The 42,253-nt window shown below is 71.8% G+C and carries 39 protein-coding genes and 2 tRNA genes (1 of these 41 running past the window's edge); 20 read left to right on the forward strand and 21 right to left on the reverse strand.

Translation table 11 applies throughout. The annotated features are described in order from the left end of the window. Positions 1-119, reverse strand: partial view of a 1-phosphofructokinase family hexose kinase gene (locus Pth03_RS27270; protein ID WP_203947255.1) — the start only. The gene continues 796 nt to the left of window position 1, outside the view; only the first 119 of its 915 coding nucleotides appear in the window; it begins with the start codon at positions 117-119; the stop codon falls past the left edge of the window. Positions 120-247: 128 nt separating this feature from the next. Here Pth03_RS27270 and Pth03_RS27275 point away from each other — a divergent pair. The 7 genes from Pth03_RS27275 to Pth03_RS27305 all read left to right on the forward strand — a co-directional run bounded on the left by Pth03_RS27275 (position 248) and on the right by Pth03_RS27305 (position 7,098). Then, positions 248-320: transfer RNA gene (locus tag Pth03_RS27275), tRNA-Ser, on the forward strand. Between the two features lie 46 nt (positions 321-366). Beyond that, positions 367-438: transfer RNA gene (locus Pth03_RS27280), tRNA-Glu, on the forward strand. A 23-nt stretch (positions 439-461) separates the two neighbouring features. After that, positions 462-1,865 (forward strand): SDR family NAD(P)-dependent oxidoreductase, encoded by a 1,404-nt coding sequence (locus tag Pth03_RS27285; RefSeq protein ID WP_203947256.1) that lies wholly within the window; start codon positions 462-464, stop codon positions 1,863-1,865. Beyond that, entirely contained in the window at positions 1,865-2,998 is a 1,134-nt protein-coding gene (locus Pth03_RS27290) for a leucine-rich repeat domain-containing protein (RefSeq protein WP_203947257.1), read from the forward strand. The genes Pth03_RS27285 and Pth03_RS27290 overlap by 1 nt, the downstream gene beginning before the upstream one ends. After that, positions 2,995-4,719, forward strand: coding sequence for an ankyrin repeat domain-containing protein (locus tag Pth03_RS27295; RefSeq protein ID WP_203947258.1), 1,725 nt, complete (start codon positions 2,995-2,997; stop codon positions 4,717-4,719). The genes Pth03_RS27290 and Pth03_RS27295 overlap by 4 nt, the downstream gene beginning before the upstream one ends. After that, positions 4,719-5,915 carry an AAA family ATPase gene (locus Pth03_RS27300; RefSeq protein WP_203947259.1) on the forward strand — a complete coding sequence of 399 codons (1,197 nt, stop codon included), beginning with the start codon at positions 4,719-4,721 and terminating at the stop codon, positions 5,913-5,915. The genes Pth03_RS27295 and Pth03_RS27300 overlap by 1 nt, the downstream gene beginning before the upstream one ends. Further along, entirely contained in the window at positions 5,908-7,098 is a 1,191-nt protein-coding gene (locus tag Pth03_RS27305) for a vWA domain-containing protein (protein WP_203947260.1), read from the forward strand. Before Pth03_RS27300 ends, Pth03_RS27305 begins: the two co-directional genes overlap by 8 nt. Before the next feature lie 4 nt (positions 7,099-7,102). Here the strand turns inward: Pth03_RS27305 and Pth03_RS27310 are convergent, their stop codons facing one another. Beyond that, entirely contained in the window at positions 7,103-7,945 is an 843-nt protein-coding gene (locus Pth03_RS27310) for an oxidoreductase (protein ID WP_203947261.1), read from the reverse strand. Between the two features lie 114 nt (positions 7,946-8,059). On the opposite strand from Pth03_RS27310, the gene Pth03_RS27315 reads away from it, so the two are divergent. Next, positions 8,060-8,641, forward strand: coding sequence for a TetR/AcrR family transcriptional regulator (locus Pth03_RS27315; protein ID WP_203947262.1), 582 nt, complete (start codon positions 8,060-8,062; stop codon positions 8,639-8,641). A 96-nt stretch (positions 8,642-8,737) separates the two neighbouring features. Here Pth03_RS27315 and Pth03_RS27320 read toward each other — a convergent pair whose 3' ends face one another. Further along, entirely contained in the window at positions 8,738-9,619 is an 882-nt protein-coding gene (locus Pth03_RS27320; RefSeq protein ID WP_203947263.1) for an SIS domain-containing protein, read from the reverse strand. Positions 9,620-9,768: 149 nt separating this feature from the next. Between Pth03_RS27320 and Pth03_RS27325 the strand changes: the two genes are divergently transcribed. After that, a complete protein-coding gene (locus Pth03_RS27325; protein ID WP_203947264.1) occupies positions 9,769-10,539 on the forward strand; it encodes a DeoR/GlpR family DNA-binding transcription regulator in 771 nt (256 codons plus the stop codon). Positions 10,540-10,938: 399 nt separating this feature from the next. Then, positions 10,939-11,355, forward strand: a complete 417-nt coding sequence (locus tag Pth03_RS27330; protein WP_203947265.1) for a GNAT family N-acetyltransferase — start codon at positions 10,939-10,941, stop codon at positions 11,353-11,355. A gap of 40 nt (positions 11,356-11,395) precedes the next feature. Here Pth03_RS27330 and Pth03_RS27335 read toward each other — a convergent pair whose 3' ends face one another. Continuing rightward, on the reverse strand, positions 11,396-12,430 hold the full coding sequence (locus Pth03_RS27335) for a medium chain dehydrogenase/reductase family protein (protein WP_203947266.1): 1,035 nt from the start codon (positions 12,428-12,430) through the stop codon (positions 11,396-11,398). A 90-nt stretch (positions 12,431-12,520) separates the two neighbouring features. On the opposite strand from Pth03_RS27335, the gene Pth03_RS27340 reads away from it, so the two are divergent. Continuing rightward, positions 12,521-13,147, forward strand: a complete 627-nt coding sequence (locus Pth03_RS27340) for a TetR/AcrR family transcriptional regulator (protein WP_203947267.1) — start codon at positions 12,521-12,523, stop codon at positions 13,145-13,147. Between the two features lie 12 nt (positions 13,148-13,159). Here Pth03_RS27340 and Pth03_RS27345 read toward each other — a convergent pair whose 3' ends face one another. The 8 genes from Pth03_RS27345 to Pth03_RS27380 form a co-directional block, all read right to left on the reverse strand. Next, complete coding sequence (locus tag Pth03_RS27345) at positions 13,160-13,504, reverse strand: MmcQ/YjbR family DNA-binding protein (protein ID WP_203947268.1); 345 nt, start codon at positions 13,502-13,504, stop codon at positions 13,160-13,162. Between the two features lie 181 nt (positions 13,505-13,685). Then, positions 13,686-14,714 (reverse strand): phosphogluconate dehydrogenase (NAD(+)-dependent, decarboxylating), encoded by a 1,029-nt coding sequence (gnd, locus tag Pth03_RS27350; protein WP_239119404.1) that lies wholly within the window; start codon positions 14,712-14,714, stop codon positions 13,686-13,688. 46 nt (positions 14,715-14,760) lie between these two features. Beyond that, positions 14,761-16,386 (reverse strand): glucose-6-phosphate isomerase, encoded by a 1,626-nt coding sequence (gene pgi / locus Pth03_RS27355; RefSeq protein ID WP_203947269.1) that lies wholly within the window; start codon positions 16,384-16,386, stop codon positions 14,761-14,763. A 102-nt stretch (positions 16,387-16,488) separates the two neighbouring features. Then, on the reverse strand, positions 16,489-18,546 hold the full coding sequence (gene tkt, locus Pth03_RS27360) for a transketolase (RefSeq protein ID WP_239119405.1): 2,058 nt from the start codon (positions 18,544-18,546) through the stop codon (positions 16,489-16,491). 125 nt (positions 18,547-18,671) lie between these two features. Then, positions 18,672-20,069, reverse strand: a complete 1,398-nt coding sequence (gene zwf, locus Pth03_RS27365) for a glucose-6-phosphate dehydrogenase (RefSeq protein ID WP_203947270.1) — start codon at positions 20,067-20,069, stop codon at positions 18,672-18,674. Positions 20,070-20,119: 50 nt separating this feature from the next. Further along, complete coding sequence (locus Pth03_RS27370; RefSeq protein WP_203947271.1) at positions 20,120-20,911, reverse strand: maleylpyruvate isomerase family mycothiol-dependent enzyme; 792 nt, start codon at positions 20,909-20,911, stop codon at positions 20,120-20,122. 17 nt (positions 20,912-20,928) lie between these two features. Beyond that, positions 20,929-21,411, reverse strand: coding sequence for a MarR family winged helix-turn-helix transcriptional regulator (locus tag Pth03_RS27375; RefSeq protein WP_203947272.1), 483 nt, complete (start codon positions 21,409-21,411; stop codon positions 20,929-20,931). 15 nt (positions 21,412-21,426) lie between these two features. Then, entirely contained in the window at positions 21,427-23,184 is a 1,758-nt protein-coding gene (locus tag Pth03_RS27380; protein WP_203947273.1) for an MFS transporter, read from the reverse strand. A 464-nt stretch (positions 23,185-23,648) separates the two neighbouring features. Here Pth03_RS27380 and Pth03_RS27385 point away from each other — a divergent pair, with 464 nt between their 5' ends. Then, positions 23,649-24,314, forward strand: a complete 666-nt coding sequence (locus Pth03_RS27385) for a hypothetical protein (RefSeq protein WP_203947274.1) — start codon at positions 23,649-23,651, stop codon at positions 24,312-24,314. Between the two features lie 5 nt (positions 24,315-24,319). Here Pth03_RS27385 and Pth03_RS27390 read toward each other — a convergent pair whose 3' ends face one another. Beyond that, entirely contained in the window at positions 24,320-24,679 is a 360-nt protein-coding gene (locus Pth03_RS27390; RefSeq protein ID WP_203947275.1) for a hypothetical protein, read from the reverse strand. A 21-nt stretch (positions 24,680-24,700) separates the two neighbouring features. Here Pth03_RS27390 and Pth03_RS27395 point away from each other — a divergent pair, with 21 nt between their 5' ends. Beyond that, positions 24,701-24,961: a hypothetical protein gene (locus tag Pth03_RS27395; RefSeq protein ID WP_373318600.1), complete on the forward strand. Its 261-nt coding sequence runs from the start codon at positions 24,701-24,703 to the stop codon at positions 24,959-24,961. Here the strand turns inward: Pth03_RS27395 and Pth03_RS27400 are convergent. Genes Pth03_RS27400 through Pth03_RS27425 form a run of 6 tightly spaced genes read right to left on the reverse strand, consistent with a single transcriptional unit; the run spans position 24,945 to position 32,534 of the window. Further along, positions 24,945-25,802 (reverse strand): ABC transporter ATP-binding protein, encoded by an 858-nt coding sequence (locus tag Pth03_RS27400; protein WP_373318599.1) that lies wholly within the window; start codon positions 25,800-25,802, stop codon positions 24,945-24,947. The two genes, Pth03_RS27395 and Pth03_RS27400, sit on opposite strands and share 17 nt — an antisense overlap. 4 nt (positions 25,803-25,806) lie before the next feature. Continuing rightward, on the reverse strand, positions 25,807-26,862 hold the full coding sequence (locus Pth03_RS27405; RefSeq protein ID WP_203947276.1) for a FecCD family ABC transporter permease: 1,056 nt from the start codon (positions 26,860-26,862) through the stop codon (positions 25,807-25,809). 2 nt (positions 26,863-26,864) lie between these two features. Next, positions 26,865-27,860, reverse strand: a complete 996-nt coding sequence (locus Pth03_RS27410) for a FecCD family ABC transporter permease (protein WP_203947277.1) — start codon at positions 27,858-27,860, stop codon at positions 26,865-26,867. A gap of 29 nt (positions 27,861-27,889) precedes the next feature. Further along, positions 27,890-28,960, reverse strand: a complete 1,071-nt coding sequence (locus tag Pth03_RS27415; protein ID WP_203947278.1) for an iron-siderophore ABC transporter substrate-binding protein — start codon at positions 28,958-28,960, stop codon at positions 27,890-27,892. A gap of 11 nt (positions 28,961-28,971) precedes the next feature. Continuing rightward, on the reverse strand, positions 28,972-30,813 hold the full coding sequence (locus Pth03_RS27420) for an ABC transporter ATP-binding protein (protein ID WP_203947279.1): 1,842 nt from the start codon (positions 30,811-30,813) through the stop codon (positions 28,972-28,974). Continuing rightward, the gene (locus tag Pth03_RS27425; RefSeq protein ID WP_203947280.1) at positions 30,810-32,534 is read right to left on the reverse strand and encodes an ABC transporter transmembrane domain-containing protein; all 1,725 of its coding nucleotides are present in this window, start codon (positions 32,532-32,534) and stop codon (positions 30,810-30,812) included. The genes Pth03_RS27420 and Pth03_RS27425 overlap by 4 nt, the downstream gene beginning before the upstream one ends. Positions 32,535-32,659: 125 nt before the next feature. On the opposite strand from Pth03_RS27425, the gene Pth03_RS27430 reads away from it, so the two are divergent. From Pth03_RS27430 to Pth03_RS27460, 7 genes are all read left to right on the forward strand, one after another. After that, positions 32,660-33,352 carry a response regulator transcription factor gene (locus tag Pth03_RS27430; protein WP_203947281.1) on the forward strand — a complete coding sequence of 231 codons (693 nt, stop codon included), beginning with the start codon at positions 32,660-32,662 and terminating at the stop codon, positions 33,350-33,352. Further along, positions 33,349-34,863, forward strand: a complete 1,515-nt coding sequence (locus Pth03_RS27435) for a sensor histidine kinase (RefSeq protein WP_203947282.1) — start codon at positions 33,349-33,351, stop codon at positions 34,861-34,863. The genes Pth03_RS27430 and Pth03_RS27435 overlap by 4 nt, the downstream gene beginning before the upstream one ends. 41 nt (positions 34,864-34,904) lie before the next feature. After that, the gene (locus Pth03_RS27440; protein WP_203947283.1) at positions 34,905-35,444 is read left to right on the forward strand and encodes a hypothetical protein; all 540 of its coding nucleotides are present in this window, start codon (positions 34,905-34,907) and stop codon (positions 35,442-35,444) included. Continuing rightward, positions 35,441-36,490 (forward strand): peptidoglycan-binding protein, encoded by a 1,050-nt coding sequence (locus Pth03_RS27445; protein WP_203947284.1) that lies wholly within the window; start codon positions 35,441-35,443, stop codon positions 36,488-36,490. Before Pth03_RS27440 ends, Pth03_RS27445 begins: the two co-directional genes overlap by 4 nt. Next, complete coding sequence (locus Pth03_RS27450) at positions 36,487-37,179, forward strand: ABC transporter ATP-binding protein (RefSeq protein WP_239119406.1); 693 nt, start codon at positions 36,487-36,489, stop codon at positions 37,177-37,179. Before Pth03_RS27445 ends, Pth03_RS27450 begins: the two co-directional genes overlap by 4 nt. Continuing rightward, positions 37,176-38,372 (forward strand): ABC transporter permease, encoded by a 1,197-nt coding sequence (locus Pth03_RS27455; RefSeq protein WP_203947285.1) that lies wholly within the window; start codon positions 37,176-37,178, stop codon positions 38,370-38,372. Before Pth03_RS27450 ends, Pth03_RS27455 begins: the two co-directional genes overlap by 4 nt. Before the next feature lie 149 nt (positions 38,373-38,521). Next, positions 38,522-39,505, forward strand: coding sequence for a helix-turn-helix domain-containing protein (locus Pth03_RS27460; RefSeq protein WP_203947286.1), 984 nt, complete (start codon positions 38,522-38,524; stop codon positions 39,503-39,505). Here Pth03_RS27460 and cobF read toward each other — a convergent pair. After that, positions 39,459-40,415: a precorrin-6A synthase (deacetylating) gene (cobF, locus tag Pth03_RS27465; protein ID WP_203947287.1), complete on the reverse strand. Its 957-nt coding sequence runs from the start codon at positions 40,413-40,415 to the stop codon at positions 39,459-39,461. The two genes, Pth03_RS27460 and cobF, sit on opposite strands and share 47 nt — an antisense overlap. Positions 40,416-41,253: 838 nt before the next feature. Then, positions 41,254-42,253, reverse strand: a 1,000-nt coding sequence (locus Pth03_RS27470; protein ID WP_203947288.1) for an HNH endonuclease signature motif containing protein, incomplete at its 5' end; no start/stop codon positions are given.

Raw genomic sequence — 42,253 nt, forward strand, 5'->3', positions numbered from 1 at the left:
ACGCCCTTGCCGCCCGCACGGCGGTGTACGGCGCGGACCCGGTTGACCCCGCCCCATTCGGTGTCGCCGACCAGGTAGGTCACGTCGAGGGCCAGGTTCAGGGTGACGGTGAGGATCATGAGGCGCGCGTGGGCACGGATACCTCCGGAGGAAGGAGGACGGTTTGTTTCTGCATATTTCATAGCATTAATGCGCAGATTTGTGCAGATGTCATGTCTGGAAGAGATCCACTAGGGTGTGCGCAGGCAGGGCCGTAGCGCAGAGGTCGTCGTGCCCGACTGCTCATCGGGGAGACGCCGGTTCGAATCCGGCCGGCCCTGCCGTCTTTTCCCCGAGACGTGAAAGATCGCTAGGCTTCCGCCCGGCGGGCCGTAGCGCAGAGGTCGTCGCGCCCTTTTCTCAAAAGGGAGGACGCCGGTTCGAATCCGGTCGGCCTCGCCGCCCATTCGTGAGGAGAGCCGATGGCGTCGTTCACCCCGGATGCGGACGGGGTCGCGGACGCCCTCGCCGAGCCGGACATCGAGACCTGCCTGCGGGTGCTCGGCCAGGCGCGCGCGGCCGACCCCGCCGACCCTCGCTGGGCGGACGTGCGTGAGGCCGCGGCGCGGCTCTACCACGCGGGCAAGAAGGCGCGGAAGGTGGCGAGACACGCCGAACGCCGGCGGCGCGACCTGGAGGCCATGGCCGCGTCCGAGCGCTTCGCGCAGCAGGACCCCGCCCCCGAGCCCGAGTCTCCTGAGCGGCCCCCGGCGAGCCTGCGGCCGCTGGCGGGCACCCGCCGGTGCTACGTGTGCAAGACCCTGTACGGCCAGGTCCACTCCGTCTACCACCTGATGTGTCCGGGATGCGCGCAGGAGAGCCTGCTCCGCCGCGACGCCCGATGCGACCTGGGCGGCAGGACGGCCCTCGTGACCGGAGGCCGCATCAAAATCGGCCTTCATGTCGCACTGAAGATGTTGCGCGACGGCGCCGAGGTGCTTGTCACCACCCGGTTCCCCCGCGACGCCGCCCGGCGCTTCGCCGCCGTGTCCGACTCCGCGCTCTGGCTCGACCGGCTGCACCTGCACGGCGTCGACCTGCTCGACGTCGCGGGCGTGGCCGGCCTGCTGGAGTCGGCACACCGGCGTTTCGCGCACCTCGACATCCTGGTCAACAACGCGGCGCAGACGATCAGGCGTCCGCCGGCCTACCACCACGAGGTGCGCGCCGCCGAGGGCGAGCCGCTGACCGGGGCCGCGGCGCGGATCCCCATCACGGCTCCCGCGACGAGCCCCGCGCTCGTCGGGATGCTCGCGCTGCCCGAACCGCCCACGGACGAGGGCGACCGGTCGCTCTTCCCCGCCGGCCGTACGGATGAGACCGGCCAGCCGCTCGACCTGCGCGCGCGCAACAGCTGGAGCCTTCGCCTGCACGAGGTCGACCCCGCCGAGTGGATGGAGGTGCAGGTGGTCAACGCCTTCGCGCCCTTCCTGCTCACCTCGCGGCTGCGCCGCCTGATGGAGGCCTCGCCGTTTCCGGACCGCTACGTCGTGCAGGTCTCGGCCATGGAGGGCAGCTTCTCGCGGGTCAACAAGACCGTCAGGCACCCGCACACCAACATGGCGAAGGCGTCGCTGAACATGCTGACCCGTACGGCGGCCGCCGACTACGCCGCCTCGGGCATCCACATGACCAGCGTGGACACCGGCTGGGTGACCGACGAACGGCCCCATCCGGACAAGACGGCGCAGCGGGAGTCGGGATTCCGGCCGCCGCTCGACGTCGTCGACGGCGCCGCGCGCGTCTACGACCCCATCGTCCGGGGCGTCGGCGGCGAGCGGATGTCCGGGTTGTTCCTGAAGGACTTCCGACCGGTGGAGTGGTGATGACCCAGCCGACACCCGTGCGCTGCCCCGCGATCGAGCATCCAGATGTACCGCTCGCCGATCCCGAGGCGCTCGGCCCACTCCTGGCCAGGCTCGCCGCCGCCGACCCGGTCGAGGCCGACGAGACGTTCCCGGTGGGAACCGTACGGCAGGACGGGCGGGTCGACCTGTGCAAACAGGGGCTCGGCCTGGCCGGCGCTGCCCGGCTGCTGCCCGTGGCGACGGCCTCGCCGCACGCGGTTCACCTGCTGCTCGGCACCAACGCCGTCGGCTCGGAAGGCGCCCGGATGATCGCCGGCGCACTCGGCCCCGGGCACGGCCTGCGCACGCTGTACCTGGGCTGCAACCGCATCGACGCCGACGGAGCCGCCGCGCTTGCCGACCGGCTGGCCGCCGACGACACCGTGCGCGCGTTGTGGCTCAAGCGCAACCCGATCGGCGACGCGGGAGCCCGGGCGCTGGCCGCCATGGTGCGCCGCAACACCTCCCTGCGCACGCTCGATCTGGTGAACACCGGTCTCACCACCGAAGGGCTGCGGGCGCTGCTCGACGCCCTCGCCGCCAGGCCGAGGCCGGTCGAGCGCCTCTACCTCGGCGGCAACGGGCTCGACGCGGAGGCGGCGCCCCTGCTGGCCGCGCTGATCCGCGACGCCGGCGTGCGCGAGCTCTACCTGCCTGCCAACCACCTCGGCGACGAGGGCGCCGCGGTGCTCGCCGCCGCCTCCGACCCCGCCCGGCCCGTACGGCTCGGCCTCGGCGGCAACGGGATCGGCCCGGCCGGAGCGCGGGCGCTGGCCGGCGCCCTGGCCGGCATCGAGACGCTCGACCTCGGGAGGCCGCCGTCGGAGCGCAGCCTCGGCGCGCCCGCCAACGCCACCGGCGACGAAGGGGCGCGGGCCCTGGCCGAGGCCCTCGGCGGCAGCCCGCTGCGCCGCCTGGAGTTGCGCCACACGGGCGTCACCGGGCGGGGCGCCAAGACGCTGCTGGCGGGCATCGCGGGTGGCACCCGGCTGGAATACCTCGGACTCGGTCCCGGCGTGCCTCGCAAGGTGAAGCGCTCCATCGCGCCGCTGCTCCGCCCTGCCGCGGGCGGCCACCCCGACGTACTCGCGATCGGAAGCGTCTACCGATGACGAGGACCAAACGCGGCACGACGTCGTTCGACGGAGAGGAGGCGGCCGCCTGGCAGCGGGTCCGGCGTTACGCGGTGCCGCGCTGGATGATCGAGCAGGCGACCGAGCGCCGCCTGGCCGGGGACTGGCGGGGCGCCTGCTCGGCGGCCGGCGTCGACGTCGCCTTCGATCCCGCCGCCGTCGCGAAGCGATACGGCGGCTCCGTCGCGGCCGAGGTCGAAGACGACCTCACGTATTTCGCGCCCGACCTGCTGCGCTGGCATCTGCCCCGGACGACTCCGTGGAACGGGACGCTCGCCGTCGGCCGGATCGTGGTTCTGGCGGAGTACCGGGCGAGGTCCCTCGGCTGGGGTCCCTCCCTGTTCGTCACGACGCCCCCGGTGGTCGAGGGAACGCAGCGGCTCACCCTGCACCTCGGGCTGGCGGATGCGAAGGACGAGCGAGACGCCGGCCGGTGGCGGGACGGGCGCGCCTGGCTGACGTCGCGCGACCTGTGGGACGTGCGGCGCGCCGGAGATCTGCGACTGCGCGCCGGCGGAGGTGAGAGGGTCCCGTTCTTCACCAGGGACGGACGACCGCTCGCCGAGGATGAACTGCCCGCGGCCGACCCCGGTCGTGACCACCCCGTCGCGCACACCGAATGGGTCTCACTGCTGCACGAGCGCGGCGAGGTCGAGGCGGCCTTGGCGGCCGTCGGTATCCAGCTCGACCTGCGAGAACCGGTCGTGCGCGGCTGGGGGTGGGGCGGCCTGACGCGACGGCTGGAGACGCTGCCGCTGAACCTGGCCGGGATCGAGCGGGAGACGGCCCGATTGGCCGACGAGACGGGCGAGCGGCGTTTCGAGATCGTCTACGGTTACGGCTCGAGGGTGGCGCTGGACCGCGCCCCCGATGAGGGAGCTCCGCGCGTCAGCACCGCCCAGGCAGGTGGGATCGTCCGGCTCCCCGACCTGTGCTGGCGCCGTCTACCCGACCTCGACCTGATGCGGCGCGGCCGCATCACCGCCGACCGCCTCCACCCTCTGGTCAGAACGGCGCTCTTCCCCGACCTGGCACCCGGCGAGGGCCCGGCCGGACCGCCCGATCCCGAGCCTCCCGCCCCCGTGCGCGTCCGGTGCCGGGGCGAATGGCACCTGGTGTCGTCGGGCGGAGGAGTGCTTCGCATGCCCCACAGTGACGAGGAGCGGCGGCGGGAACGGGCGATGCGGGCCTTCGGCGGCGCCGTCGCGGGCTGCTTCGCCGTACGGGAGGCGTGGACGTCCGGGCGGGGGTGGCTGCCCAAGGACCTGCGCCGCCAGCGGCGCGACCTGTTCAGGCGGGTCCAGTACGGCGACACCCCAGGGGTGCTGTGCCTGCTGGACGCCGGGGCGGATCCCCGGGTGCGCGACGGCGACCTGCGCACGCTGCTGCACGGGCTGGCCTCGCTCGACCACGAGCTGCTGCTGCCGCGTCTGCTGGAGGCGGAGGTCGACCTGGAGGCCCGCGACGACCACGGACGGACCCCGCTGATGGCGGCCGTCTACGGGCACGGGAAGGAATCTCTCGTGCGCGCGCTGCTCGCCGCCGGCGCACGCACCGACGTGGTGGACGAGGCGGGCTGGTCCCTGAGCGACGTGATCCGGTGGGCGCGCCGAAGAGACCTGCGTTTTCTGCGCGACCAGGTCGACCGTGAGCATCCCGGCATAGGTCGCCCGCATCTGGTGAAGGACGACGAGGACTGATGGACATCGCAGACGCACCGCCGAGCCCGCTCGCGGCGGCCGACGACCTCAACCGCCGGGCCCGGCTCTCGCGCACCGAGCCGGGCGGCAACCCCCAACTGGAGGCGCTGGCGCTGGCGGTGTCGGCCAACCAGCCCGTGCTGCTGTGGGGAGAGCCCGGCATCGGGAAGTCGGCGGGGCTGGAACGGCTCGCCTCCGGGCTCGGCGTCCCGCTGGAGACGGTCATCGCCAGCGTGCACGAGCCGTCCGACTTCGCCGGGCTGCCCATCGTCGGCGACGACCCGGCCACGACCGGCGTGCCGATGGCCCCGCCCGACTGGGCCGTGCGGCTGGTGCGGGCCGGGCGGGGCCTGGTGTTCTTCGACGAGTTGTCCTCCGCCCCGCCGGCTGTGCAGGCGGCGCTCCTGCGCGTCGTCCTGGAACGGCGAGTGGGCAGCCTCGTCCTGCCCGAGCAGGTGCGGATCGTCGCGGCGGCCAACCCGCCGTCGAGCGCCGCGGACGGCTGGCACCTGAGCCCGCCGCTGGCCAACCGGTTCGTCCACCTGCGATGGACCCACGACCCGCGCACGGTCGCACGCGGCATGGCGGGCGTCTGGCCGCACGTGCCGATCCCCGTCGTCGAACCGGCGAGGGTCAACGGCGCGCTCGCCCGGGCACGCGGCGCGATCTCCGGCTTCCTCACCGCGCGCCCCGGCCTGGTGCACCTCATGCCCGACGACGCCGAAGGCCGGGGCGGCGCCTGGCCGTCGCCGCGTACCTGGGAGATGGCCCTGCGGTTGCTCGCGGTCGCCCACGCGTGCGGCGCGGGGAAGGAGGCGGTCGCGACCGCGCTGGTCGGAGCGATCGGCGAGGGCGCCGGCATCGAGCTGCTGTCCTATCTCGAGCACCTCGACCTGCCCGACCCCGACCGGGTGCTGGCCAACCCGGAGGCCTTCAACCTGCCCGACCGCGGCGACCGGCAGTTGGCGTTCCTCACCGCCGTCGTGTCCGCCGTGCAGGCCGACCTCACCCAGCCCAGGTGGGAGGCCGGGTGGGCGGTGCTGGCCAAGGCGGTCGAGGCGGGCGTGCCCGACGTCGCCGCCCGCGCGGCCGTCGACCTCGCGGCGTTGCGCGACACCGACTGGCCCGTGCCAAGCGGTATCGACGCCTTCGTCGACCTGCTCCAGCTCTCGGGCGCGCTGGCGTCGGATGGCTGACGACGATTCCGGGCTCGACCGGGTCAAGCTGCTGGCCGCCCGCTACCGCGCGGTGCTCGACCGCCCCTACCTCGCCTCCGGCCTGTACGCGTTGACGATCGTGCCGAGCCGGGCCGTGCCGGCGATGGGTGTCGACCGGAGGTGGCGCTGCTACGTCTCGCCCGCCTTCGTCGACGCGACCCCGGTGGAGGAACTGGCCGGCGTCTGGATCCATGAGGTGGCACATCTCCTGCGCGACCACCACGGCCGGGCCGATCGGCTGCCCGCCGCAGCCCACCGCGATCGCCTGCGCGTCAACGTCGCCCAGGACTGCGAGATCAACGACGACCTGCTCGCCGACGGCTTGGCGCTGCCCCCAGGCCGGATGGAGCCGGGCGCGTTCGGCCTGCCGCCCGGCCTGCTGTTCGAGGCGTACCTGCCGCAGATTCCGCCCCTGCCGCATGCGCACGACTGCGGGTCCGGCGCCCACGGAAGGCCCTCGCCCTGGGAGCCTGCCGACTCCGCCGGCGGCGTCGGCCCGGTGGAGGCCGATGCGCTCCGCCGTACGACCGCGCAGGCGATGCGGGCTCACCTGCGCGGTCGCGGCGACCTCCCCGGAGGGTGGCGGCGATGGGCGGACCAGGTCCTCGAACCGGTCGTGAACTGGCGCAGGATGCTGGCGGGCGCGGTCAGGGAGGCGGTGGCCTGGGCCGGGGGCGCGGTCGACTACACCTACCGCAGGCCGTCGCGCCGCACACCCGCCCTGCGCGGGGTCGTGCTGCCGAGCCTGCGCCGGCCGCTGCCCCGTGTGGCCGTCGTGGTCGACACCTCCGGGTCGATGCGAGAGGACGACCTGGCGGCGGCGATGGCGGAGGTCACCGGAGTGCTGCGCGAGGTCGGCATCCGGGGCAACCGGGTCACGGTGCTCGCGTGCGACGCCGACGTGCACGCCGTGTCCCGGGTGACCGACGCCGCCCAGGTCACGTTGTCCGGCGGAGGCGGCACCGACATGCGCGCCGGCATCGCGGCCGCGCTCGCGGCGCGCGACCGGCCCAGCGTGGTGATCGTGCTCACCGACGGCCACACCCCCTGGCCCGGCGAGCCGCCGTCGTGCCGGGTGATCTGCGTCCTGATCGGCGCGGGCCACACCGGGCCTCCCGACCCGCCCGCGTGGGCGGAGACCGTACGCGTGCCGGCCGCGTGACCCGTCAGGACTCGTCGGCGGGGAAGTCGGCCGACCTGCTGACCTCGGCCCATTTCTCGGCCTCCGCCGCGCGCACCCGGGACGCCTCCGCGGCCATCTCGACCGCACGCGCGCCGAGCAGGAGGCGCAGGGGCGGCTCGTCCAGACGCACGACGTCGAGGATGATCCTGGCCGCCCTGGCGGGGTCGCCCGGCCACTCGTGCGCGGTCGACGCGCGGTAGCGGTTCATCGCGCCGATCGTCTCCTCGTAGTCCGCGCTCACCGGTGGGGTCTGCATGGACGAGCCGGCCCAGTCGGTGCGGAAGGCGCCCGGCTCGATGATGGTGACCTTGACCCCGAACGGCTTCACCTCGTTGCTGAGGACCTCGGAGAAGCCTTCGACCCCCCACTTGGCGGTCTGGTACGCGCCCATGCCCGGCGTGCCGCCCACGCGTCCGCCGATGGAGGAGAACTGGATGAAGTGGCCCGAGCGCTGTCCGCGCAGCACGGGCAGGGCGGCCTTGGTGACGTTGACCACGCCGAACAGGTTCGTCTCGATCTGCGCGCGGAAGTCGTCGTCGGTGAAGTCCTCGATGGAGGTGCTGCCGGCGTAGCCGGCGTTGTTCACGACGACGTCGAGTGCGCCGAACGTGTCCACCGCCGTCGCCACGGCGGCGCGGGCGGCCGCCGCGTCGGTGACGTCGAGGGCGACCGCGCGTACGGCCTGGCCGTACTTGTGCACGAGCTCGTCGAGCTCCTCGGGGCGGCGCGCGGTGGCGACCACCTGGTCCCCGTCGTCGAGCGCGGCCTTGGCGAGCTCCCATCCGAACCCACGGGAGCTGCCGGTGATGAGCCATGTCCTGGCCATGGGTGGTTCCTGCCTTCCAGCAACTAACTGACTAGTTGGATGTATTGCAGGAAACACCCTTGCTGCGATGTCTGTCAACTGACTGGTTAGTTGTCTGGGTGTAGGCTTCCCCGCATGGCGCGTGATGCTGAGCGGACCAAGAAGCGGCTGCTGGAGGCGGCGGCGGCGGAGTTCGCCGCGCTCGGCATCGCCGGAGCCCGGGTGGACCGCATCGCTCATTCGGCAGGATGCAACAAGGCGATGATCTACGCCTACTTCGGCAACAAGGACCAGCTGTTCGACGCCGTCTTCACGCAGCTGGTCGCCGCGACGGTCGAGCGGGCGCCGTTCGACGCCGCCGACCTCGCGGCCTACGCCGGGAGACTGTTCGACCGTTACGAGGCCGACCCCGCGACCGTGCGCCTGTCCACCTGGTATCGGCTGGAGCGGCCGCAGGGGGTCTCGCTGCAGGCGGTCGTGGCCTCCAACAAGAGCAAGCTCGAAAAGATCGAACGCGCCCAGCGGGAGGGCCTCGTGCCCGCGCATTATGCGCCCGTCGAGCTCCTGACTCTGGTCATCGCGACCGCCGGGGCATGGGCGTCGGTGAACCCCGAGCTCGGGTCGGACGCTCCCGCCGACCGCGAGCGCCGCAGGGTCGTCGTCGTCGACGCCGTACGGCGACTGCTCGGCACTCCGGAGGACCCGGGGCCGACGTGACGTGCGGAACCCGTCGTCGTGAAGTGCGGGAGTGCGCGGCCCGGCTCGGTCCCGGGCCGCGCCGTACGCCCCGATGAGCGCGTGTGGCTCCCGCGGTCAGCCGGGCAGGATCACCGACCGGGTGAGGTGCAGCGGGCGGTCGGGGTCGAGCCCGGCGGCCCGGGCCCGCGCGACGGCCAGGCGCTGGATCCTGATCAGCTCGGCCATGGGGTCGAGCGTGCTCTCCAGGAGGGAGCCGCCCGTGGCCTCGACCTGCTCGCGCAGCCCGTCGGGAGCCGTGCCCAGCATCCAGGTGACGCGGCCGGGCCCGGCGATGGCGATGGGGCCGTGGCGATATTCCATCGCCAGGTAGGCCTCCGTCCACGCCCGCGCCGCCTCCCGCATCTTCAGCGCGGCCTCCCGTGCCAGGCCGTACGACCAGCCGGAACCGAGGAAGGAGAACTGCTCGGCGGCGACCAGTTCGGCGGGCAGCGGTTCGGCGAGCGCCTGCTCGGCGTCGGCGACCGCCGAGGTCAGGTCCTCCCCGAGATGCGTGCGCAGCAGGGCCAGCTGCGTGGTCGCGAACCGGGTCTGCACCACCGACCGCTCGTCGGCGAAGTCGAGCGCCACGATCTCGTCGGCGAGCTCCGACACCGGCGTCGCCGGATCGGCCGTGACGGCGGTGGTCCGCACGGAGCCGGAGGCTCTGGCGCGCCGCAGCACGTCGAGAACCTCGGTGGTCGTTCCTGACCTGGTCAGCGCCAGGATCCGGTCATAGGTGCGGCCGAGGGGGGTCTCCGACGCGGGGAAGGCGTCGGTCTCGCCGTGGCCCGCGCGCTCACGCAGCGCCGCGTAGCTTTGGGCCACGAACCACGAGGTGCCGCAGCCGATGACCGCGACGCGCTCGCCGGGGGAGGGCAGGGCGTGGGTGGGGATGGCGGCGACCTTGCGCCAGCAGTCCGGCTGGGAGGCGATCTCTGCCTCGGTGTGGGTGGTCATGCCGGCCTCCAGGAGAGTTCGTTTATGCATATTTCATAGCATTATTGAACATATATGTGCAGAGTCGGGGTCGGTCTTCCACCTGTGCCAGGCTGGTGCCCGGTGGCGGACGGCCCGAGCGGACGGGCGAGCGGACAAGGTGAGGGTGCGTGAGCAGGTACGAGCGGTGGAACGCGATCCTCGAGCTCCTCGCCGCAGAAGGGCGGTTGTCGGTCGAGCAGGCCGCCCAGTCGCTGGAAGTCTCCACGGCGACGATCAGGCGCGACTTCGACCAGCTGGCCCAGCAGCAGCTGCTCATGCGCACGCGCGGCGGCGCGGTCACCCAGAGCGTCAGCTACGACTTGCCCTTGCGCTACAAGACGGCCCGGCATGCGGGGGAGAAGCAGCGCATCGCCGCGGCGGCGGCCCAGCTGGTCGAGCAGGGCACGGTGGTCGGCATGAACGGCGGCACGACCACCTCGGAGGTCGCGCGGGCGCTGGCCACGGTGGCCGAGCCGGAGATCGGGTTCACCATCGTCACCAACGCCCTGAACATCGCGGCGGAACTCACCGTGCGCCAGCACGTGAAGATCGTGGTCACGGGAGGCGTCGCCCGTCCCCAGTCGTACGAGCTGATCGGCCCGCTCGCGTCCGGCGTGCTGGAACAGATCGGCATCGACATCGCCTTCCTGGGCGTGGACGCGCTCGACGTGGAGGCGGGGGCCACGGCCCACCACGAAGGTGAGGCGAGCGTGAACAGTCTGCTCATCGGGAGGGCCGCGCGTGTGGTGGTGGTCGCCGACTCGTCCAAGGTCGGCCGCAGGGCCTTCGCCCGCATCTGCCCGATCGGCGAGATCGACACGCTCGTCACCGACGACGGCCTGCCCGACGAGGAGGCCGCCCGTCTCACCGAGGCCGGCGTCACAGTGATCCGCGCCTGAGCCCCTCATTGGGTGTGATCGCCAAGCACTTGCCGTGATCATGCAGAAGTTCGCCTGCAGGCCGTGTGACCAGCCCAAGCACTTGCCGTGATCATGCAGAAGTTCGCCTGCAGGCCGTGTGACCAGCCCAAGCGCCTGTCGTGATCATGCAGAAGTTCGGTGGTATGCCCCTTGACCAGTGTGTACGCATTTCGTGATCATGCAGATCCGTATCCGGCTCCAGGGAGGCCGGCATGACCGGTTCGGGCCTGAGCGGCACCGGCGGTCGTATGCGGCCGTGTGTGCCGAATGCGCCGGCGACCACAGCCGCCCCGCGGTCGCCGGCTGTGGTCGCCGTCCATTGACACACTCTGACGAATACGCTTATTTGATCAAGTGTCCCAAATGCGGGTTGAGTCGGTGAAGAGCGAAACGTCGATCGAGGATTGGCGGCACGTCCACAATGTGATCGTCCCGCCGGCCGCGCTGACCCTCGACGAGGTGCGCGAACGCGTCCGGCGAAATCGGCTGGAGGTGGCCTATCTCGGGGACGTCGTCGTCGGCTGCACAACTGTGCGGCCCCCGGAGGGGGACGCCGACACGGTCACCCTGATCGTCCGCGTGTTGCCCGAGCACCGGCGGCGCGGATTCGGGACCGCGCTCTTTTCCCGGGCGTTGAAACAGGCGTGGACGCTCGGTGCGGGCCGGATCGAGACCGTCATCTGGGGGTCGAACCTGGACGGGCTGCATTTCGCGCGCACGAACGGGTTCGTCGAGGAATCGAGCTACCTCCCGCCAGGTGAGCAGGTTCCGTTCCTGACCTGGCGGCTGGCGTGACCGGAACGCCGCGAACCATCGGGCCGATCGGCGGATCCGGTCAGGCGCTCTGAGGCAGGATGATCACCTTGCCGGTGAATCCCCCTGCCTCGGCGTAACGCAGGGCGGCCGCCGCGTCGGCCAGGGGAAACGTGCGGGCTACCTGGGCGGTGATGTCGCCCGAGGCCAGCAGCGCGAAGACCTGTTCGAGGTCGGCGCGCAGCTCCGCCCGGTAGCGGTCGAGACGGCGGGCCCTGCCGGCCCACAGGTTGAAGAACGACGCACCGCGCCCGTTGGGCAGCAGGTTCCAGATCCACAGCCGGGCCACCAGCTTGAGCACCGTCACGAACCCGTTGCCCGGCCGGTCGCGCGTCGAGGCGCTGCCGTACGAGACGAGCGTCCCGCCGCGCGCGAGCATGTGCCAGGAATCGGTGATGCCCGGGCCGCCGACGTGGTCGAAGACGGCCGCCACGCCGTCCGGGGCGAGCTCGCGTACGCGGGCGGGCACGTCGTCGTGATAGTCGACCGGGATCGCCCCGAGCTCGCGAATCCGGTCGTGGCTGCGCGGGGAGGCCGTCCCGATCACCCGGATCCCGGCGTGCCGGGCCAGCTGCACGAGTGTGGACCCCACCCCGCCGCTCGCCCCGAGCACGACGATCGTGTCTCCCGCCCGTACGCGTGCCGAGCGGAACAGCATGCGCCACGCGGTCACCCCGTTGACCACGACCGTCTCGGCCGCGGCGGCGTCCACCCCGTCGGGCACGGGCACCAGGTCGGCCACGTCGAGGATGACGCGGTCGGCCCACCCGCCGATCTTCGTCAGCGCCGCCACTCGCCGCCCCACCTGGACGGGAGATCCCGCGGCGTCCCCGCCGAGCGCCTCCACGACGCCGACCAGGTCGTATCCGGGTACGAACGGGAACGCGGGCTGGTCGTAGTACTTGCCCCGGCGCATCTGCTGCTCGGCGAACGAGACGCCGCTCGCCTCCACCCTGACCAGCGCCTGACCAGGCCCCGGATCGGGGAGCTCCCTCGTGTGCAGCCGGAGCGTTTCCGGCTCGCCGACCGCGGCCAGCACCACTTCCGTCGCCAACATGCGCCGCCTCCTTCGTTATAGCCTCTCGAATAAGTTAGAGCATATAACTAGTAGAGTACGCTCTAACGCAACGAAGAGAAAGGGGCCTCGATGGAGGAGCGGCGGCAGGCCGCGGGCTCAGGACTGCGCGGCCGGTACCGGGCGCAGGTCCGGGACGAGATCAAGCAGGTGGCCCTGAATCAGCTGGCCGAGGGCGGCCCGCAGGCGCTGTCGCTCAACGCCGTGGCCAAGACCCTCGGCGTGTCAGGGCCGGCGCTGTACCGCTACTTCGGCAGTCGCGACAGTCTGCTGACCGACCTCGTCGTGGACGCCTACCACGATCTCGCGGCGGCGCTCGAGGCCGCCGTCGCCAAGGAGGAGGCCGGTCCCGCGGAGCGACTGCTTGCGCTCGGGTACGCCTATCGCGCCTGGGCCGTGGGGGAGCCCCACCGCTACCGGCTGCTGTTCCGGGCTCCGCTGCACGGATATGACGCGCACAGCGACCCGCTGGTGCAGGCGTCCCGGCTCGCGATGGGCGTCGCGGTCGACGTGCTCACCGGCCTCGGCGACTCCGGCGAGTCCCCGGCGTCGACGGCGACGCGCGCGACGACGTTGTGGGCGCGGCTGCACGGCCTGGTCAGCCTGGAGATCGAGGGCAACTTCGCGTCCATGGGCCTGGACCCCACACCGCTGTACGACGCGGAGATCGGCGCCCTCATCGAGGAGGGCCGGAGATAGACCTCCGTACGGCTATCGCCCCGCCTCGTGCGCGTCGACGAGGCTTTTGGGCGCGGTCAGGCACCATGCTTCGGTGACGAGCTCGAACAGCTCCTCCCGGTCGATCCTCGCCAGATGCACGACGACCCAGCCGAACCGGCCCGCCGTGAACTGCACCTCGAACACCTCGGGGCGCTCTGCCACCAGCGCCATCTGCTCTTCGATGGTCGCCTTGAGCCCCACGGTCTCCGTGCGGTCCCACAGGTAGCCGAACCCCTTGCCGCGGACCTTCAGCGCGATCCAGCTGTCGCTGGGGCTCTGCTCGACCTCCGGCAGCTCGCCCAGCATCTCGATGAACTCGTCGACGGTCACACCCATGGCACAGGTCTATCAGCCGCCGCCGACAATTCTTCAGGACCGCGCGAATGTGCATGATCACGAGACGCGTTCGGGCAGGTCAGAGTTGCTCTCGCCGAACTTCTGCATGATCACGATTGGTGTCTGGGCAGGTCAGGGCGGGTCTCGCCGAACTTCTGCATGATCACACCCACTTTTCCTCTCATGGCTTTTCGGCGTGGCCGCCGAATTCGCTGCGCATCGCGGACAGGGCGGCATCCGTGAAGCGGCCGAGCCCGCGTGACTCGAACCGTTCGATGAGGGCCGCAGAGATGACCGGAGCGGGCACACCCTCGTCGATCGCGGCGTCCACCGTCCAGCGGCCCTCGCCCGAGTCGGAGACGCGCCCCTCGAAGCCGTCGAGCTGGGGAGATCGCGCGAGCGCGTCCGCCAGCAGGTCGACGAGCCATGACGAGACGACCGAGCCGCGGCGCCAGACCTCCGCCACCTCGGCGACGTCGATGTCGTACTGGTAGGCCTCGGGATCGCGCAGCGGCGCCGTCTCGGCGTCGATCTCACGGCCCTCCTTGCCGACGTCGGCATGGCGGATGATCGACAACCCCTCGGCGATCGCGCCCATCATGCCGTACTCGACGCCGTTGTGGACCATCTTCACGAAGTGCCCAGCGCCGCTGGGACCGCAGTGGAGGTACCCCTCCTGCGCCGTGCCGTCCGCCCGTGCCCTGCTCGGCGTGGGCTCGACGTCACCTGTTCCCGGCGCGATCGTACGGAAGATCGGGTCGAGCCGCTCCACCGCGGACTCCTCCCCGCCGATCATGAGGCAGTACCCGCGGTCGAGACCCCAGACGCCGCCCGACGTGCCGCAGTCCACGTAGTGGATTCCCCGCGCGGCGAGCCGTTTGGCCCTCACGATGTCGTCGCGGTAGTAGGAGTTGCCGCCGTCGATGACGACGTCGTCCTCGCCGATCAGCTCCGCGAGGTTGCCGAGCATCGGCTCCACGACGGCCGCGGGCAGCATGAGCCAGATCGCCCGCGGCCGTTCCAGTGCCGCCGTGAACTCTTCCAGGGAGGCCGCTCCCGTCGCGCCCTCGTCCGCGAGCTCGCGGACGGCCGCCTCGTTCACGTCATAGACGACGCAGCGGTGGCCGTCGCGCATGAGCCGGCGGACGAGGTTGGCACCCATCCGCCCCAGCCCGATCATGCCGAGCTGCATGGGCCTGTCGGTCGCCATCGCTCCTCCCGTTCCGCTCGGGTCTGCGCCCGAGCCCAGGCGGGCTCTACTTGAGCCTTCGATAACGGCGGATCAGCGCGTTGGTCGAGGAGTCGTGCGTGAGTTCGGGCTCCTCAGCGCTCTCCAGCTCGGGGGCGATCTGCCCCGCGAGCACCTTGCCGAGCTCCACGCCCCACTGGTCGAAGGAGTCGATGCCCCAGATCGTCCCCTGGACGAAGACGATGTGCTCGTAGAGCGCGACGAGCGCTCCGAGCAGTTGCGGGGTGAGCCGCTCGGCGAGCAGCACGTTCGTGGGCCGGTTGCCCGTCATGACGCGGTGCGGCACGACCTCGGAGGCGGTGCCCTCGGCCCTGACCTCGTCCTCGGTCTTGCCGAAGGCGAGCGCCTGCGCCTGCGCGAACACGTTGGCCATCAGCAGGTCGTGGTGGTCGCGCAGCGGGTTGAGGCTCTTGCCGAAACCGATGAGATCGACCGGGATCAGCCGCGTCCCCTGGTGGAGGAGCTGGTAGAAGCTGTGCTGGCCGTTCGTCCCGGGCTCGCCCCAGTAGACGGGGGCGGTGTCGTAGTCGACCGCCTCGCCGTCGGCGGTGACGTGCTTGCCGTTCGACTCCATCGTCAGCTGCTGCAGGTAGGCGGGGAAACGCTTCAGATACTGCTCGTACGGCATGACGCCGATGCTCTGCACCCCGAAGAAGTTCACGTACCAGACGGAGAGCAGCCCCATGATCACCGGGAGGTTGGCCTCCAGCGGTGCGGTGCGGAAGTGCTCGTCCATCTCGTGGAAGCCCGCCAGCATCTCGGCGAAGTGCTCCGGCCCGATGGCGATCATCGTGGAGAGCCCGATGGCCGAGTCCATCGAGTAGCGCCCGCCGACCCAGTCCCAGAAGCCGAACATGTTGGCCGTGTCGATGCCGAAGGCGGCGACCCGCTCGGCGTTGGTCGAGACCGCGACGAAGTGACGGGCGACCGCCTCCTCGCTGCCGAGCTGCCCGACGACCCAGTCACGGGCGGAGTGCGCGTTCGTCAGCGTCTCCAGCGTGCCGAAGGTCTTGGAGGAGACGACGAAGAGCGTCTCGTCGGCGTACAGGTCGTGCGTCGCCTCGGCGAAGTCGGTCGAGTCGACGTTGGACACGAACCGGAAGGTCAGGTCGCGCTTGGTGTAGTGGCGCAGCGCCTCGTAGGCCATGACGGGGCCGAGGTCGGAGCCGCCGATGCCGATGTTGACGATGTTCCTGATCGGCTTGCCGGTGTGGCCCTTCCACTCGCCGGACCGCACGCGCCGGGCGAAGTCGGCCATCCGGTCCAGCACCTCGTGCACGTCGGCGACGACGTCGGCGCCGCCGACCACGAGGGAGGAGCCCTTCGGCTGACGCAACGCCACGTGGAGAACCGACCTGCCCTCGGAGGTGTTGATCGGCTCGCCGCGGAACATCATGTCCCTGCGCTGCTCCAGCTCCGATTCGCGCGCCAGGTCGTTCAGCAGGCGCAGCGTCTCGCCGGTCACGCGGTTCTTCGAATAGTCGAGGTACAGTCCGGCCGCCTCGGCGGTCAGGCGCTCGCCTCTGCCGGGGTCCTCCGCGAACAGCTCACGCAAGTGGCGACCGCCGATCTCGGCGTGATGCCGCTCGAGTGCCTTCCAGGAGGCGCGGTCGCGGAGCGGGATGGTCGGCATCGGTGTTTCCTCCGGTCAATGGCGAAACGGTTCACATGTGCTCAGGATGCAATCCTTCCCCATGCGCCCCGTGTGCCGTTCACGCGGGATGCCCGTCACGTCTCACTCCTCGCGTTCGGCGGCGACGAGCTCCCTGGCGAGCCCCGCCACACGCTCGGGAGTGAAGCCGAATTTCGTGAGGAGCTGTTTGAGCGGGGCCGACGCCCCGAAGGTGTGCATCCCGACGACGACGCCCCTGTCGCCGACGAAGCGGTCCCATCCGAGCGTGGAGGCCTGCTCGATCGCCACCCTGGCCCGCACGTGCGGTGGGAGCACCATCTCGCGGTACTCCAGAGGCTGGCGGTCGAACAACTCCCAGCAGGGCATGCTGACCACGCGGGCGCCGATGCCCTCGTCGGCCAGCCGTTCCCGGGCCGACAGCGCGATGCCCACTTCGGAGCCGGTGGCGAGCAGCAGCACGTCGGGCTCTCCCGAGGGCGCCTCCGCCAGCACGTAGGCCCCCTTCGCGACACCGGCGGCTGAGCCGTACCGGGACCGGTCGAGCGTGGGCAGAGGCTGCCTGGACAGCACGAGCGCCGCGGGCTCCCTGCGCAGCGGGGCCACGGCCCGCCACGCCTCGACGACCTCGTTGGCGTCGGCGGGCCGGAAGACCAGCAGGCCCGGCGTCGCGCGCAGCGAGGCGAGTTGCTCGACCGGCTGGTGCGTCGGCCCGTCCTCGCCGACGCCGATCGAGTCGTGCGTGAAGATGTGCAGCACCGGGATCTCCATCAGGGCCGACAACCGGATCGCCCCGCGCGCGTAGTCGGAGAAGATCAGGAACCCCGACCAGAACGGCCGCAGCTTGGTCAGGGCCATGCCGTTCACGGCCGCGGCGGCGGCGTGCTCCCTGACGCCGAAGTGGAGGTTGCGCCCCGACGGATCGTCGGCCTGGAAGTCGCCCGCCCCCGCGAAGGTCAGCCGTGTCTTGGTCGAGGGGGACAGGTCGGCCGAGCCGCCGAGCAGCCACGGCACGGCCTGGGCGAGCGCGTTGAGCACCTGGCCGGAGGAGTCGCGGGTGGCGAGCCCCTTCGGGTCGGGCGGGAAGACGGGCAGCGCGTCCTCCCACCCGTCGGGCAGCTCCCGGCGCTGGATCCGCTCCAGCTCGTCGGCGAGGCCGGGGTAGGCGTCCCTGTAGGCCTTGAAGCTCAGCTCCCAGTCGGCCCTGTGGTGGGCGCCGCGCTCGCCGATTCCCCTGGCGAAATGCTCGTAGACCTCCGGGGGGACGTGGAAGCCGACGTCCTCCGGCAGGCCGAAGAAGCGTTTGGCGGCCCTGACCCCGTCGGTGCCGAGCGGCTCGCCGTGGGCCTTCGGGGTGTCCTCGACGGGGGAGCCGTAGCCGATGTGGCTGTGCACCACCACGAGGGTCGGGCGTTCGTGCTCGGCCCGGAACGTGTGCAGCGCCCGGCCGACCTGGCCGAGGTCGTTGGCGTCGGCCACGGTCGTGACGTTCCAGCCGTAGGCGAGGAACCGGGCGGCGACGTCCTCGGTGAAGGTGATGCCGGTGCGGCCCTCGATGGTCACCCGGTTGGAGTCGTAGATCCAGCACAGGTTGTGCAGGCCCAGATGGCCCGCGAGCGATGCGGCCTCCGACGAGACGCCCTCCATCATGCAGCCGTCGCCGGCCAGCGCGTACACGTCGAAGTCGAACAGGGGGAAGCCCTCCTTGTTGTACCGGGCGCCCAGCCACCGCCCCGCGATCGCCATGCCGACCGAGGTGGCCACGCCCTGGCCGAGCGGGCCGGTGGTGGTCTCGACGCCGCTGGTGAGGCGATACTCCGGGTGCCCCGGGCAGTGCGAACCGAGCTGGCGGAAGGTCTTGAGGTCGTCCAGGGTCACGGCCGGCCGGCCGAGGATCTCGTAGTCGGGGTCGACGGCGCGCACGCCGCTCAGGTGCATCAGCGACCACAGCAGAGCCGAGGCGTGTCCCTCGGACAGCACAAAACGATCACGGCCCGGCCAGATCGGATCGGCCGGGTCGAATCTCAGGAAACGCTGCCACAACGTGTACGCCACGGGCGCGATGCTGAGCGGGGTGCCGGGATGGCCGGAGTTGGCGGCCTGGACCGCGTCCATGCACAACCCGCGGATGGTGTTGATGGACAGCGTGTCGATATCGGTCATGATCGGCGTGGCTCCCCTCGATGCCGGGGCCCGGCGACAGACGCTCTCCACCCTGCGCGCACGCAAGGGCCGAAGGCCAGGGCCGAGCGACCGGCGACATCGGGACCAAAGTCACGTTTGCCCGGTCAGGGCCGGGTCTGCGTGGGCTGCCAGCCGTTCGGCGGCAGCCGGTCGGCGGCCGCGGGCCCCCACCCGCCCCGCTCGTACGGCTCGGGCGGCGCCGTGGCGTCGAGGACGGGCCCCACGATGCGCCATTCCTCCTCCACGGTGTCCTGGCGGGCGAACAGGCGCTGATCACCGGACACCGCTGCGGCGAGGACCCGCTCGTAGGCGCTCTCCGAGAAGCCGAGCTCGGTCTCGAAGTCGACCGAGACCCGCACCGACCTGGCGCCGCACGCCTCCTGGGGGTCCCTGGCGAGCATTTCGAAGGTCACCCCGGCGTCGGGCTGCAGCCGGAACCGCACCACGTTGGGCGGGGGCCGGTCGGTGGCGCCGGACACGAACAGCACCCGGGGCGGCCTGTGGAACTCGACGGCGACCTCGGTGGCCGTCACGGCCAGCGCCTTGCCCGCCCTGATCAGGAACGGCACGTCGGCCCAGCGCCAGTTGTCGATCCACAGCCGCAGCGCCGTGTAGGTCTCGGTCACCGACCCGGCGGCCACGCCCGGCGTGCCGAGGTAGCCCTCGTACTGGCCCCGCACCATGTCGCCGGGATCGGCGGCCCGCACCGCGCTCAGCAGCCGGCGCTTCTCGTCGCGCTCGCCCTCGGCGGAGCCGTCGGACGGCGGGTCCATCGCGAGGTAGGCCAGCACCTGCAGGAGGTGGTTCTGCACGACGTCCCGCACGGTGCCGACCGCGTCGTAGAACGCCCCCCGGTCGGCCACGTCGAACGCCTCGGCCATGGTGATCTGCACGGAGGCGACGTGGGACCGGTTCCAGACGGGCTCGAGGATGCTGTTGGCCAGGCGGAAGACCATGAGGTTCTCCACCGCGTCCTTGCCGAGGAAGTGGTCGACCCGAAGCAGCCGTTCCTCGGGGAAGTGCCGGTGCAACTCCTCGTTGAGCCGCTCGGCGGAGGCGAGGTCGTGCCCGAAGGGCTTCTCCACCACCAGCCGGGCCTTCGCGGCCAGCCCTGCCGCGTCGAGTCCCTCGGCGATCGGGCCGAACAGGGACGGCGGGACCGCCAGGTAGTGCACCGCCAGGGCGTCGCCGCCGGCCTCGGTGATCGCCCGCCCGATCCTGTCGTAGGTGGCGGCGTCGGTCAGGTCGCCGCCGATGATGCCCAGCCGCGACGCCAGTTCGTCGAAGACGGCCTCGTCGACCCGCCCGTACGCGGCGGTCACGCTGTCGCGCGCGTGCCGCCGGAGCGCGTCGAGGTCCATCCGGCCGTGGTCGACGCCGATGACCGGCAGGTCGAGCGCCTTGCGCTGGGTGAGCCGGTACAACGCCGGGATGATCAACTTTTTGGCGAGGTCTCCGCCGATGCCGTACAGCACCAGGACCTGCCCCTGACGTGCGTTCATGGTTCCCCCCTTCGACCGTCCCCCGGGGGTACCTGTACCCACGGGAGGGGTCAGAAGGCGGTCTTGTCCAGCCAGCGGCCGAGCAGGTCGCGGTCGCCGAGCACCTCCAGGCGGCCGTCCCCGGGCGTTCGCCTGCCGTACAGCAGGAGCAGCAGGTCGCCCACCGGCCCGCGCACGGCGACGTCGCCCTTGGCGTGGCCGCGCGTCCAGGTGAAGGTGCCGGGCAGCAGGGTGATCGTCCACTCGCCCGGGAAGACATCTCCGTCCTGGCCGGTGGCGTGCATGTGGATCGTCTCCCCGGAGCCGCCCAGCTCGCTGAGGGGGCCGGCCGTCCATTCGGCCACGAGCAGGTTGGCGAGGAGCTCCTCGACGCCGTTGGCCGCGGTCGCGGGCTCCACGTACGGCTCCCGCCCGAGGGCGAGCTCCACGTCGGCGCGGTGCACCGTCGTCTCGTGGAGCATGCGCCGAGACCAGAAGCCCGAACCCTGCTCGGTGCCCCACGCCCACATGGGGGCGCCGGGGCCGGCCTCGCGCAGCGCGGCGACCAGGTCGGCGCCCCCTTCGGCGAGCCAGCCGGGGTAGTCGCCGGGGTCGGAGGGCAGGGCGACGGTGACGTCACGCGTCCACAGCGGCGTCTCGACCCGTTCCGCCACCATGTGCCGCGCCCACCGGTGGACGATCCCGAGGTGCCTCATCAGCTTCGCGAGGGTCCAGCCGGGGCAGCTCGGGACCGGGGCCGACGGGTCGCCGCCCCGGGTGGCCTCGACCAGCCGCCCGAGCTCCGCGTCGAGGAGGGCGCAGCGCTCCTCGTGGGACAGGCCCGTGTCGTTTCGATCACTCATGCGGCCTGAGCATAAGGTCAGCGCCCGCCGCCCGGAACGGACTCGTCCACGAGCAGCTCCAGGACAGGGATGGCCGCGTACAGCACCTCACGCTGCTCCGCGCTCAGGCGTTCCATGCGCTGGGAGAGCAGCGCGGACCGCTCCTTCCTGATCCTCACGAGCGACCGGCGGCCGGTCGCCGTGGTGGCGACCAGGAACGACCGGCCGTCGTCGGGGTCGGGCTCCTTGCCGATGAGCCCGGCCGCCGCCAGAGGCGTGATGGTGCGCGTCATCGACGGCGCGGACACGCCCTCCCGCGCCGCCAGTTCGCCCAGCCGGATCGGCCCGTGCTGCTCGATGCGCGCCAGCGCCGACAACTGGGCGAAGGTGAGGTCCTGGCTGCCGGACGCCTGCGCCATCTGGCGATGCAGCCGGGCGACGACCAGCCGGAGGCGGCCCACCGCCTCCGGATCGAGGCCGCCGTCCGCCGGTCGGGTGTGCTGCCCGGTCCGGTCGCCCATCGTTCCTCCGGCTCGTTATGCGACGCGCGCCGCGTCGGGTCGCTCCACGCTATCCGCCTCCGCGGAGGTCGCGGCACGCCCGCGGATGAGCGAGGCGCCCGCGGCCACGAGCGAGATCACGATGGCCAGCCAGAAGACGATCACCAGGCCGTCGTGGAACGGCCCCGCGATCAGGTGGGGGAAGAACTCCCGTCCGGTGAGGGTCTGCGCGTTGGCGGCCGGCAACTGGCCGAGGACCTGCGGCCCGAGCAGCGACTGGATGGGGTTGTATCCGAGGAACGCGGCGAACAGGGTGCCGACCGGCGGCAGCGCGGCGATCGCGTTCGCCGACGCGGCGGGCACACCCTGCGCGGTGAGGCCCGTGCTCAGCGTGTGCGGCAGGGAACTGGCCAGACCGGCCACCATCAGCGAGAAGAACACGCCGATCGACAACACCATGCCGGCGTTCTGGAAGGTGGCCCGCATGCCGGACGCGGCGCCGCGCGCCTCGGCGGGCACGGCCGACATGATGAGCGAGGTGTTCGGCGCCGCGTACAGGCCGCCGCTGAGGCCGTTGACGAAGATGAGGGCGGCGAAGGCCCAGTAGTTGAAGTCGGTCGGCAGGACCAGCAGGCCGAGGAAGGACACCGCCATGAGGACCAGGCCGCTCGCCGCGAACAGGCGCGCGCCGAACCGGTCGGACAGGGCTCCGGCCAGCGGCCCGGCGGCCAGGAAGCCGACCGTGAGCGGCAGCAGGTAGATGCCGGCCCACAGAGGGGTGTCCTCGTAGTTGTAGCCGTGCAGCGGCAGCCAGATGCCCTGCAACCAGATGATCAGCATGAACTGCAGCCCGCCGCGCCCGATCGATCCGAGCAGGGTCGCGGCGTTGCCGCCGGCGAAGACCGCGTTGCGGAAGAGCTTCAGCGGGAACATCGCGTCGGTGACCTTGGTCTCGATCACGCAGAAGGCCGCCAGCATGACCACGCCGCCGATGAGGCCGGCCAGGACCCACGGGTTCGTCCAGCCCATCGTGTGCCCGCCGTACGGCTGGATGCCGTAGGTGATGCCGGCGAGCAGCGCGGTGAGGCCGACGGCGAAGGTGACGTTGCCCCACCAGTCGATCTTCGCCGGGCGGCGCGTGCCGGTGTCGTGCAGTGAGCGGTAGGCCCAGATGGTGCCGATGATGCCGATGGGCACGTTGATCCAGAAGATGGACCGCCAGTTCCACTCGGCGAGCAGGCCGCCCAGCACGAGGCCGATGAAGGAGCCGGCGATGCCGGCCACGATGTTCACGCCGAGCGCCATGCCGCGCTGGCGAGAGGGGAACGCGTCGGTGATGATCGCCGCCGAGTTCGCCATCAGCATCGAGCCGCCGATCGCCTGCGCAACCCGCCAGCCGATCAGCCACAACGCGCCCGCGCCGGAGTGGTACGGATCCAGCGACAACGCGATCGACGTCAGCGTGAAGATCAGGAATCCGGCGTTGTAAATCTTGATCCGGCCGTAGATGTCGCCCAACCGGCCGAGGCTGACCACCAGGACCGCGCTGACCAGCATGTAGCCCATCAGCATCCACAGCAGGTAGCTGACGTTGCCGGGTTCCAGAGGGTCGAGCTGGATCCCGTTGAAGATCGCGGGCAGTGAGATCAGCACGATCGAGCTGTTGATCGTGGCGATCAGCGTTCCCAACGTCGTGTTGGACAACGCGACCCACTTGTAGTGCGGGTGATCGGACTGGATTCGGGGCGTACGCCGGCGCCCCGGCGTCGACTCGACCGTACCCTCGGCCGCCATCGGCGAGCTCCTTCGGCATCGATAGTTAACTTAGGTCAACTAACTATACGGGAGTGTCAGGTGTCGTCCAGGTTGGGCACCGGCTGGAGGGTTCGCGCTATTTCGGGGGAGTCGTTCGGCGCAGCGAAGGGTTTGTCGGCGAATGTTGGTGTTTCGCTCTGATGTCATTCACCGATCCGCGCAGAAGGCGTCTTGTCGTCCGGGATTGACGCCAGTAAAGTCCCGAACGGCCATTTCGGGCCGACTGAGGTATTCGCGTCACGACCTGATGCGGAACGTGCACGCGAGAGAGGCTCTGATGACCTGACCGCCGGACGGGCACCACACCACGTCCGTGCTGGTCTTCCCTCGTCGTGCTCAAGCCGAAGGCTTCCCGCGTGAGCCGGGGCCGCAGCCCGGTCTCCTGGCGCGAAGCGGTGCGCCCGCATGCCGTCGATTCGACAATTCTCCGAACGGAACACAACATGGGTTTCCCCGAACCGCCCAATATGGATAACCAGCCGCCCGCCGGATACCCCGGACAGCCGCCGGCCGGCTACCCGGGCCAGCCGCCGCAGGGGTATCCCGGGCAGCCGCCGTACGGCTACGCGCCGGCCCCCGCGCCGCAGACCACGAACGGGCAGTCCATCGCCGGGTTCGTCCTGTCGTTCCTCATCCCGCCGCTCGGGTTCATCTTCAGCATCGTCGGCCTCGTCGTGGGCGGCCGGCGCGGCCAGAAGGGCAAGGGGCTGGCGATCGCCGGAATCGTCATCTCACTGGTCGTCGGAGGCGTGGAGACGGCGGTCGTCGTCGCCGTGGCCGCCGCCGTCGGCAAGAACGCGGCGACCGTCTTCGACCCGGGCTGCACGCAGGGCAAGGCCGTCATCCTCAACGAGGCCGCGAAGCTGTCGTCCGACCCCGACACGCTGAAGACGCAGCTCACGTCCATCGTCTCCAAGCTCAAGGCCGCGGGTGCCGCGTCGAACAGCGACGAGGTCCAGAAGGCGATGAACACGCTGGCCACGGACTACGACGACCTGCTCAAGGCCCTCAACACCAAGTCCATGCCCCCCGCCGACATCGAGGCCAGGGTCACCAAGGACGCCACGGCGATCGACGAGCTGTGCACCATCGGCGGGGCCCAGCAGTAGGACGCTCACGAGGCGCGGGCCATGCGGCGGGCGAGGAGCGAGTCGCGGATCTCGCCCGCCCGCACCGCCGTCGTGGACAGGAGGGTCGAGGCGAGCCCGTGTGTGTGCTCGGTGGCCCCCTGAAGGTAGATGCCGGCCGTGACCCCCGGGGTGAGCTCCACCCGGTGGTCACGGCTGACCCGTACGGCGTCGCCGTCGTCGCGCACGCAGAGCTTGGCCGCCTCGCCGAGCAGCGTGCCGATGTCGTGGGGGCGGTAGCCGGTGGCGTGCACGATGAGGTCGCTGCTCAGCACCTCCCGCTCGCCGGTGGGGAGGAACTCGACGGTGACGTCCAGGCCGGCGCCGGACGGGCGCACGTCCCTCACGCGTGAGACGTTGAGGAAACCCTGTACCCGAACGCGTTCACCTACCACCGCGGCGAGCGCATCAGGGTCGTCTCCGCGGCGGTCTCGCGGGCACGCTACGGCGGCACCCCCGGTCGCGTGTTCATCCGCGAGGGCGACGGCGTGGTCGTCGCGGGAGCCGACGCGCGCAGCGGCAGGCGGCCCGGGCTCGTCATCCGGCGCGTGCGCACCGACGACGGCGCCGAGCACGCCGCCGCCGACTACTTCACGGCCATGGGCGGCTACCTCACCGCGCGGCCCTGACCTCACCTGTGCGCGGGTCCGTGCTGGGGGTATGGTGCCGGCCCAGCGGGATGACCAGCGGCGTGCCGTTGACCGGGTCGGGCATGACCTGGCAGCGCAGGCCGAAGACCTCCTCGACCAGCGGGGCGGTGACGACCCCGGCGGGCGCGCCCTCCGCGACGATCCGCCCCGACTTCATGGCGACGACGTGGTCGGCGTACCTGCACGCCTGGTTGAGGTCGTGCAGCACCATCACGACGGTGCGGCCCTCCCGCCGGTTGAGGTCGGTCACGAGGTCCAGCACGTCGACCTGGTGGGCCATGTCGAGATAGGTGGTCGGCTCGTCCAGGAGCAGCACCTCGGTGCCCTGGGCGAGGGCCAGCGCGATCCACGCGCGTTGCCGCTGCCCGCCGGACAGCTCGTCGACCGCCCGGTCGGCCAGAGCGATCATGCCCGTGGCCGCCAGCGCGTCGTGCACGGCCCGTTCGTCGGCCTGCGACCACTGCCGCCACCACGTCTGGTGCGGCGAGCGGCCCCGGCTGACCAGGTCGGCGACGGTGATGCCCTCCGGCGCCACGGGAGACTGCGGCAGGATGCCGAGGCGCCTGGCCAGCTCCCGTGTCCCGATGGTGTGCAGGGCCTTGCCGTCCAGCCGTACGGCTCCCGCGCGCGGGGCGAGGAGCCGGGCGAGCGCCCGCAGCAGGGTCGACTTGCCGCAGGCGTTGGCGCCCACGATGGCGGTGACACGGCCCGGCGGGACGACCAGGTCGAGGTCGTCCACGACGACCCGGTCGCCGTACGCGAGACGCAGCCCGCCTGCCCGGAGGTCGGGGCCGGTGGCCGACATGTGTGGGGTCGACATGTGTTCAGCCTCCTGAGCCCGCGCGGTTGGCGCGGATGAGCAGCCAGAGCAGGACGGGCGCCCCGAGGACGCCGGTGACGATCCCCACGGGTAGTTCGAGCCCGGGGATCAGCGTGCGTGCGACGAGGTCGGAGGCGAGCACGGCCAGCGCCCCGGTCAGCCCCGAGGCGACCAGGGGCGGCCACGCCGTGCCGGCCAGCCGCTGGGCGATCTGCGGCGCCGCCAGTGCCACGAACGCGATGGGCCCCGCCGCGGCGGTGGCGAAGGCGATGAGCCCGACGCTCGTCAGCAGCAGGGTCAACCGCACCCGCTGCACGGGGGTGCCGAGGCCGGTCGCCACGTCGTCGCCGAGCTGGAGCGTGCGCATCAGGCGGCCGAGCAGCAGCGCGGTGGGGGCGAGCACGGCCACCGCCACGGCCAGCGGGCCGGCCTGGGCCCAGTCGCGGCCGTTCAGGTTGCCCACGAGCCAGCCGAGTGCGGCCTGCGCCTCGAAACGCCCGCCCCTGGCGAGCAGGAAGTCGGTGGCGCTCGTGCACATCCACGAGACGCCGATGCCGACCAGGATGATGCGGTAGCCGGTGGTGCCGCGCCGCCAGGCGAGCAGGTAGACGAGCAGGGCGGTCGCCAAGGCGCCGAGCAGGCCCAGCGCCTGGGTGCTCAGGCCGCCGTCCCAGCCGAGCACGATCCCGGCGACCACCGCGGTGCCGGAGCCTTCGATGAGGCCGATCATGTCGGGGCTGGCCAGCGGGTTGCGGGTCATGGTCTGCAGCAGCGCGCCCGACAGGGCGAACGCGACGCCCGCCAGCAGTCCTGCCGCCGCGCGCGGCAGCCGCAACTCCCTGACGACCAGCAGCGTGCCCGGGTCGCCCGACCCGGCCAGCGCCTTCATCACGCCCGTCAGGCCGATCGGGTAGTCGCCGACGGAGACGCCCCAGCAGAAGACGAGGAAGGTGGCGGCGGCGAGGGCCGCGCAGACCGCGACCAGTCTCGGCCGCAGCACGCCCGACACGGGCGGCACGGCGAGGCGGAACGTGCGGAGCACGGGGAAGGGGGCGCTCATGTTCAGACCTCCGCGAGCCGCCGGCGGCGCACCAGGGCGATGAAGAACGGGCCACCGATGAAGGCGACCAGCACGCCCGCCTGGATCTCGGCCGGCCGGGCGACGACGCGCCCGGCGACGTCGGCGGCGATGACCAGGCAGGGGGCGAGCACGGCCGACAGCGGCAGCAGCCACCGATGGTCGGGGCCGATGCCGGCGCGCTGCGCCAGCACCCGCGCGACGTGCGGCACCACCAGCCCGACGAAGACGACGGGTCCGATGGCCACCACCGCGGCGCCGGTCAGCAGCGTGACCGCGGCCACGCCCGCCAGCCGTACGAGGCCGAGCCGCCGGCCGAGCGAGGCCGCCACGTCGTCGCCGAGGGCCAGGCTGTTGAGCGCGGGAGCGACGGCGAACGCGAGCACGGCGCCGGCCGCGATGAACGGCAGCACCTGGAGCACGACGGAGCCGTCCCGGTCGGCGAGCGACCCGGCCGACCAGAACCGGTAGCGGTCCAGCGCGTCCGGATCGGTCAGCACGACCGCGCTGGTCAGCGACGTCAGCAGGGCGGTGACCGCGACGCCGGCAAGCGCGAGCTTCACCGGCGTCTGCCCCGACCTGCCCAGGCCGCCGAGCACGTAGACGACCACACTCGCGACGAGTGCGCCCGCGAATGCGAACCAGATGGAGCCGTACAGCGACCCCGGCTGGAACACCGCGACCGACACCACGACGGCGAACGAGGCTCCCGCGCTGATGCCCAGAATGCCCGGGTCGGCGAGGGGGTTGCGGGTGAGCGCCTGCATGAGGGCCCCCGAGAGTCCGAGCGCCGCGCCCGCCGCGAGGCCGAGCGCGGTGCGCGGGACGCGCACCGACCAGACGACGTTCTCCACGCGGGCGCCGCCGCCGTGTCCCGCGAGCGCCCGCACGACCTCGGCGGGCGGAATGGTCAGCGCCCCGACGCCGATCGACAGCAGGCAGAGCACGAGAAGGACGACGGCGAGCGCGACCACGAGCATGACGGGACGTAACGCTCGAGGCCGCCGGCTCACTGGGCTGTCTCAGAGGCGGGCTGCTCCACCGGCGTGGCGGGATCGCCGTCCACGGCCGCCGCCAGCTGCGGCACCAGCCGGTCCAGCGTGTACGGCAGGCTCAGCACCGACACGAACGAGACGGCGTTGCCGTAGTCGCCCGTCTCCTTGACGTAGACCTCACGGCCCTGCTTGACCACGTTCAGGTCGCCGTACAGCTTCTCGGCGTGCAGCTTGGCCTCGTCCGTGGCCGGGTCGGACACGATCCACACGATCGCGTCGGTGTCGAGCAGGTCGGTGCGCTCCTTGCTGATGTTGGCGCCGAACTCGTCGCCGACGACCGCGTCCAGCCCGGCAGGCAGGGTGAACCCGAGCGAGGTGAGCACCCGCGAGCGGTTGTCCTGGCCGCCGTACACGAAGATCCCCTCGTACGGCGTGGCCATCACGGCGCTCGCCCCGGCGAACGCGGGATGCTCGGCCTTGGCGGCGGAGAAACGGGCCTCGACCCCGGCGACGAGCTCGGCCGCCTGGCTCGACTTGCCGAGCGCCTTGCCGATCGTCTCGGTCTGCTCCTGCCACGGAATGCCGTAGTCGGCGTGCTGGGAGGGCTGCGCCACCACGGGCGCGATCTTCGACAGCAGCTGGTACTGCTCCTTGGTGAGCCCGGAATACAGGGCGAGGATGAGGTCGGGCCGGAGCGCGGCGATCTTCTCGACCTGCGGGCCGGTGCCGGTGTCGGTCAACACGGTGGGCACAGAGGCGCCGCCCAGCTTGCCGGCGGCCCACGGGCCGATCGCGCCCTTGTACTTGCCGATCCACTCGGTGGTGGCGACCGGAACCTTGCCGAGCGCGAGCACCGCGTCCTGGTCGGTCAGGCCGACGGTGACGATGCGCTGCGGCTCGGCCGTGATCGTGGTCTCGCCGAACTTGTTCGGGATCGTCACCGGGAAGGCGGACGATCCGGAGGGCGAGCCCGGCGTGGCGGGACCGGAGCCGGCATCGGTGGTCGAGCCGGAGCCGCACGCGGCGACGGCGAAGAGCAGCGCGCAGGCCAGTGCCGTCGCGGTGCCTCGCAAGAAGCGGAACATCAAGGGGCCCTTCATATCGATGGTGGGGAAACGGGTGAGGAAACGGGGGGATCGGGAGGAGCCGACGCATGGGTGCGCGACCAGGCCTCCCAGAGGCTCGCGTAGGGGCCGCCGGCGGCCTTCAGCTCGTCGTGGCCGCCGCTCTCGACGATGCGGCCGGCGTCCATGACGACGACGCGGTCGGCGCTCTCCGCCTGGGTGAGGCGGTGCGCCACCACCAGCGCGGTGCGGCCCTCGACGGCCCGGCCGGCGGCGGACTCCAGGGTGCGGGCGCCCGTGCTGCCGGCCTCCGCGGTCGCCTCGTCGAGCACGGCCACGGGCGGGTCGGCCAGCACGAGCCGGGCGAGGGCCACCTGCTGCTCCTGCGCGGGGGTGAGCCGGTGGCCGCCTTCGCCGACGACCGTCCGCAGGCCTGCGGGCAGCGCCTCGGCCCAGGCGAGCGCGTCCACCCGGGCGAGGGCCTCCCGCAGTTCGTCGTCGGTGGCGCCGGGCCTGGCCAGCCGCAGGTCCTCGGCGAGCGGCCCGGCGAAGACGTGCACCTCCTGGGTGACCAGGGCGACCACGCGGTCCGCACGGTCGGCGCGTTCCCAGCCTGGGGAGGCGGCCAGCCGTACCGAACCGGTGGACGGCCGGTGCACCCCGGCGACGAGCGTGGCCAGGGTGGTCTTGCCCGCGCCGCTCGTCCCGACGAGGGCGACCCGCTCGCCGGGCCGCAGGGCGAGGTCGACGTCGTGCAGCACGGGCCGCCCCGGTTCGTAGGCGAACCCCAGCCCGCTCACCAGCACGGCCGGTCCCGCGCCGGAGACGGGAGTCGTGTCGGGTGCTGTGCCGGTCTCTGTGCCGGTCGCTGTGTCCGTCTCGGGAAGGGCGACACCGACGATGCGGGCGAGGCTCGCCCCCGCCGACTGGGCGTCGTCGAGCAGCACGAGCGCGGTGTTGACCGGCCCGAAAAGGCCGTGGAAGTACAACGCCGCAGCGGTCGCGGTGCCGATCGACGCGGAGCCCGAGCGCACCAGGAAGAACCCGGCGACCAGCACGGCCGCGAGGCCCGCGTACTCCGCGACGTGCAGGCGGCTGTAGAACCGCAGCACCAGCCGCACGCCGCGCATCGTCAGCTCGACCGCCGCCAGGGACAGGCGGGAGACTCGGCCGGCGTGCTCGTCTTCCAGCCGGAAGGCCCGCACGGTGGCGGCGCCGCCGATCGTGTCGAGCAACTGCTGCTGCTGGGCTCCGGCGGCCACCCGCTGCGCCGCGTAGAGCGGCACGGCCCTGCGGATGTACCACCGGGCGGTGTGCGCCTGGACGGGCACGGCGACCAGCGCGGCCAGCAGGAACCGCCAGTCGAGCAGGGCGAGCGCCCCCAGTGTGAGCACGATGGTCAGCACCGAGCGGGCCAGTTCGGGCAGGGCGGAGCGCACCGCGTCGGCGACCTGCGACACGTCCGCGGTCACGCGCGCGGTCAGGTCGCCGGAACCCGCCCGCTCGACCTGCTCCAGCGGCAGGCGCAGCGCGCGGTCGACGAAGCGCTCCCGCAGCCGGGAGAGCACCGTCTCCCCGAGCGTGGCGGTCAGCGCCAGCCCGAGCGTGGTGGCGGCGCCCTGGGCGAGCGCCACCAGTGCGAGCAGCGTCACCGGCCAGGTGAGCGCCGCCGCGCCGCCGTCCTGCGTGCCGCGCTCGGCGACCAGGTCGACGATCCGCCCGAGCAGCGGCTGGGTGGCCAGCCCGATCGCGGTCGCCGCGACCATCACGGCGAACGCGCCGAGCGCCAGGCGCCGGTGGGGCCGCAGCAGTTCCCGTACGGCAGAGCGGGTGCGCGCCGGGGTCGCGACGGGCAGCAGGTCGCGTGTGCTCATGCCAGCACCGCCGCCCGGTAGGCCGCGTGGCGGCGCAGGAGGTCGGCGTGTGTGGCCGTGTCGGCGATCCTGCCGCCGTCGAGCAGCGCCACCCGGTCGGCGACCGCGAGCAGGGCGGGGCTGGTGGTCACCAGGATGGTCGTGCGGCCCCGGCGCATCTCGCGGATTCCCGCCGCGATGCGGGCCTCGGTGACCGCGTCGACCGCCGTCGTCGGGTCGTGCACGACCAGTACGGCACGGCCGGCGGCCAGCGCCCGGGCCAGGGCGACCCGCTGGCGTTGCCCCCCGGACAGGGAACGCCCGCCCTCACTCACCGGCGTCTCGCCGCCCAGGGGGAGCGCCCCGGCGACCCCGGCCGCCGCCATCGCCCGGTCGGCCCGATCTTCGGCCCGATCTTCGGCACTGTCATCGGCACTGTCATCGGCACTGTCATCGGCGCTGGTGACGTTGCCGCGCACGGTGCCCGCGAACAGGTCGGCGTCGTGCCCGGCCACCAGCACGGCCGTGCGGACCTCCGCGGGGTCGAGGTCGTGCAGCGACACGCCGTCCAGCTCGACCACGCCGCCGTCCGGGTCGGCGCGCCGGTCGAGGCAGCGCAGCAGCGCGTCGGCGTCGGCGGGGTCGGTCGCGGCGACGCCGAGCACCTCGCCGGGTGCCACGTCCAGGTCGATCGCGCGCAGCGGGCCGTGGACGACCCCGCGCAGCCGCATCGCGCCCCGCACCGGCGCGGGCAGGCGGCCTGCGCCGGAGGCGACGTCGGGCGGGGCGGCCAGCACGGCGGCGACACGCGCCGCCGAGGCCCGGCCCTGTGCGAGCTCGGCGTTGACCCAGGAGAGCACCTCCAGCGGGCCGAGCAGGAACGAGGCGAGCCCCACGGCCGACACGAGCTGGCCGAGACTGACGTCGCCCTGCACGGCCAGCCGCCCGCCCACGAGCGCGACGGCGGCGATGAAGAGGCCGGTCAGCGCCAGCACCAGGCCGCTCTGCACCGCCTCGGCCCGGGCGGCGCGCAACGTGGCCGCAAGGGACTCGCCGCTGGTGATGCGGTAGCGCGTCACGGCCGCCGCCTCCGCGCCGATGCCCTTCAGCACCCGCAGCCCGGCCACGAGGTCGGCGGCGACGCCGGAGGAGTGCGCCGCCCGCTCCTGCTCGGCCTCGCTGCGCCGCTCCAGGGGCTTGCCGAGCAGGTGGCCGGCCCACAGGAGCACAGGAGTGCCGGCCAGCACGACCAGGCCCAGCGGAACCGAGATCAGCAGCAGCACCACCGCGCCGACCGCGAGCCCGGTGAGCGCGGACACGCCGGACATGACGGCCATGGCCACCGCGCCGACCCGCTTGGCGTCCTCGGTCGCGATCGAGGCCAGCGCGCCGGGCAGCCGCCCGTTCTCGGCGCCTCCGCGCGGATCGAGCACCCGGGCGACCAGCCGTACCCGCAGGTCGTGGGCGGCCTGCTCAGCGGCGCGCTCCCCGGCGCGCGCGCCGAAGCGGAAGCTGAACGACAACCCGGCGTAGACGACGGCGAGTACCGCGAGCCAGCCGGCGAGCGCGCCCGCGTCGCCTCCGGCGACCGCCTGGTCGATGAGCACACCGATGAGGACGGGCACGAGCGCCTCGCCGGCCTGGTGGCCGGCGCCCAGCGCCGCGCCGGCGGCGACGTCGCGCCGCTGACCTCTGATCGCCTGTCTCAGGACGTGACGTCCCGAGGGAGCCGCACCACCCACCCGCACCCCTCCACGCAAAACTTAGGTAAGGCTAGTCTAAGTAAGGTTTACCTCACTAGGCGGATCGGAGGAAGGGCACGGGCGGTTTTGAGCCGGCGTTGAGGATGGTCAGGTAGATCCGATGTATGGACCGGCCCGCCAAGGTGCTCGTCGTCGACGACGAGCCCAACATCCGCACATTGCTGGCGCAGACGCTCCGCCTGGTGTCCTTCGAGGTGAGGACCGCCGAGAGCGGGTCGCACGCGCTGACCGCGGTGAGGGAGTTCGAGCCCGACATCGTGGTGCTCGACGTGATGCTGCCCGACCTCGACGGGTTCGAGGTCGCCCGGCGGCTGGGGGAGGTGCCCGTGCTCTTCCTCACCGCGCGGGACGCCGTGGAGGATCGGGTCCAGGGGCTCAGCCTCGGGGCCGACGACTACGTCGCCAAGCCGTTCAGCCTCGAGGAGGTGGTGCTGCGGATCAAGGCGATCCTGCGCCGCAGCCGCGCGAGCGCGCCCCCCGACCGCGAGCTGCTGGCCTACGCCGACCTGGAACTGGACGCCGCCGCCCACGAGGTGCGGCGCGGCGGCATCCTCGTCGACCTGTCGCCGACCGAGTTCAACCTCCTGGCCTACCTGCTCGCCAACGCGGGCCTGGTGGTGAGCAAGGCCCAGATCCTCGACCAGGTGTGGCGCTACGACTTCGACGGCGACTCCAGCATCGTCGAGTCCTACGTCTACTACCTGCGCAAGAAGATCGACAGGTGGGATCCGCCGCTGATCCACACCGTGCGCGGAGTCGGCTACACCCTGCGCCTGCCGCGAAGGGACGAAACGTGAAGAGGCCGGCCCGCTGGACGCTCCGTACCCGGCTCGTGGTCGCCGCGGTGGCGCTGAGCGGCCTCGCGCTCGTGCTGGCCAACGTCGCGGGCCTCGCCCTGCTGCGCGGCTATCTCATGGACCGGCTCGACGACCAGCTCCGCGCCACCGTCGGCGCCGCCTCCGCGGCTCCGGTCCCCCGTCAGGCGCAGCAGATCCAGATCCCCAAGCTGCGGAGCAGTCCGGGGGAGTTCGTGCTGCCGGTCGACAAGAGCCTCGTCGCCCGGATCGTGGGCGACCGGGCGATCTACTTCTTCTCTGGGGATGGCAAGGTCACCAACGCGTTCCCCTCGGCCCCCGCCGACCGACCCGACATCGGTTCCTACGACCAGCTCCGCAAGGGCGAGCCGTACACGGTGCCGGGCACCGGCGACTCGTCGTGGCGCCTCATGGCGGTCGACCTCCCCGGCGGCGGCACGGTGGTGATGGCCTCGTCGCTGGCCGAGATCGAGGCCGTCCAGCGGTGGCTGCTCGCCATCGACGCCGGGGTCCTCGCGGTCATGCTGCTCCTGCTCGGCCTGGCCGCCGCCGCGCTCGTACGGCTCGGCATGCGCCCCCTGACCGCGATGGAGGCGACCGCCGGGCAGATCGCCGCGGGCGACTTCGGCCGGCGGGTGCCGGTCGACGACGCCCACACCGAGCCCGGGCGCCTGGGCATCGCGATGAACGTGATGCTCGACCGCGTCGAGCGGGAGATCGCGGCGCGGGCCGAGTCGGAGGCGGGCATGCGGCGCTTCCTCGCCGACGCCTCCCACGAACTGCGCACGCCGCTCACCTCGGTGCGGGGCTTCGCCGAGCTGTACCGCCGGGGAGGCACCCCGCCGGGGCCGCCCCTCGACGAGGCCATGCGCAGGATCGAGGACGAGGCCGGGCGCATGGGCGTGCTGGTCGACGACCTGCTCATGCTGGCCCGCCTCGACGAGGAACGGCCGATGGACTCCCGTCCCGTCGACCTGCTGGAGATCGCCGCCGACACGATCCGCGACGCCCGCGCCCGGGTGCCCGATCGGCAGGTACGGCTGGCCGGCCTGGGCTCCTCGCTGAGCCCCGTCGTGGTCGTGGGCGACGAGGCCCGGCTGCGGCAGGTCGCCGCCAATCTGGTCGCCAACGCGCTCGCGCACACCCCGCCTGAGGCGAAGGTCACGGTGAAGGTGGGCACCGGCACGGCCGCGGAGTCGCCGGACGCGGCCGTGGGCGAACCGCCTCCTGGGCTCATGGGGATCGTGGAGGTGGCCGACACCGGCCCGGGGATCACCCCCGGCCACGCCTCCCACGTCTTCGAGCGCCTCTACCGGGTCAGCGAGAGCCGTTCGCGCACCGAAGGCGGGGCCGGGCTCGGGCTCGCCATCGTGGCTGCGATCGTCCGGGCGCACGGCGGCCGGGTCGAGCTGACCACGAGCCCCGGGGAGGGCGCCGCATTCCGCGTCCTGCTGCCGCTCGGCTCGCACGACTTTGATGGAGCTCCGAGGTAGCTCCGGGCCCGCTCCGATCAGCGATCAGCAGCATCGGGGCCATGCGAAGAACTCTTGCGGGAACTCTTGTGGCGGTGGCGCTGCTCGCGCCTGCCGCCGGATGCGGACAGCAGGACCAGACCGGCGGCGGCGTCGCCTCGGTGAAGGGCACGTCGGCCGCCGCCCGGCCCAGCGCGTCCCCCTCGGCCGACCGAGAGGAACAGGGCAGGAAGTTCGCCCAGTGCATGCGGGACCACGGAGTGGACATGCCCGACCCGCAGGCCGACGCCAACGGCCGCATGAGCCTGCGCCTCGACTCCAAGGGCGGGACAGCGAAGATCGACGAGGCGATGAAGGCCTGCCAGAGTCTCAGCCCGTTCGGGGACAAGGGGCGCGCGCTCACACCCGAGCAGCAGGACCAGGCACGCGCGTTCGCCCAGTGCATGCGCGACAACGGGGTCGACATGCCCGACCCGGACTTCAGCGGCGGCACCGTCAAGATCGGCGGGCCCGGCATGAAGATCAATGCCGACGACCCGAAGTTCACCAAGGCGATGGAGGCGTGCCGGGACAAGATGACCGCGATCGGGGGCAAGCGGTGACCGTCGGCAAGGGCCGGGCGATCGCGGTCACCGGAGGCGTCGCCGTACTGGCCGCCGCCGTGTCCGCCACGGCGATCGGCGTCGGCGGCCGGAGCGGCACCGCCGTCGCCGAGCGCACCCCACCCGCCACCGCCACGGTCGAGCGCACCACGCTGACCGAGACCAAGCAGGTCGACGGCACCCTGGGGTACGGCGACACGGCCGCCGTCACCGGCCGGGGCCAGGGCACGATCACCTGGCTCCCGGACCCCGGCGCGACGATCACCCGGGGGCGCGCGGTCTACAGCGCCGACGCCGACCGGGTCCCCCTCCTGTACGGCACCCTGCCTCTCTATCGGGTCCTGACCACCGGGGTGGAGGGCCGCGACGTGCGGCAACTCGAGCAGAACCTCGCCAGGCTCGGATACGACGGGTTCACCGTGGACGACACGTTCACCTCCGCCACCCGCGCGGCGGTCGAGGCGTGGCAGGACGACCTCGGACTGCCCGAGACCGGCCGGGTCGCCCCCGGCGACGTCGTGGTGCACGACGGCCCGCTCCGGGTCGCCGAGGTCAAGGCGGCGCTCGGCGGGCAGGCGGCCGGGCCCGTCCTCACCATCACCGGAACCACCCGGGAGGTCACCGTCGCCCTCGACGTCGCCGACCGGCACATGGTGAAGAAGGGCACCAAGGCGAGCGTCGAGCTACCCGATGGCACCACGGTTCAGGGCACCGTGGCGAGCGTGGGCAAGGTCGCGACGCAGGCCACCGACGCCCAGGGGGAGACCGAGACCACCGTCGAGGTGATCGTCTCCGTGCGCGACGACGCCAAGCTCCGGTCGTACGACACCGCGCCGGTGGACGTCACGATCGTGTCCGCGAAGCGGGAGAACGTGCTGGCCGTGCCGGTCGCCGCGCTGCTCGCGCTCTCGGAGGGCGGGTACGGCGTGCAGGTCGAGGAGGGGCCGGCCACCCGCTACGTGGCGGTGGAGACCGGCATGTTCGCCGACGGAAAGGTCGAGGTGACCGGCGTGGACGAAGGCGCGACCGTGGTGGTGCCGAAGTGAGCGGGCAGGCGATCGTGGAGCTGGACGACGTCAGCAAGACCTACAACGGCGACGTGGCCGCCCTGCGCGGCGTCACCATGACCATCGGGCAGGGCGAGCTGGTCGCGATCGCGGGGCCGTCCGGCTCGGGCAAGTCGACCATGCTGAACATGATCGGCACCCTCGACCGGCCCAGCGGCGGCGCCGTCCGCATCGCCGGGCACGACGTCGCGACGCTGCCGGACCGGCAGCTGTCCGCGCTGCGGGCGACCACGATCGGCTTCGTCTTCCAGCAGTTCCACCTGGCCGCCGGGGTGCCGGTGCTGGACAACGTGGCCGACGGCCTGCTGTACGCGGGAGTGCCGATCAGAGAGCGGCGCAGGCGGGCCGAGCGCACGCTGCGCCAGGTCGGCCTCGGGCACCGGCTCGGCCACCGCCCGCACGAGCTGTCCGGCGGGGAGCGGCAGCGGGTGGCGATCGCCCGGGCCGTCGCCGGCGACCCGGCCCTGCTGCTGGCCGACGAGCCCACCGGCAACCTCGACTCCGCGTCGGGGTCGGGCGTGATGAGCCTGCTCCGCGAGCTTCACGAGGGCGGCACCACCGTGGTGGTCATCACACACGACCGGGACATCGCGGCCGGACTGCCCCGGCGGATCGAGATGCTCGACGGCCGCGTCGTCGCCGACTCCCGGGCGGAGGTGCCGGCATGACGGCGCTCGTGCCCGCCAGGCTCGGCCCTATCGACGTGGTCAGAGTCGGGGGAGCCGGCCTGCGCGCCCGGCCGCTGCGGGTGTTCCTGTCGGCCCTCGGCATCGCGATCGGCATCGCGGCCATGCTCAGTGTGGTCGGCATCTCCGCGTCCAGCCGGGAGGACCTGAACCGGCAGCTGTCGGCCCTCGGCACCAACCTGCTGACCGTGTCACCCGGCACGACCCTGTTCGGCGACTCCTCCCACCTGCCGGCCGAGGCGGAGAAGATGATCGGGCAGATCGGCCCTGTGGAGTCGGTGACCGCGACCGGCACCACCACCGCGAAGGTCTACCGCAACGACCGCATCCCGCAGGGCCAGAACGGCAGCATCGCGGTGCAGGCGGCCAGGCTCGACCTGCTCGGCGACGTCGGCGCGACGCTCGCGGACGGCACATGGCTCAACGAGGCCACCCACCGCTACCCGGCCGTGGTTCTGGGCGGCAGGGCAGCCGACCGGCTCGGGGTGGCGAAGGCGGGCCCCGACCAGCGGGTCTGGCTCGGCGGCCAGTGGTTCACCGTCGTCGGCGTGCTCGCCCCCGTGCCCCTGGCCCCCGAACTGGACACCTCGGCCCTGGTCGGCTGGCCCGTCGCGCAGGAGCGGCTCGGCTTCGACGGCTATCCGACCACGATCTACACCAGGGCCGCCGAGGACCAGGTGACCGGCGTGTGGAACGTGCTGGCCGCCACCGCCAATCCGCGCAACCCCAACGAGGTGGACGTCTCCCGGCCCTCCGACGCGCTGGCGGCCAAGCAGGCCACCGACGCGACCCTGAACGCGCTGCTGCTGGGCCTGGGCGGCGTCGCCCTGCTGGTGGGCGGGGTCGGCGTGGCCAACACCATGGTCATCTCCGTGCTCGAACGCCGGGCCGAGATCGGGCTGCGCCGGTCTCTGGGGGCCACCCGCGGCCAGATCAGGCTGCAGTTCCTCGTCGAGTCGCTGCTTCTTTCCGCCATCGGCGGAGCCGGCGGCGTGCTGCTCGGCATCGGTGTGACCGCCGCCTACGCCGCCTCCCGGGGCTGGCCGGCCACCATGCCCGCATGGGCGACCGCGGGCGGCATCCTGGCCACCCTGGTCATCGGGAGCGCGGCCGGCTTCTACCCCGCGGTCCGCGCCTCCCGCATGTCTCCGACGGAGGCGCTCGCCACCCCGTAACCGCCGTGCCGTACGGTCTTGAATCGCACGGCACGGCACAACATTAATAGTTTCGCCATATTTTTATATGAATCTACTTTGCGGGAAATTTTACAATAGGTTCGGCGCACCCATTCTTTATCGCCCATTTTGGATTTAACGTGGTCAGGGTGGACAGTGGAAAGCTTCTTGGTGAGTTCTTGCAGGCGCGCCGGAGACTGGTCACCCCCGATGACGTGGGGTTGAAGCACTCGGGCCGCCGCCGTACGCCTGGCCTGCGCAGGGAGGAAATGGCCTTTCTCGCAGGCGTCAGCACCGACTACTACAGCCGTCTCGAGCAGGGGCGCGAGCGCAATCCATCCGATCAGGTGCTCTCCGCGCTCTCCCGGGCTCTCGACCTCGACCCCGAAGCCGCACAACATCTTTACGAGCTGGCTCACCCGCGCACCCGGCGCGGGCAATATTCCAGCCGTAAAGAACAGGTCAGCCCGACCCTGCTCCGCCTGCTGCGCGGATGGGACCACACCCCGGCACTGGTGCTCGGCCGGTGGATGGACGTCCTGGCGACCAACGCGATCGCCGACGCGCTCTACGACGGAATGGATCTGAAGGACAACCTGATCCGGATGGTCTTCCTCAACCCCGCGTCACGCGGGTTCTACTCCGACTGGGACAAGATCGCCTACCTCAAGGCGGCCCACCTGCGCGCCGTCGCGGGGACGGACCCCGAGGACCCGTTCCTGCCCGAACTGGTCGAGGAGCTGTCGTCGCAGAGCGACGAGTTCCGCCGCCTGTGGGCCCGGCACGACGTGCAGTTCAAGAAGCACGACTCCAAGCAGTTCCATCACCGCGACGTCGGCGACCTGACCCTCGTCTACGAGTCCTTCACTGTGAACAGCGCGCCCGGCCAGCAGCTCATGATCTTCCAGGCAGAGCCGGGCAGCGAGACGGAGATGTCGCTGTCCGTGCTGGCGGGGCTCAGCACGCTCAGCGCGAGCATGAAGGAACCCGTCATGTCCACACCCATGGCTGCGTCGGCGACGGTGCAGTCCCTGAACGTCCAGGGCGTGGCGACGCACGGAGTCGTGGCGCAGGACGCCCAGGCGCTCATGGACATGCGGCACCGCCGCCAGGCCTGGCGTCAGGACTGGTGACCCGCCTTAGCAGATAGGTGTCCATGATCCAGCCCTTGCGGGCGCGGGCGGCCGCCCGTTCCGAGCAGATGCGCTCGGCGACGTCGCCCGCGCGGCCCGCGATCAGGATCTCGTCAGGCGTCCCCAGGTAGGCGCCCCAGTAGATGTCGAACTCGGCGGCCTGCGCGATGTCCGCGAAGGCGCATCCCGAGTCGAGCATGACGACCACGTCGTCGGTCCCGTTCTCAAGAGCCTCGGCCAGTCGTCGGCCGGTGGTGATGAGGAGGGGCCTGCCGACCCGGGTCAGGCCGATGCGGTGGCGGGCCGCCAGCGCCGACACACTGCTGACGCCCGGAATAATCGTGTGATCGAACCGCACCCGGCCACGCGCCAGCACCTCCTCGATCACGGCGATCGTGCCGTCGTACAGGGCGGGGTCACCCCACACGAGGAACGCCCCCGTCTCGTCGTCGCCGAGTTCGCGTGCGATGAGCCGTTCGACGACGTCCGCCCTGCGTGAACGCCAATCATCCACCGCCGCCGTGTACGTGCTCATGTCGGCGTTGTCGTTGGTGTCGGTGGTGGTCCTGGCGGTGATGTCTGCCGCGGTGCTCTCGGTGCTGGCGGCGGTGTGCGCGTTGGTGCACGCGGTGGTGTTTGCGGTGGTGTTTGCTGTGGCGTTTGCCGCGGTGTTCGCGGTCGTGTCTGCTGCCGGGCCGCGGTCCCGCTCCGGATCGGGCACCTCCACCACCCGGTACGGCTCGCGCGCGTGGGAGGCGATGATCTCCCGTCGCAGCCCGGCGAGGTCGTCGGCCTCCCGGCCCTTGTCGAGCAGGAAGAACACGTCGGCCTTCGCGAGCGCGTCGATCGCCTGCACCGTGAGATGGCCGGGATCCCCGGCACCGATGCCGATGACGAGCACGTTCCTCATGACATGGTCCCCATGGTGGTGTTCGCTGCCGTCTGTCCGTTCTTTCTGTCCGCCGTCCGCCCCGGCCGCGTGACGCGGCGCGACCGGTCGGCGGCAGCCGATGATCGCAACGGCCGGGCAGCCCTGCTCGCATTGACGCGGCAATCTCCCGAGCGCGGGCTTACGTACGGCCCGACTCCGTTGATGCGCCGGTCTGGCGGATCGGCGGGTCGGTGAATCAGCGACATGGCGACCGGCGGGGGGCAGGCTGTGGCTCGGTGGCATTGTCGCAGGTGGCCGATGGAGTGATACTCGGCGGCCGGCATGTGTGACGAGCGCTGCCGCGCCTTCGCCGTCGGCAAATCGCGCGACCCCTGCTCGCATATCAGTCATGATCACTGTCAGACAGCGTTCTGATCTTCTTCGCGTCGCCTCCATGCCACTCCCGAGCGTCCTGAGACGTCTGTTGAAGATTCGATCGAACGGTGGATCCCTTTCGCCCGAGGCCATTGATCAAAGGCGCTCGTGACATCAGACGACGGCATTCCAATTGATCAAGGGCATATCTGCACCGGCTTCTCAGCCAGGTTTGCCTTTCCGGCTTTCGATCATTCGCCGTGCGCGAGATCCAGCATCGCCACTCCGGCATGGCCACGGGGCCGTGATCTCGCGTTGGCACGGCTAGCACGAGGGAGAACGTCACAGATCGCGCCGAGGCAGGGTGGAGACCGTCGCGACCGTAGCCGACGAGCGACATCGCGCCGTCCCCCTCGCTTGTGGTGTCTTCGCCGACGCCCTCCACGAGGGCGCCCACGTCGATTCCCCGTCCGCATCGATGGCTTCTATGCGTCGGTCTCTGTCAGTGCATGCCAGTTTGTGAGGGCGGGTCTCCGCTCCCGGGCGGCCCTGCGATGGTCGCTTGGGTGGTGGGTGTTCGGCGGTGTCGGGTTCGGTAGCGGGGGCCGGTATAGGCGAAGGCCCAGCGGTCTTTGCCCTCCCGGCGGCGTACGTAGCGTTCCGGATGCCGGTAGCGGTCGCGGTTGTGGTGCTGGCAGGCAGGGCCGAGAAGTTTGAGGTTGGTCAGCCCGCCCGCTACCCAGTTGTCGGCGTGGTCGATCTGGCACATGGTGGCCGGGAGCGGGCAGCCGTCGATCCAGCAGGTGCTGTATCGGGCGAAGACGGCTTTGCGCTGGGGGTTGGTGGCTAGTCGTACGGCGCGGCCCATGTCGAGGACTTGGCCGTCGGCGTCCATGACCAGGCGCATCAGCGTGGAGGTCCGGGCCAGCCGCGCTATGTCGGTCGGGGACAGCAGTTGGCCGGTGGCCAGCAACAACCCCGGCACCTTCCACCGCAACAATCGATCCCGCGCCTGATCTCCCGTGCCCGTCGTGGCTCCACCGTTGTGCGTGGTGGCGTCGCCTGCGTGTTCGGAGGAGGGGCGGTCAGTAGTGTCGCCCGCGCAGTTGGCACCGTCCGGGTCCACAGCGTCGTCGTCGATGTCGATGTCGATGTCGCCGGCATCGTCCGGGTCGGCAGTGTCGCCTGCGTCGCCGTCGGCGTAGTGGTCGGCGGTCTCGTCGCCTGCGTTGCCGTCCTGAGTGGGCGGGTCGGTGGGCAGGGTTTCGGCGTTGACCAGGACGAGTAGTTCGGTGGTGATCTTGTTGGCGAGCAGGTCGGCGAACGTGTCGGCGTTGCGCTGCCGCAACGTCCGGTCGTCGTTCTCAGCCTGGGGTTTGGCGTAGGCGTCCAGCAATGCCTTCAACCGGGCCGCGGACTCCTTGGGTAGCCGGAATTCGCCCTCCATGCCGCCGGCGTCGGTGGGCCGCACCTCCAGGAAGCGCTTGCGGTAGTCCTTCTCG

The sequence above is a fragment of the Planotetraspora thailandica genome (assembly GCF_016863335.1).
Lineage (GTDB): Bacteria > Actinomycetota > Actinomycetes > Streptosporangiales > Streptosporangiaceae > Planotetraspora > Planotetraspora thailandica.

Coding starts and splice junctions, on each gene's coding strand:
- Pth03_RS27405 (WP_203947276.1), bottom strand. CDS start 26,862: ATGAGCGCCCCCTTCCCCGTGCTCCGCACGTTCCGCCTCGCCGTGCCG.
- Pth03_RS27415 (WP_203947278.1), bottom strand. CDS start 28,960: ATGTTCCGCTTCTTGCGAGGCACCGCGACGGCACTGGCCTGCGCGCTG.
- pgi (WP_203947269.1), bottom strand. CDS start 16,386: ATGCCGACCATCCCGCTCCGCGACCGCGCCTCCTGGAAGGCACTCGAG.
- Pth03_RS27310 (WP_203947261.1), bottom strand. CDS start 7,945: ATGGCCAGGACATGGCTCATCACCGGCAGCTCCCGTGGGTTCGGATGG.
- gnd (WP_239119404.1), bottom strand. CDS start 14,714: ATGGCGACCGACAGGCCCATGCAGCTCGGCATGATCGGGCTGGGGCGG.
- Pth03_RS27385 (WP_203947274.1), top strand. CDS start 23,649: ATGGGTTTCCCCGAACCGCCCAATATGGATAACCAGCCGCCCGCCGGA.
- Pth03_RS27400 (WP_373318599.1), bottom strand. CDS start 25,802: ATGTCGACCCCACACATGTCGGCCACCGGCCCCGACCTCCGGGCAGGC.
- Pth03_RS27300 (WP_203947259.1), top strand. CDS start 4,719: ATGGACATCGCAGACGCACCGCCGAGCCCGCTCGCGGCGGCCGACGAC.
- Pth03_RS27410 (WP_203947277.1), bottom strand. CDS start 27,860: ATGCTCGTGGTCGCGCTCGCCGTCGTCCTTCTCGTGCTCTGCCTGCTG.
- Pth03_RS27305 (WP_203947260.1), top strand. CDS start 5,908: ATGGCTGACGACGATTCCGGGCTCGACCGGGTCAAGCTGCTGGCCGCC.
- Pth03_RS27420 (WP_203947279.1), bottom strand. CDS start 30,813: ATGAGCACACGCGACCTGCTGCCCGTCGCGACCCCGGCGCGCACCCGC.
- Pth03_RS27380 (WP_203947273.1), bottom strand. CDS start 23,184: ATGGCGGCCGAGGGTACGGTCGAGTCGACGCCGGGGCGCCGGCGTACG.
- Pth03_RS27335 (WP_203947266.1), bottom strand. CDS start 12,430: ATGTTGGCGACGGAAGTGGTGCTGGCCGCGGTCGGCGAGCCGGAAACG.
- Pth03_RS27285 (WP_203947256.1), top strand. CDS start 462: ATGGCGTCGTTCACCCCGGATGCGGACGGGGTCGCGGACGCCCTCGCC.
- Pth03_RS27370 (WP_203947271.1), bottom strand. CDS start 20,911: ATGAGTGATCGAAACGACACGGGCCTGTCCCACGAGGAGCGCTGCGCC.
- Pth03_RS27345 (WP_203947268.1), bottom strand. CDS start 13,504: ATGGGTGTGACCGTCGACGAGTTCATCGAGATGCTGGGCGAGCTGCCG.
- Pth03_RS27440 (WP_203947283.1), top strand. CDS start 34,905: ATGCGAAGAACTCTTGCGGGAACTCTTGTGGCGGTGGCGCTGCTCGCG.
- tkt (WP_239119405.1), bottom strand. CDS start 18,546: ATGACCGATATCGACACGCTGTCCATCAACACCATCCGCGGGTTGTGC.
- Pth03_RS27455 (WP_203947285.1), top strand. CDS start 37,176: ATGACGGCGCTCGTGCCCGCCAGGCTCGGCCCTATCGACGTGGTCAGA.
- Pth03_RS27290 (WP_203947257.1), top strand. CDS start 1,865: ATGACCCAGCCGACACCCGTGCGCTGCCCCGCGATCGAGCATCCAGAT.
- Pth03_RS27340 (WP_203947267.1), top strand. CDS start 12,521: ATGGAGGAGCGGCGGCAGGCCGCGGGCTCAGGACTGCGCGGCCGGTAC.
- Pth03_RS27375 (WP_203947272.1), bottom strand. CDS start 21,411: ATGGGCGACCGGACCGGGCAGCACACCCGACCGGCGGACGGCGGCCTC.
- Pth03_RS27320 (WP_203947263.1), bottom strand. CDS start 9,619: ATGACCACCCACACCGAGGCAGAGATCGCCTCCCAGCCGGACTGCTGG.
- zwf (WP_203947270.1), bottom strand. CDS start 20,069: ATGAACGCACGTCAGGGGCAGGTCCTGGTGCTGTACGGCATCGGCGGA.
- cobF (WP_203947287.1), bottom strand. CDS start 40,415: ATGAGGAACGTGCTCGTCATCGGCATCGGTGCCGGGGATCCCGGCCAT.
- Pth03_RS27295 (WP_203947258.1), top strand. CDS start 2,995: ATGACGAGGACCAAACGCGGCACGACGTCGTTCGACGGAGAGGAGGCG.
- Pth03_RS27315 (WP_203947262.1), top strand. CDS start 8,060: ATGGCGCGTGATGCTGAGCGGACCAAGAAGCGGCTGCTGGAGGCGGCG.
- Pth03_RS27430 (WP_203947281.1), top strand. CDS start 32,660: ATGGACCGGCCCGCCAAGGTGCTCGTCGTCGACGACGAGCCCAACATC.